General features: G+C 57.9%; 47 protein-coding genes, 3 tRNA genes and 1 pseudogene (1 of these 51 running past the window's edge). 37 read left to right on the top strand and 14 right to left on the bottom strand.

Annotation, left to right across the window (positions count from 1 at the left end; translation table 11 throughout):
• Positions 1 to 220 precede the first annotated feature (220 nt).
• The 14 genes from ABD997_RS06715 (at position 221) to rlmB (ending at position 15,877) form a co-directional block, all read left to right on the top strand.
• Positions 221 to 296: transfer RNA gene (locus tag ABD997_RS06715), tRNA-Gly, on the top strand.
• A 633-nt stretch (positions 297 to 929) separates the two neighbouring features.
• Positions 930 to 2,453, top strand: a complete 1,524-nt coding sequence (locus ABD997_RS06720; RefSeq protein WP_345316247.1) for an NAD(P)H-hydrate dehydratase — start codon at positions 930 to 932, stop codon at positions 2,451 to 2,453.
• A complete protein-coding gene (gene tsaE, locus ABD997_RS06725) occupies positions 2,450 to 2,911 on the top strand; it encodes a tRNA (adenosine(37)-N6)-threonylcarbamoyltransferase complex ATPase subunit type 1 TsaE (protein WP_345316248.1) in 462 nt (153 codons plus the stop codon). Before ABD997_RS06720 ends, tsaE begins: the two co-directional genes overlap by 4 nt.
• Positions 2,912 to 2,929: 18 nt before the next feature.
• Complete coding sequence (locus ABD997_RS06730; protein ID WP_345316249.1) at positions 2,930 to 4,210, top strand: N-acetylmuramoyl-L-alanine amidase; 1,281 nt, start codon at positions 2,930 to 2,932, stop codon at positions 4,208 to 4,210.
• Between the two features lie 8 nt (positions 4,211 to 4,218).
• Complete coding sequence (gene mutL / locus ABD997_RS06735) at positions 4,219 to 6,015, top strand: DNA mismatch repair endonuclease MutL (protein ID WP_345316250.1); 1,797 nt, start codon at positions 4,219 to 4,221, stop codon at positions 6,013 to 6,015.
• A complete protein-coding gene (gene miaA, locus ABD997_RS06740; protein ID WP_345316251.1) occupies positions 6,008 to 6,934 on the top strand; it encodes a tRNA (adenosine(37)-N6)-dimethylallyltransferase MiaA in 927 nt (308 codons plus the stop codon). Before mutL ends, miaA begins: the two co-directional genes overlap by 8 nt.
• 92 nt (positions 6,935 to 7,026) lie before the next feature.
• Positions 7,027 to 7,311: an RNA chaperone Hfq gene (gene hfq, locus ABD997_RS06745; protein ID WP_345316252.1), complete on the top strand. Its 285-nt coding sequence runs from the start codon at positions 7,027 to 7,029 to the stop codon at positions 7,309 to 7,311.
• Positions 7,312 to 7,334: 23 nt separating this feature from the next.
• The gene (gene hflX, locus ABD997_RS06750; RefSeq protein ID WP_345316253.1) at positions 7,335 to 8,621 is read left to right on the top strand and encodes a ribosome rescue GTPase HflX; all 1,287 of its coding nucleotides are present in this window, start codon (positions 7,335 to 7,337) and stop codon (positions 8,619 to 8,621) included.
• 63 nt (positions 8,622 to 8,684) lie between these two features.
• The gene (hflK, locus tag ABD997_RS06755; RefSeq protein ID WP_345316254.1) at positions 8,685 to 9,800 is read left to right on the top strand and encodes an FtsH protease activity modulator HflK; all 1,116 of its coding nucleotides are present in this window, start codon (positions 8,685 to 8,687) and stop codon (positions 9,798 to 9,800) included.
• A gap of 3 nt (positions 9,801 to 9,803) precedes the next feature.
• Positions 9,804 to 10,682 carry a protease modulator HflC gene (hflC, locus tag ABD997_RS06760; RefSeq protein WP_345316255.1) on the top strand — a complete coding sequence of 293 codons (879 nt, stop codon included), beginning with the start codon at positions 9,804 to 9,806 and terminating at the stop codon, positions 10,680 to 10,682.
• A 66-nt stretch (positions 10,683 to 10,748) separates the two neighbouring features.
• On the top strand, positions 10,749 to 10,934 hold the full coding sequence (locus tag ABD997_RS06765; protein WP_345316256.1) for a DUF2065 domain-containing protein: 186 nt from the start codon (positions 10,749 to 10,751) through the stop codon (positions 10,932 to 10,934).
• A gap of 63 nt (positions 10,935 to 10,997) precedes the next feature.
• Complete coding sequence (locus ABD997_RS06770; protein WP_345316257.1) at positions 10,998 to 12,293, top strand: adenylosuccinate synthase; 1,296 nt, start codon at positions 10,998 to 11,000, stop codon at positions 12,291 to 12,293.
• Between the two features lie 476 nt (positions 12,294 to 12,769).
• Positions 12,770 to 15,139, top strand: coding sequence for a ribonuclease R (gene rnr / locus ABD997_RS06775; protein WP_345316258.1), 2,370 nt, complete (start codon positions 12,770 to 12,772; stop codon positions 15,137 to 15,139).
• Positions 15,140 to 15,877, top strand: a complete 738-nt coding sequence (gene rlmB / locus ABD997_RS06780; RefSeq protein ID WP_345316259.1) for a 23S rRNA (guanosine(2251)-2'-O)-methyltransferase RlmB — start codon at positions 15,140 to 15,142, stop codon at positions 15,875 to 15,877.
• Between the two features lie 142 nt (positions 15,878 to 16,019).
• Here the strand turns inward: rlmB and ABD997_RS06785 are convergent, their stop codons facing one another.
• Positions 16,020 to 16,766, bottom strand: a complete 747-nt coding sequence (locus ABD997_RS06785; protein WP_345316260.1) for a DUF481 domain-containing protein — start codon at positions 16,764 to 16,766, stop codon at positions 16,020 to 16,022.
• 219 nt (positions 16,767 to 16,985) lie between these two features.
• Here ABD997_RS06785 and rpsF point away from each other — a divergent pair, with 219 nt between their 5' ends.
• Genes rpsF through rplI form a run of 4 tightly spaced genes read left to right on the top strand, consistent with a single transcriptional unit; the run spans position 16,986 to position 18,423 of the window.
• The gene (gene rpsF, locus ABD997_RS06790) at positions 16,986 to 17,378 is read left to right on the top strand and encodes a 30S ribosomal protein S6 (RefSeq protein WP_345316261.1); all 393 of its coding nucleotides are present in this window, start codon (positions 16,986 to 16,988) and stop codon (positions 17,376 to 17,378) included.
• Between the two features lie 9 nt (positions 17,379 to 17,387).
• Positions 17,388 to 17,693 carry a primosomal replication protein N gene (gene priB / locus ABD997_RS06795; protein WP_345316262.1) on the top strand — a complete coding sequence of 102 codons (306 nt, stop codon included), beginning with the start codon at positions 17,388 to 17,390 and terminating at the stop codon, positions 17,691 to 17,693.
• Positions 17,694 to 17,704: 11 nt separating this feature from the next.
• On the top strand, positions 17,705 to 17,932 hold the full coding sequence (gene rpsR / locus ABD997_RS06800) for a 30S ribosomal protein S18 (RefSeq protein WP_013344048.1): 228 nt from the start codon (positions 17,705 to 17,707) through the stop codon (positions 17,930 to 17,932).
• Positions 17,933 to 17,970: 38 nt separating this feature from the next.
• Positions 17,971 to 18,423 carry a 50S ribosomal protein L9 gene (gene rplI, locus ABD997_RS06805; RefSeq protein WP_345316263.1) on the top strand — a complete coding sequence of 151 codons (453 nt, stop codon included), beginning with the start codon at positions 17,971 to 17,973 and terminating at the stop codon, positions 18,421 to 18,423.
• Positions 18,424 to 18,490: 67 nt separating this feature from the next.
• Here the strand turns inward: rplI and ABD997_RS06810 are convergent, their stop codons facing one another.
• Both ABD997_RS06810 and ABD997_RS06815 read right to left on the bottom strand, forming a co-directional pair.
• Positions 18,491 to 19,189 (bottom strand): START domain-containing protein, encoded by a 699-nt coding sequence (locus tag ABD997_RS06810; RefSeq protein WP_345316264.1) that lies wholly within the window; start codon positions 19,187 to 19,189, stop codon positions 18,491 to 18,493.
• Positions 19,183 to 19,551 (bottom strand): diacylglycerol kinase, encoded by a 369-nt coding sequence (locus ABD997_RS06815; protein ID WP_345316265.1) that lies wholly within the window; start codon positions 19,549 to 19,551, stop codon positions 19,183 to 19,185. The genes ABD997_RS06810 and ABD997_RS06815 overlap by 7 nt, the downstream gene beginning before the upstream one ends.
• Before the next feature lie 250 nt (positions 19,552 to 19,801).
• On the opposite strand from ABD997_RS06815, the gene ABD997_RS06820 reads away from it, so the two are divergent.
• Entirely contained in the window at positions 19,802 to 20,947 is a 1,146-nt protein-coding gene (locus tag ABD997_RS06820; protein WP_345316266.1) for a glycerate kinase, read from the top strand.
• A 15-nt stretch (positions 20,948 to 20,962) separates the two neighbouring features.
• On the opposite strand, the gene ABD997_RS06825 is transcribed toward ABD997_RS06820, so the two are convergent.
• Positions 20,963 to 21,262 carry a hypothetical protein gene (locus tag ABD997_RS06825; protein ID WP_345316267.1) on the bottom strand — a complete coding sequence of 100 codons (300 nt, stop codon included), beginning with the start codon at positions 21,260 to 21,262 and terminating at the stop codon, positions 20,963 to 20,965.
• 659 nt (positions 21,263 to 21,921) lie between these two features.
• Here ABD997_RS06825 and ABD997_RS06830 point away from each other — a divergent pair.
• The 9 genes from ABD997_RS06830 (at position 21,922) to tolC (ending at position 31,198) form a co-directional block, all read left to right on the top strand.
• Positions 21,922 to 22,266 (top strand): hypothetical protein, encoded by a 345-nt coding sequence (locus tag ABD997_RS06830; RefSeq protein WP_345316268.1) that lies wholly within the window; start codon positions 21,922 to 21,924, stop codon positions 22,264 to 22,266.
• A gap of 60 nt (positions 22,267 to 22,326) precedes the next feature.
• The gene (locus ABD997_RS06835; protein WP_345316269.1) at positions 22,327 to 22,752 is read left to right on the top strand and encodes a DUF2057 family protein; all 426 of its coding nucleotides are present in this window, start codon (positions 22,327 to 22,329) and stop codon (positions 22,750 to 22,752) included.
• Positions 22,753 to 22,793: 41 nt separating this feature from the next.
• Positions 22,794 to 23,333 (top strand): cupredoxin domain-containing protein, encoded by a 540-nt coding sequence (locus ABD997_RS06840; protein ID WP_345316270.1) that lies wholly within the window; start codon positions 22,794 to 22,796, stop codon positions 23,331 to 23,333.
• A gap of 100 nt (positions 23,334 to 23,433) precedes the next feature.
• Positions 23,434 to 23,874 (top strand): hypothetical protein, encoded by a 441-nt coding sequence (locus ABD997_RS06845; protein ID WP_345316271.1) that lies wholly within the window; start codon positions 23,434 to 23,436, stop codon positions 23,872 to 23,874.
• A gap of 186 nt (positions 23,875 to 24,060) precedes the next feature.
• Positions 24,061 to 25,614 carry an efflux RND transporter periplasmic adaptor subunit gene (locus ABD997_RS06850; protein WP_345316272.1) on the top strand — a complete coding sequence of 518 codons (1,554 nt, stop codon included), beginning with the start codon at positions 24,061 to 24,063 and terminating at the stop codon, positions 25,612 to 25,614.
• 10 nt (positions 25,615 to 25,624) lie between these two features.
• On the top strand, positions 25,625 to 28,780 hold the full coding sequence (locus tag ABD997_RS06855) for an efflux RND transporter permease subunit (protein ID WP_345316273.1): 3,156 nt from the start codon (positions 25,625 to 25,627) through the stop codon (positions 28,778 to 28,780).
• Positions 28,777 to 29,202 (top strand): MerR family DNA-binding protein, encoded by a 426-nt coding sequence (locus tag ABD997_RS06860; protein ID WP_345316274.1) that lies wholly within the window; start codon positions 28,777 to 28,779, stop codon positions 29,200 to 29,202. The genes ABD997_RS06855 and ABD997_RS06860 overlap by 4 nt, the downstream gene beginning before the upstream one ends.
• Positions 29,203 to 29,211: 9 nt before the next feature.
• On the top strand, positions 29,212 to 29,832 hold the full coding sequence (locus ABD997_RS06865; RefSeq protein ID WP_345316275.1) for a CueP family metal-binding protein: 621 nt from the start codon (positions 29,212 to 29,214) through the stop codon (positions 29,830 to 29,832).
• Between the two features lie 64 nt (positions 29,833 to 29,896).
• Positions 29,897 to 31,198, top strand: coding sequence for an outer membrane channel protein TolC (tolC, locus tag ABD997_RS06870; protein ID WP_345316276.1), 1,302 nt, complete (start codon positions 29,897 to 29,899; stop codon positions 31,196 to 31,198).
• Positions 31,199 to 31,522: 324 nt separating this feature from the next.
• On the opposite strand, the gene ABD997_RS15005 is transcribed toward tolC, so the two are convergent.
• Complete coding sequence (locus tag ABD997_RS15005) at positions 31,523 to 31,765, bottom strand: DUF6538 domain-containing protein (RefSeq protein WP_425557059.1); 243 nt, start codon at positions 31,763 to 31,765, stop codon at positions 31,523 to 31,525.
• Between the two features lie 103 nt (positions 31,766 to 31,868).
• Positions 31,869 to 31,955: transfer RNA gene (locus ABD997_RS06875), tRNA-Leu, on the bottom strand.
• Between the two features lie 133 nt (positions 31,956 to 32,088).
• On the opposite strand from ABD997_RS06875, the gene ABD997_RS06880 reads away from it, so the two are divergent.
• Positions 32,089 to 32,595, top strand: coding sequence for an RDD family protein (locus ABD997_RS06880; RefSeq protein ID WP_345316277.1), 507 nt, complete (start codon positions 32,089 to 32,091; stop codon positions 32,593 to 32,595).
• Positions 32,596 to 32,661: 66 nt separating this feature from the next.
• On the opposite strand, the gene lptG is transcribed toward ABD997_RS06880, so the two are convergent.
• Both lptG and lptF read right to left on the bottom strand, forming a co-directional pair.
• On the bottom strand, positions 32,662 to 33,720 hold the full coding sequence (gene lptG, locus ABD997_RS06885) for an LPS export ABC transporter permease LptG (protein WP_345316344.1): 1,059 nt from the start codon (positions 33,718 to 33,720) through the stop codon (positions 32,662 to 32,664).
• Entirely contained in the window at positions 33,720 to 34,835 is a 1,116-nt protein-coding gene (gene lptF, locus ABD997_RS06890; protein ID WP_345316278.1) for an LPS export ABC transporter permease LptF, read from the bottom strand. The genes lptG and lptF overlap by 1 nt, the downstream gene beginning before the upstream one ends.
• 234 nt (positions 34,836 to 35,069) lie before the next feature.
• Between lptF and pepA the strand changes: the two genes are divergently transcribed.
• The 3 genes from pepA to ABD997_RS06905 all read left to right on the top strand — a co-directional run bounded on the left by pepA (position 35,070) and on the right by ABD997_RS06905 (position 40,127).
• A complete protein-coding gene (gene pepA / locus ABD997_RS06895; protein WP_345316279.1) occupies positions 35,070 to 36,578 on the top strand; it encodes a leucyl aminopeptidase in 1,509 nt (502 codons plus the stop codon).
• A 240-nt stretch (positions 36,579 to 36,818) separates the two neighbouring features.
• Positions 36,819 to 37,259 carry a DNA polymerase III subunit chi gene (locus tag ABD997_RS06900; RefSeq protein WP_345316280.1) on the top strand — a complete coding sequence of 147 codons (441 nt, stop codon included), beginning with the start codon at positions 36,819 to 36,821 and terminating at the stop codon, positions 37,257 to 37,259.
• 21 nt (positions 37,260 to 37,280) lie between these two features.
• Positions 37,281 to 40,127: a valine--tRNA ligase gene (locus ABD997_RS06905; RefSeq protein ID WP_345316281.1), complete on the top strand. Its 2,847-nt coding sequence runs from the start codon at positions 37,281 to 37,283 to the stop codon at positions 40,125 to 40,127.
• Between the two features lie 443 nt (positions 40,128 to 40,570).
• Here ABD997_RS06905 and ABD997_RS06910 read toward each other — a convergent pair whose 3' ends face one another.
• Both ABD997_RS06910 and ABD997_RS06915 read right to left on the bottom strand, forming a co-directional pair.
• Positions 40,571 to 44,449 carry a S8 family serine peptidase gene (locus tag ABD997_RS06910; RefSeq protein ID WP_345316282.1) on the bottom strand — a complete coding sequence of 1,293 codons (3,879 nt, stop codon included), beginning with the start codon at positions 44,447 to 44,449 and terminating at the stop codon, positions 40,571 to 40,573.
• Between the two features lie 65 nt (positions 44,450 to 44,514).
• Complete coding sequence (locus tag ABD997_RS06915) at positions 44,515 to 48,123, bottom strand: putative Ig domain-containing protein (protein ID WP_345316283.1); 3,609 nt, start codon at positions 48,121 to 48,123, stop codon at positions 44,515 to 44,517.
• Between the two features lie 334 nt (positions 48,124 to 48,457).
• On the opposite strand from ABD997_RS06915, the gene ABD997_RS06920 reads away from it, so the two are divergent.
• The 4 genes from ABD997_RS06920 (at position 48,458) to ABD997_RS06935 (ending at position 51,682) form a co-directional block, all read left to right on the top strand.
• Positions 48,458 to 50,563, top strand: a complete 2,106-nt coding sequence (locus tag ABD997_RS06920; RefSeq protein WP_345316284.1) for a winged helix-turn-helix domain-containing protein — start codon at positions 48,458 to 48,460, stop codon at positions 50,561 to 50,563.
• Positions 50,564 to 50,737: 174 nt separating this feature from the next.
• Positions 50,738 to 51,133, top strand: a complete 396-nt coding sequence (locus tag ABD997_RS06925) for a hypothetical protein (RefSeq protein ID WP_345316285.1) — start codon at positions 50,738 to 50,740, stop codon at positions 51,131 to 51,133.
• 19 nt (positions 51,134 to 51,152) lie between these two features.
• Positions 51,153 to 51,446, top strand: a complete 294-nt coding sequence (locus ABD997_RS06930; RefSeq protein WP_345316286.1) for a hypothetical protein — start codon at positions 51,153 to 51,155, stop codon at positions 51,444 to 51,446.
• 159 nt (positions 51,447 to 51,605) lie between these two features.
• A tRNA-Ile gene (locus tag ABD997_RS06935) sits at positions 51,606 to 51,682 on the top strand.
• Between the two features lie 438 nt (positions 51,683 to 52,120).
• Here the strand turns inward: ABD997_RS06935 and ABD997_RS06940 are convergent.
• Positions 52,121 to 52,690 (bottom strand): annotated as a pseudogene (locus ABD997_RS06940) (tyrosine-type recombinase/integrase).
• A 549-nt stretch (positions 52,691 to 53,239) separates the two neighbouring features.
• Between ABD997_RS06940 and drt2 the strand changes: the two are divergent.
• Entirely contained in the window at positions 53,240 to 54,526 is a 1,287-nt protein-coding gene (gene drt2 / locus ABD997_RS06945) for an antiviral reverse transcriptase Drt2 (RefSeq protein WP_345316287.1), read from the top strand.
• Positions 54,527 to 54,897: 371 nt separating this feature from the next.
• On the opposite strand, the gene ABD997_RS06950 is transcribed toward drt2, so the two are convergent.
• The 3 genes from ABD997_RS06950 to ABD997_RS06960 all read right to left on the bottom strand — a co-directional run.
• On the bottom strand, positions 54,898 to 56,649 hold the full coding sequence (locus ABD997_RS06950) for a replication endonuclease (protein WP_345316288.1): 1,752 nt from the start codon (positions 56,647 to 56,649) through the stop codon (positions 54,898 to 54,900).
• Positions 56,646 to 56,885: a helix-turn-helix transcriptional regulator gene (locus tag ABD997_RS06955; RefSeq protein ID WP_345316289.1), complete on the bottom strand. Its 240-nt coding sequence runs from the start codon at positions 56,883 to 56,885 to the stop codon at positions 56,646 to 56,648. The genes ABD997_RS06950 and ABD997_RS06955 overlap by 4 nt, the downstream gene beginning before the upstream one ends.
• Positions 56,886 to 56,967: 82 nt before the next feature.
• On the bottom strand, positions 56,968 to 57,671 hold the 3' portion of the coding sequence (locus tag ABD997_RS06960; protein ID WP_345316290.1) for a hypothetical protein. Its footprint extends 184 nt past the window's final position; the window shows 704 of its 888 coding nt (coding positions 185-888); its start codon lies beyond the right edge, outside the window — the gene reads right to left on this strand; it ends in the stop codon at positions 56,968 to 56,970.

Genomic DNA, 57,671 nt, shown 5'->3' on the forward strand with positions numbered 1-57,671 from the left:
AAGTGGTGAGTGCTCAGTTGGTAGAGCGCAACCTTGAAAAAGGTTGAGGTCACACCCTCGACGAAGATCGGGAACCTCGTGTGCCGCTCCAAATTAAAGTCTTCGCAAGAAGCGGTTTCGGTGTTGAATCGGGATGACAATGCGGCACTGGCTCAGTGCGGTTGGAGAGAGCAGCGCAACCTGCCTTGATAACCCTCAGAGTGGGGCGGCGATAAAAAATGCGGCACTAGCTCAGTTGGTAGAGCGCAACCTTGCCAAGGTTGAGGTCACGAGTTCGAACCTCGTGTGCCGCTCCAAATAGTTGACTTCAGGCTTGTCCCTGAAGTCGTGAGTGCTCAGTTGGTAGAGCGCAACCTTGAAAAAGGTTGAGGTCACACCCTCGACGAAGATCGGGAACCTCGTGTGCCGCTCCAAATATTCCACTTCAGGTTTGCCCCTGGAGGCGTGAGCGCTCAGTTGGTAGAGCGCAACCTTGAAAAGGGTTGAGGTCACACTCTCGATGAAGATCGGGAACCTCGTGTGCCGCTCCAAATTATGAAAAGGCCACCCGGAATGGGTGGCCTTTTTGCGTTTGGAAGTTAGGCTTGAAAGCCACTAAATCGTTGGTCACTGACTCAGTTTTACGCTATCGGAACCCATCATCATCGCTAGGGTGGGGCAGTTCACCGGGCCGCTTTCGAACGAGGCGCATAAGCTCGATGGAAACCAGAGCGGTACAAAGACAGAGCGTCATAGCGGTGGCTGAAGGAGAGGTTCCGGGTAGGGCAACCCAGAATATCGCTGCGGTAATTAAGATCAACAGTGGCACGCTGCACCTCCTTGGCGTAAGCGATTTGAGCGGGGCACTGCGCCATCCCCGGTATGCGGAATATCCATTCGATAGTAGAGTGTAGTCAGTCCTTTAGTTTCTGCTGTGGCAGGAGTTTCCGATGCGCGCCGACCTGCTTGCCCTACCGAGAACCCTCTACTCTGCCGGTTACATTCGAGCGGCGGAGCCGATCTTGGCTCACCGACTGGGGATCCCGCTTTATCGAGTGATGGAGGCCGCCGGTCAGGCGGCGTGGGAGCGGGTCAAGCAGCAGTGGCCGATAGCGACACGTGTCTCAGTCCTCTGTGGCGGTGGTAACAATGCGGGGGATGGGTATGTGGTGGCGCGCCTCGCCCATCAGGCTGGCTTGACGGTGAAACTCTACCAGCATCGTCCATTTGAACGACTTACGGGGGATGCGGACCGGGCTCAGCAGGCTTGGCTTGCGGCTGGGGGAGTCGTCGAGGATCTCGCCGCTAAGTGGGACGAGGCAGACCTCTGCATCGATGCTTTGGTGGGGAGTGGTCTCAAGGGGCCACTGCGGGCGCCGATGGCCGAGGTGGTGGCACGGGTTAACCGGTTGTCGATCCCGATCCTCTCCCTGGATATCCCCTCGGGTCTGAACGGTGAGACGGGCGCGGTAGAATCGGAGGCGGTCCGGGCGACCGCGACCCTGACCCTGGTCGGTGCCAAGCCCGGGCTGCTAACGGGCAGGGCACTGGAGCACATAGGTACGCTTTGGTTTGCGCCTCTGCAACTCGGAGATGAGATGGATAAGGTCGATATACAGGCCGAAGGTCCCCTGGCAGAGACGGTTGTCCTGCTCAAGCCCGACAGATTAAAACAGTGGCTGCCCACCCGAAGCCAAGCCAGCCACAAGGGCGACCACGGCCGTTTGCTGGTGATCGGTGGTAATGAAGGGATGGCCGGTGCGGCCAGGCTTGCGGGAGAAGCGGCGCTTCGCAGCGGCACCGGCTTGGTAGCGGTTAACTGTCACCGAGACTCGGTGGTGCCAGTCCAGTTCAGTCGGCCGGAGCTCATGGTGCGGGAGTGGGGAGCCCTGGCCAGCGCACAAAAGATCCCCTGGGCAGATGCCCTCGTGCTTGGCCCTGGACTGGGGCAGTGTCCTGCTGCCCTTGCCAGATTCCGGGAGGCGCTGTCCGTGCCCAGTCCGATGCTGCTGGACGCCGATGCTCTGAACTTGCTCGCGGCTTCACCAAAGAAAAGGACACAGCAAGACTGCAATTGGATCCTGACTCCCCATTCCGGCGAAGCGGCGCGATTATTGGGACAGAGCGTGGCCAAAGTGGAATCGGATCGTTTTGCCGCTATTCGGGCTTTGCAGCAGCGATATGGGGGAGTGGTGGTGCTCAAGGGGGCGGGCACTGTGATCTATGATGGCAAGGAGATGGCCCTGGCGGTGGTTGGCAATTCCGGCCTGGCAACGGGCGGCAGTGGCGATCTGCTTTCTGGTATAATCGGCGGCTTGCTGGCGCAGGGCCTCGCGCCGATGCAGGCTGCCTGCGCCGGCGTGATGATCCACGGTGAAGCGGCGGACAGTGCTCTGGCACCGGGGCCACGCGGAATGTTGCCGTCGGATCTGCTGCCGGAGATCCGACGCTGGGTGAATTTTGAGGTGATATGAATTCTTTGACGCTGACGCTTGCTGACGAGGGGGCGACACTGGCGCTGGGTCAGGCCCTGGCCCGCCACATAACCCCGCCTTTGATTGTGCATCTTCACGGCGATCTTGGAGCGGGAAAAACCACATTGACGCGAGGGCTCGTGCAGGCGCTGGGTCACCAGGGGGCGGTCAAGAGCCCGACCTACACCCTGGTTGAGCCCTATGAGCTGTCGGGAATGCAGGTCTATCACTTCGATCTGTATCGGCTTTCTGACCCGGAAGAGCTTGAGTTTATGGGCATTCGTGATTACTTTGCGAACAATACGTTGGCCCTTGTGGAGTGGCCAAGCAAGGGGCTGGGGATTCTGCCCGAGGCTGATCTGATGGTCGAGATGGCCTACCTGCCCACAGGACGCCAGGCGATTCTGAGCGGAATGACAGAGCGCGGTCTGGATGTGATAAAGGAGCTGGCACCCTAAACCATGATGAGTGTGCGCGTGTTTCGGATTTTGAGCCTCGCTCTGGGGCTTTTTGCCCCGCTGCTTTGGGCCAATCAGGTCGAGCGGGTTCGTATCAGCCACGAGCCGGAGCGAACCCGGGTGGTGTTTGATCTGTCGCAGCAGGCGCAATACGCCATCTCTCGGCTAACCAGCCCGGATCGAGTTGTCGTTGACTTCAGCGACACCGATTTAAAGGCGAATCTGAAAGGATTGGAGTCGCCGCTTCTTCGTCGAGTTCGTACCAGCTCGCCACGAGGGCCGAAGGATCTCCGCATTGTTCTGGATCTGGCGCAATCGGCCAGTCACAAGGCGTTTCGCCTGGGGCAAAGTGAACAGGCGGCCCATCGGCTGGTCATTGACCTGGTGCCCACCGGCCGCAATCCGGTGCAGGCCACCGCCGCAAGCCCGGGTCGTAAGGTCGTGGTGGCCATCGATGCGGGTCATGGTGGCAAAGATCCGGGCTCTATTGGACCCAGTGGCACCTATGAAAAGAACGTGGTGCTGCCAATCGCCCGAAAGCTTCAGGAACGGCTCGATGCGCACCCTGGATTCGAGGCGATGATGGTGCGCAGCGGCGACTACTTCGTCGGCCTCGACGATCGCAGTGACCGCGCCCGAAGGGCGAGGTCAGACCTGCTTGTGTCGATCCACGCCGACGCCTTTTCCAGTCCCCAGCCCCGGGGAGCCTCGGTCTGGGTGCTGTCATTGCGTCGAGCAAACTCCGAAATGGGTCGTTGGCTGGAGCGTGACGATCGCCTTTCGGAGCTGCGCGGGATCGGGGAGGTGATCTCCGAAACCAGCCAGGATGATCCTCACCTGCAGCGCACCTTCCTCGATCTGGCCCGGGAAAACTCGATGATGGAGAGCCAGAACCTGGCGACCAGTATGCTCGCGAAGCTGGGACGGATGACCCACCTGCACAAGTCTGCGCCACAATCTGCGTCCCTGGCGGTATTGAAATCGCCGGATTTCCCCTCCCTGCTGGTGGAGACCGGTTTTATCTCCAATCCCAAGGAGGAACAGTTGCTGCGCTCCAAGAGCCATCAGGAGAAGCTGGCGCAGGCGCTGAGTGAAGCGATCATCGAGCACTTCACCGCCGATCCGCCACGGGACTCGCTGCTGGCCCGCCAACGCCAAGTTCATAAGGTGAAAGCCGGCGAGTCACTGTCGCGAATTGCAGCCCTTTATCAAACCAGCGTTAAGGCGATCAAACAAACCAACAATCTGAAGTCCGATAATATCCACGTTGGCCAGAAGTTGGTTATCCCCAGGTTGTAGGAGGCAGTTTGCCGATTCAGATATTGCCGCCGCAGCTGGCGAACCAGATCGCTGCCGGCGAGGTCGTGGAGCGGCCCGCCTCGGTGCTCAAAGAGCTGGTTGAGAACTGTGTTGATGCCGGTGCCAGCAAGATAGATATCGAGATTGAGCGCGGCGGCAGCAAGTCCATCGTGGTTCGCGATAATGGCAGAGGGATCCCCCAGGCGGAGCTTGAGCTGGCCCTGGCCCGCCACGCGACCTCTAAGGTGACGACGCTGGAAGATCTTGAGGCGATCCTCAGCTTCGGGTTCCGTGGAGAAGCCCTGGCATCGATCAGCTCGGTGGCGAGGCTGACCCTGAGTTCTCGCCACATCGATGCGGACCAAGCGTGGCAGGCTTACGCCGAGGGGCGAGAGATGGCGGTGAAGGTCCAGCCTACCGCGCATCCGGTTGGGACAACGGTGGAAGTGGTGGATCTCTTCTTCAATACGCCGGCGCGGCGTCGCTTCCTGCGTGCTGACAAGACCGAATTCACCCATATTGAGGAGCAGCTGAGGCGGATCGCGCTGGCTCAGCCGGAGATCCATTTCAGTCTGCGCCATAACGGTAAGCTGGTGCGTCAATACCGCCCCGCGCGCAACGAGCGCCAACAGCACCAGCGCCTCGCTTCGATCTGTGGCAGTGCGTTTGCCGAGCGCGCCTTTGCCCTTCGCTGCAGTAATGACGACCTCGCACTCACCGGTTACCTGGCCCTGGATGACGATCGGGCCCGTGTCTCCGACGCTCAGTATTTCTATGTTAATGGCCGGGTGGTGCGGGATCGCTTGGTCAACCACGCCGTTCGCCAGGCCCTGGAGGAAGCGGGTTTGGATTGGGCGGCGGGATATGTCCTCTATCTGACGCTGGATCCCCACGAGGTGGACGTCAATGTTCACCCGGCCAAGCATGAGGTGCGTTTTCATCAGGCCCGGTACGTGCACGATTTCATCCTGACGGCGCTGCAACAGGCGCTGGCTCAGCACTTGACCCAACAGCCGGCCACCGAAACCCCGTCAACCCAGCCAGCATCCACTCGGGAATACCCGCGCGCTGAAATGCCTAGGGATGAATTGAAGGAACCCAGACCCTCGACAGGGTATGCGGATTCCGGAACCTCGTCGCCACAGCGCCACTCTGCCAGCTCGGGGCACTACGTGCCGCGCCCCCTGCAGCCACAGCATCCTCGACGCGAGGCGGTCGACGCCTATGGCGCACTGCTGTCAGGCCGAGTCGATCAGTCAACAAACACCTCTAAGGATACAGAGGAGGAGGGTTGGCGCTGGCTCTGCCAACTGGATCCGAACACCTTGCTGATGGGTTGTGATGGGGAGCTGCGGCTGTTGCCCAGCCACGCCTTGGTGCGCTGGCATCAACAGCAGGTGCTGTTGGCTCGATTACCGCAGGGACTGATTGGCCAGCCCCTGCTGCTGCCGGTGAGCGTGCCCGCCGACGTTAACTGGATCACGGTACTGGATCAGCAGGGGGAACTTCTGCGCCGGCTTGGGATCGAAGTGGTTCGCCAGGGAAAACGGCTGGTGGTCAGGACAGTACCTTCCGTGCTGAGGCAAGCGGATCTGGTCTCGGCCGTAAGTGAGCTGTTCCAGTGGCTTGCCCAGGACACCCCTGGACATGAGGCGTTGGCCAAGTGGCTGGCGCGGTGGAGCCCTAACGACGGAGACAGCCGGGGCCTCTGGCAACAGTTGGCCCCTGAGATGCGGGTTGGCCTGGTAGAAGAGTGGGGCAAAGCGATCCCATGGAAGCAGTTTTTGGAGTCGAAGCATGACTGATCCCCGTCCGCTGGCGATCTTCCTGATGGGCCCGACGGCCTCGGGTAAGACCGATCTTGCGATCGCCCTGCGTCAGCACCTCCCGGTTGACCTGATCAGCGTTGATTCCGCACTGATCTACAAAGGGATGGATATTGGTACCGCCAAGCCCAGCCAAGAGGAGCAAGCGGCCGCGCCCCACCGATTGATCGATATTCTGGATCCTGCACAAAGTTATTCCGCTGCGGACTTTGCCCGGGATGCGCTCAATGAGATGACCGCCATTCAGGAGTCGGGCCGTATCCCCCTGCTGGTGGGCGGAACCATGCTTTATTTCAAGGCGTTACTCGAAGGCTTATCCCCGCTTCCCAGCGCAGATCCTGAGGTTCGGCGCAAGATCGAACAGGAAGCGCGGGAGAAAGGCTGGCAGGCGTTGCATGACCAGTTGGCAAACCTAGATCCCGTTGCGGCTAAACGGATTCACCCCAATGATCCGCAGCGATTGTCGAGGGCACTGGAAGTCTATAAAATATCGGGTCAGACGCTGACCGAGCTGAGCCAGCAAAAAAGGCCTCCCTTACCCTTTAGAGCCGTTCAGTTCGCTATCGCCCCGACCGAGCGCTCGATACTGCATCAACGCATTGAGCACCGGTTCAAGTCGATGCTGGCCCAAGGCTTTGAGTCGGAAGTCCGGGCCCTCTATGAACGTGGCGATCTTCACCCTGACCTGCCCTCGATCCGCTGTGTGGGTTATCGACAGATGTGGTCTTACCTCAAAGGCGAGATTACCTATGACAACATGGTGGCACAGGGCATTGCTGCCACGCGCCAGTTGGCGAAACGTCAGTTGACCTGGCTGAGGGGCTGGGAAGGCGTGAATTGGCTCGATTCTCTTGATGATGATAATGTAAACAAAGTGTTGGTAAAGTTAGCCTTGTAATTGAGTCTAGGCTATAAGTAACAAGCACTTGGGTATGTGAATCCCCACTCATACTTCGTTGAAAGCTAAAATAAATTTATAAGGATTACATGATGGCTAAGGGGCAATCTTTACAAGACCCGTTTTTGAACGCACTGCGTCGTGAGCGCGTTCCCGTTTCTATTTATCTGGTCAATGGCATCAAATTGCAGGGGCAGATCGAATCATTTGACCAATTTGTCATTTTGTTAAAAAACACCGTCAGTCAGATGGTGTACAAGCACGCCATCTCCACCGTTGTTCCGGGCCGTCCCTTTAACATGGGCCAAAGCCAGGGCCATGCCGGTGGTCATCAAAATCAGTACAGCAATCAGGATCACGGTGATAACAGCGCCTGATCGTCATTTAGGAGTAAGTCTGCTTGTTTGAGCGGTATGAAGCAGGCGAGCGCGCGGTCCTAGTTCACATCGATTTTTCTCACGAAGGTGAACGGGAAGATCTGGAAGAGTTACGACTGCTGGTCAGCTCGGCCGGAGTGACGTCCTGTGGAGAGATCACAGGGCGTCGTGCCAACCCCCATCCAAAATATTTTTGTGGTACAGGTAAAGCGGAGGAGATTGCGGCGCTGGTAAATGCCGAAGAAGCGCAGGTGATCATCTTCAATCATGCCCTGAGTCCGGCTCAGGAGCGCAACCTGGAACACCTCTGTCAGTGTCGCGTACTCGATCGTACCGGTCTGATCCTCGATATTTTTGCCCAACGCGCCCGCACCCATGAGGGAAAATTGCAGGTCGAGCTCGCGCAGCTGCGCTATCTTTCGACCCGCCTTATCCGTGGCTGGACTCACCTGGAACGTCAGAAAGGCGGTATTGGCCTGCGTGGCCCCGGGGAAACCCAGTTGGAAACCGACCGCCGCCTGTTGCGCGAGCGGATAAAAACCATCCTGAAGCGTCTGGAAAAGGTGGCTAAGCAGCGTGAACAGGGCCGCCGTGCCCGACAGCGTCGCGAAGTTCCGACGGTCTCCCTAGTCGGCTACACCAACGCCGGCAAGTCAACACTGTTTAACCGCATCACGGACTCCGGTGTTTATGCCGCCGATCAGCTGTTCGCCACCCTGGACCCGACCCTGAGAAGGATCGAGATCGACGAAGTGGGGCCAGCTATCCTTGCGGATACCGTTGGTTTCATCCGTCACCTGCCTCACGATCTGGTAGCGGCGTTCAAAGGGACCCTGACCGAGACCCGGGAAGCGGATCTGCTGCTGCACGTGGTGGACTGTGCGGACGAGCGGATCGGGGAAAATATCGGTTCCGTTCAGGAAGTGCTGACAGAGATCGGTGCCGAGGAGATCCCCTCTTTATTGGTATACAACAAGATCGATCTGCTGGATGACGCCGTACCTCGAATTGATCGGGATGAAGAGGGCAAGCCGGCGCGGGTCTGGTTGAGTGCTCAAGGCGATGAGGGGATCGAGCTGCTCTTTCAGGCACTCACCGAGCGCCTCGGCACCACCATTGTCGAGCTGACCCTGGCGTTGCCACCGAGCGAGGGGCGTTGGTTATCACGTTTCTATGAGCTTAACGCCATATCGGCAACAGAGTATGACGAACAGGGGCGGAGTTGCTTACAGCTGCGCCTACAGGAGAGAGACTGGCAGCGGTTACTGAAGGCGTCCGAGGGGCGTCTCGCTGACTTTATCCTCAAGTAATTGGCTGATAAATTAGCTAGAGTTAGAAAATCCAAACGACCATAAATCAATGGAGCAGTGTTAATGGCCTGGAATGAGCCTGGAAATCAAGGCAAAGACCCCTGGGGTAACCGGGGAGGGAAAGATCAGGGGCCACCGGATCTGGATGAAGTGTTTCGTAAGTTTTCATCCAAGTTCGGCGGTGGCGGTAGCGGCAACCTCAACAAGATGGGGCTGATGCTGGTACTGGTCGGCGGGCTGATCGTCTGGGGCCTGTCCGGCTTATACAAAATTGAGGAAGCGGAGCGCGGCGTCGTGCTTCAGTTCGGCAAGTACCATGATCTGGTGGGACCCGGTCTGAAGTGGAAGCCCACCTTTGTCCACACGATCTATCCGGTGAACATCCAACGCATCAATAAAATCAATGCCTCCGGAACCATGCTGACCCAGGATGAGAACGTGGTCACGGTACAGATGGAGGTGCAGTATCGTATCGTTGACCCTCGTAAGTATCTGTTTTCAGTTACCAACCCCGAGCAGTCTCTGAGCGAAGCCCTCGACAGCGCGCTGCGCTACGTGATTGGTCACACCACCATGGATAACATTCTGACCGTAGGCCGGGAGAAGGTTCGTCGCGATACCTGGGACGAGCTTCAGGGGATCATTGAGCCCTACGACATGGGGATGCAGCTGGTTGACGTGGCGTTCAAAGAAGCCCGTCCGCCGGAAGAGGTGAAGCCCGCCTTTGATGACGCCATTGCGGCGCAGGAGGACGAGGAGCGATATGTTCAGGAAGCGACCGCCTACAGTCGCCAGGTTGAGCCCCAAGCACGAGGCCGCGCGGAGCGTATGTTGCGCGAGGCAACCGCGTATAAAGAGCGTGTTGTGCTGGAGGCCCGAGGTGAAGTGGCTCGCTTTACCCAGCTGCTGCCGCAATACGAGGCGGCACCTGTTGTGACCCGCGAGCGCCTCTACCTGGAGACAATGGAACAGGTCTACAGCAGCACCTCTAAGGTGATGGTGGACAACCAGGAGGGGGGCTCCATGTTCTATCTGCCTTTGGATAAAATCATTCAGAGCCAGCAGCCTGAATCGGCACCCAATGCCTCTTCAAACCGTCAACCCGAACGGGTCATCCGCACCGAGCCGAGCTCAGATCGTAGCGGCGGCCGTACTACCACTCGTCAGGGGAGAAACTGATCCATGATCCAACGATTACTGATCCCCGTTCTGCTGCTTGCCGTGCTGGGCTTTACCTCCATTTTCGTGGTTGACGAGGGCGAACGTGCCATCGTTAAGCGCTTCGGGGTGATTGCACAGAATGATGACGGCAGCTACCGGGTTTACGAGCCGGGCTTAAACTTCAAGCTACCGCTGCTCGACGATGTGACCAAGATGAATGCCCGTATTCTGACTCTGGATGCCCCAGCCGACCGCTTCGTCACCTCGGAGCAGAAGGATTTGATGGTGGACAGCTTCGTTAAGTGGCGCATCGTTGATTTCGGACGCTTCTACCTGGCGACACAGGGCAACCAGTTGGTGGCCGAGTCGCTGCTTCAGGCGAAGATCAATAACGGCCTGCGCAGTGAGTTCGGTACCCGGACCATTGCGGAGATCGTTTCCGGAAGCCGTGACGAGCTCCAACGGGAAGCCCTGATCCAGACCCGTAGCGATGCGAAAGAGCTGGGTATTGAAGTGGTGGATGTGCGTGTGAAGCAGATCAACTTGCCTCGTGAGGTGAGTGCCTTCATTTACGATCGTATGCGCGCCCAGCGTGAAGCGGTTGCCCGGGCACACCGCTCCGAAGGTCAGGAGAAGGCCGAGGTGATCCGTGCCGGCGCCGATGCCCGCGCAACGGTGATTGTGGCGGAAGCCGAGCGCCAGTCCCGCACCCTCAAGGGTCAGGGTGACGGTGACGCGGCCAAGATCTACGCAGAAGCTTACAATCAGAATCCGGAATTCTACAGCCTGCTGCGCAGCCTGGATGCCTACCGTGCGTCCTTCAACAGCAAGCAGGATGTACTGGTGGTGTCGCCGGACTCGGAGTTCTTCCAGTACATGAAAAACAAGAACCTGCCTTAAGGGGTAAGGAATGTTTGTAAAGCCCGGCCCTTGGTCGGGCTTTTTGTTGCCTGAGAAGGAGATAGGATGAGTTGTTGGATCTGGGGACTGGCGGTGGTCCTGTTGCTGGAGGGGGTTGGCCCGCTGCTGTTTCCCGAGCAGTGGCGCCGCATGGTGCTGAACCTCTCTGCACTCGAGGCGCCCGTACTACGCCGTGTCGGGGGAGCCTTGGTCACGGCAGCGTTGGTGCTGTTTTATATTTTTTCCCCTTAGCCGGTGTTTTGAGCAATTTGGATCTGCTAAAATCCCGCTTTAACCACAAACCGCGACGAAAACATGGGTAAAAATGTAGTAGTGCTGGGCACCCAATGGGGTGACGAAGGCAAAGGTAAAGTTGTTGACCTTCTCACCGACCAAGCCCACTACGTGGTGCGCTATCAAGGCGGCCACAACGCCGGTCACACTCTGGTGATCGATGGCGAGAAAACCGTTCTTCACCTGATCCCATCAGGCATCTTGCGTGACAATGTTACCTGCTTCATCGGTAACGGTGTTGTACTCTCCCCGGAAGCGCTGAAAAAAGAACTGCTCATGCTCAAGGAGCGTGGCGTCCCGGTCGAAGAGCGTCTGAAGATCTCCGAGGCCTGCCCGCTGATCCTGCCTTTCCACGTTGCTGTGGATCAGGCTCGCGAGCGTGCCCGTGGCAACGACGCCATTGGTACGACCGGGCGAGGTATTGGTCCGGCCTACGAAGACAAGGTTGCTCGTCGTGGTTTGCGCGTGGGTGATTTGATGGATGCGGAACGCTTTGCCACCAAGCTCAAAGAGGTGCTGGCGTACCACAACTTCATGCTGACCCATTACTTCAAAGCGGATGCGGTCGACTACGACAGCGTTCTGGCCGAGTCTCTGGAACTGGCCGAGATGCTGCGTCCGATGATCGTCGACGTAACGGATCTGCTGGACAAGGCGCGTAAGGCTGGTAAGCCGATCATGTTCGAAGGGGCCCAAGGCACCCTGCTGGATATTGATCACGGCACCTACCCCTTCGTGACCTCCTCCAACACCACCGCCGGTGGCGTCTCCACCGGCTCCGGTTTTGGCCCCAGCCACATCGATTACGTTCTCGGGATCGTCAAGGCCTACACCACCCGTGTTGGCGGTGGTCCCTTCCCGACAGAACTGGATGATGAGATTGGCCAGCACCTGGGTGTGAAAGGCCACGAGTTCGGTGCGACCACCGGTCGTAAGCGTCGTACTGGTTGGTTCGACGCCGTTGCGATGCGTCGTGCGGTTCAGATTAACGGTATTACCGGTTTCTGCCTGACCAAGCTTGACGTCCTGGATGGTTTGAAAGAGCTGAAGATCTGTACCGGTTACCAGATGCCGGACGGTTCGGTTCGTGATGTACCGCCAATGGACGCCGAAGGCTACGAAGCGGCGACCCCGATCTACGAGTCCATGCCGGGCTGGGATGACAACACCTTTGGTGTTACCGAGCACGACCAACTGCCCAAGGCGGCCTTGGATTACATCGCCCGCATCGAAGAGCTGCTGGAGGTGCCGGTCGACATCATCTCTACCGGCCCTGACCGCAATGAGACCATGATCCTGCGTCATCCGTTTGCCTAAGGCAGCGTTGAGGTAAGAGTACGGGGCCTTCGGGCCCCGTTTGGTTTATGGTGCCTGGGGTGTTGAGGTTAAACGCGTATTGCGGCCAGCGCTTTGCCGCTGCATACTGCGACTCTAACTTGCCGACGAATAAACCCTTTTAGATTCCAGTCATGCTGTCGCAAGGCGAGACTGTTGAGAACCGTTGGTTGGTGCGAAGTGGTACCTGCGTCCGTGACGAGCCGATTGATACGATGAGATTGATACCCGTTAGTGCCAAGGTGCATAACGAGGAGCGGTATAACTCACCGGCGCTTGCCGGCCTACTGATAGAAAGGCGCCCGTCGCAAACCGTGACCAAGGGTGCAGCAAGACGAAGCGCAACTGACCTCGCGGTTGCCATTGAGCCTTCGGAAACAGTGCCATAGCCGTGCCATAGGGCGCCAAGCCAAGTTTCCGTTATACTTTCCAACGATTTCTAATCCTTTGGTATACCCATGAGTCAGGATCCCCATTTTCAGCGGGAGGCGGAAAAATACGCCAACCCGATCCCCAGTCGTGAATTTTTGAGCGACTACGCCCGAAGCCAGAAAGCCCCGGTTTCCAGAGAAGAGTTTGCCGAGCAATTCCAACTCGAGGGCGATCAGTTTATCGCCCTGTGCCGTCGCCTTCGTGCCATGGAGCGGGATGGTCAGCTGGTTTATACCCGTAATGGCCGCTATGGCTTGCCGGAGCGGATGAACCTTTTGAACGGCATTGTCCTCGGCCACCGCGATGGCTTTGGCTTCTTTCGCCCCGATGATGGCAGTGATGATCTCTACCTGAGCGAGCGCTCCATGTTCTCCGTTCTGCACGGTGATCGCGTACTGGCACAGGTGGATGGTCAGGATCGCCGAGGGCGCAAAGAGGGCCGTATCGTACGGATCATCGAGCCGCGGACCGAAGGGATCGTTGGCCGTTACTTCAACGAAGAGGGCATTGGTTATGTCGTTCCTGATGATAACCGCCTCTCGCAGGATTTCCTGATCCCGGAAGATGGCCGCCACGGCGCTCGGAGCGGACAGGTCGTAGTGGTTCAGCTGGTGAAGCGACCGGCACACCATACCCACGGTATCGGCCGCATCGTGGAGGTGCTGGGCAACGAGATGGCACCGGGCATGGAGATCGAGATTGCTCTGCGCAGCCATGATCTCCCGCACGTTTTCGGTGAGGAGCTCAAAGCGGAAGCGGCCGCGATCCCCGATGAAGTTCAGGAGCATGATAAAGCGGGGCGGCGGGATCTGCGGAAGCTGCCGCTGGTCACCATCGATGGCGAAGACGCCCGGGACTTTGATGATGCCGTGTATGCCAAGGCCAAGAAGGGCGGAGGCTGGCGACTCTATGTGGCGATCGCCGATGTGAGCCATTACGTCCGTCCGGGAATGGCACTGGACAGCGAAGCCCGTGCGAGGGGGAACTCGGTCTATTTCCCGGCGCAGGTGATCCCCATGCTGCCGGAGAAACTCTCCAACGGTCTTTGCTCCCTCAACCCTCACGTTGACCGCCTCTGCATGGTCTGCGAGATGACGGTATCCGCAGCGGGTAAGCTGTCCGGCTATGAGTTCTACCCCGCGGTGATGCACTCCCATGCCCGTTTGACCTACACCAAGGTGGCGGCGATGCTCGACGGCGATGAGGCTCTGCGCAACGAATACGCCGAGGTGTTACCGGATCTGGAGGAGCTGTTTCAGCTCTACAACGCCCTGGATCATGCTCGGGAGCAGCGTGGCGCGCTGGTGCTGGATACCGAGGAAACCCAGTTTATCTTCAATGATCAGCGTCGAATCGATCGCATCGTGCCGCGGGAGCGTAATGTGGCCCACAAGATGATCGAGGAATGCATGATCCTGGCCAATGTGGCCGCAGGAAAGTTCGTCAAGAAGCATAAGGGTGAAGTGCTGTACCGGATCCATGAGGGTCCGAGCGAGCAGAAGCTGACCACGCTGAGAGACTTCCTCGGCCAGCAGGGACTCTCCCTGGGAGGTGGCCTTGAGCCCACGCCGGAGGATGTGGCCAAGCTGCTGGAGCAAAGCCGGGACCGCGCCGATGCGGAGCTTATCCAGACCATGGTCCTGCGCTCAATGAAGCAGGCGGTTTACAGCCCGGACAACCAGGGGCACTTCGGCTTGGCGCTGGAGAGCTATGCCCACTTTACCTCGCCGATTCGCCGCTACCCCGACCTTATCCTGCACCGGGTGATCCGCTACCTGCTGGCCAAGCAGGCGCAACCGGAGCTGCCGTTGCAGAAGTTGCTCGACGACGGGGGCTTCGGCTATGAAGAGGCGCCTTTGGCAGAGTTGGGGGAGCACTGCTCCCTGACGGAGCGACGTGCGGATGAAGCGACCCGGGATGTGGCTGACTGGCTCAAATGTGAATATATGCTGGATCATGTCGGTGACGAGTTCCCGGCCGTGATCAGCGGCGTCACCAGTTTCGGTATGTTCGTTCGCCTCAAGGATCTCCATATCGACGGCCTGGTGCATATCTCCACCCTGGCTAACGACTACTACCACTTCGATCCGGTTCGGGCTTCTCTCATTGGTGAAGCCTCCGGCAGGCGCTACCGTCTGGGCGACCCCGTCACCGTTAAGGTTATGGCGGTGAAGCTGGAGGAGCGCCAGATCGATCTGGGCCTTATCGACTCGGGCAGCGATGGCAGCAAGCCAGCGAACAAAGGCAGCGCCAAGCGGTCCGGCAAGAAGCGGACCCGGAGTGATAAACCTAAGGGTGAGAAAGGCTCTGGAAGGGGCGGTCAAAGCGGCCGTCGTGGACAGAATGAGGCTGGTCGTGGCGATAAGAAGCGCAGCAGAAGTCGGAAAAAGAGTTAAATGAAGCACGAAATGGTGTTTGGCCTCCACGCGGTGGAGGCGCTGTTAAACCGGGCGCCTGAAAGGATCAAGGAGCTTTGGCTGCTCAAGGGACGTGAGGATGAGCGTCTTCAAGGAGTGGCCGATTTGGCTGCCGGGTTCGGGGTACGTCCCCAACTCTGTGCCCGTAAAGTATTGGATGAGAAAGCCGGCTCGAGTCAACATCAGGGGGTCGTGGTCCGCTGTGTGGCCGAGCCGACCAAGGGCGAGCATGAACTGGATGCTCTGCTTGATGGACTGGAGACCCCTTTCCTGCTGGTACTGGACGGGGTTACCGATCCCCATAACCTGGGGGCCTGCTTGCGTAGCGCCGATGCCGCCGGTGTCCATGGGGTCATCGTGCCCAAAGATCGCTCCGTTGGCATGACCGGGGTCGTCCGTAAGGTGGCGGTCGGAGCGGCGGAGAGTGTGCCGCTGTTTCAGGTGACGAACCTGGCGCGCACTCTGCGCCACCTGCAGGAGCGTGGTGTCTGGTTGGTCGGTGCCGCCGGTGAGGCTACCCATACCCTATACGACAGCAAACTGGTGGGTCCCGTGGCGATTACTATGGGCGCCGAGGGCAAAGGATTACGACGACTGACCCGTGAAGTCTGCGATGAACTGATCGCCATTCCTATGGCTGGTGCGGTTTCCAGCTTGAATGTGTCAGTGGCAACCGGGATCTGTTTATTCGAAGCGGTCCGGCAGCGGCGCGGCTGAACGCTCGTCGCCTATCTTATTGAAATATTGATGACTCAAGTCCCCCGTTTGGGGGACTTTTTCGTTTTAGCAGCATCCAGCTTTCTGCGTAGCGGGCGCTTCGACCAATAGTGTGCAGTGAGTCCCGACCCTGCACCGCTTGTCAGCGGATGGTATAGAGCAGGTTGACGGTGGAGATCACGTCATTGTGTTTGGTGCCCTCTGGCACTTGATCCGTGTACTTGATGTCCATGCCGATCTTCAGGGCCAGATCGGCCCAAAGTTGGTTCCGGTAGCTCAGGTTCAGGTTGGCGATGGTGTTGCTCTGACCGTATTCGACGTTGGCATCGGCGTTGAAGCTGGTGTACTCCATCAGGCGGTGCTCAAACTTGCTGGCCAGACGCAGAATCGCTTCCTCATCTTTTCGGTTTTGCTCCGGTGTTGCGCTGTTACTCAGATTGGCTTGGTTGTAACGAAAACCGGCACCCACTTCGAGGCTAAGTTTGGTGTTCTTGATATCCAGCGGGGTAAAACCGTAACCGGACGAGAGGGTGTGCTGCTTCTCGAAGGCCCCGAAGCGGTCCCAGAGCAGATCGGCTCGGCCAAACAGATAACGGGTCCCCTGCAACTTGTAATCGACCTGGTACTGGATCTGGTACTGCTCGGCGCTCGTCTCCTTGTTATCGGAGGCAAAGTAGCCCCTGAGCACCAGCTCCTGCCGGGCATTTTCAATGTCGTAGACCAGTTTGCCGCGGGTGTTGAAGTTGGAGGAGTTGGTGTTGCCACTGTTGTATTGCATTCCCAGTTCCAGCTCGGCCAGATACTTGGTTGTGGGTTCCTTGTAGTCCGGTGGAACCAGAGCCAGAGCCGCGCCGGGAAAGAGCAAAATTGGAATAGAAAGCAGGCGCATAGTGTCCAGATCGGCAAGTGTTGAGGAGCTTGGATTGTTAGGCAGCCAGTGTACCGAGAGTGAGAGGCCGGTCACAACCCCACAAGGAGTTATCGAACACGTTGTGTTCAGCGGGATTAGCCGCTAAAATGCGCCGGCTAATCGGCCAAAACCCTTCTTGTTCCTTGTCTCATAGGCCCGGCCGAGCCATTTGAGGCTACAAAACCGTAAGGAGCGATCATGCGTCATTACGAAATCGTCTTCATGGTTCACCCTGATCAGAGTGAACAGGTTCCTGGCATGGTTGAGCGCTACAGCGCCATCCTGGAGAAAGACGGCGGTAAAATCCACCGTCTGGAAGATTGGGGCCGCCGTCAACTGGCTTACCCGATCGAGAAGCTGCACAAAGCACACTACGTTCTGGTAAACGCCGAAGCTAACGCCGACGCTGTTGCCGAGCTGGAAACTGCTTTCCGCTTCAACGACGCCGTTATCCGCAACATGGTAATCCGTACCAAGAAAGCGGTAACCGAAGCTTCTCCGATGGCCAAGGCCAAAGAAGAGCGTCGCGAGCGTGAAGAGCGCCGCGAGCGTCACGACGCTAAGCCTGCTCCGCAAGCCAGCGCTGAGTAATCGGATTTCGTGATCACTAATCGCCTTGAGTTGGCCGGACAAGTGAGTCGGGCCGCCAAGACGGTCACCGGGATCAACGGCATACCCCACAGCTATTTCCTGATGGAACATCGTTCCATCCAGAAAGAAGCGGGCCTTAACCGGTCGGTGTATTGCAAGATCCAGGTGGTCCTCAGTGGCGAAGGATCACAGTCCTTACTGAGATATCTCGAGCCGGGAAGCAGTATCAAGGTAGGCGGGTTTCTCGCCTGGCAACAGGGCCGAAATGGCCAGAGCCGCCTGGTATTGCATGCCGACACGATAGAACCGATTTAGGAGACTGCCCCATGGCACGTTATTTTCGTCGTCGCAAGTTCTGCCGTTTCACCGCTGAAGGTGTAACTGAGATCGACTACAAAGACATCGCTACTCTGAAGAACTACGTTACTGAGAGTGGCAAAATCGTACCGAGCCGTATCACTGGCACCAGCGCAAAGTACCAGCGTCAGCTGGCCCGCGCCATTAAGCGTGCTCGTTACCTGGCTCTGCTGCCGTACACCGACCTGCAAGGCTAAGCCTGCAGATTCAACTTACTTAAGTAGAGGTAAAGGTAATGGAAGTAATTCTGCTGGATAAGATCGCCAAGCTGGGCGGTCTGGGCGATAAAGTAACCGTCAAAGCCGGTTACGCTCGTAACTTCCTGCTGCCGCAAGGCAAAGCAGTTGTAGCTAATGCTGCCAACCTGGAAGTATTTGAAGCTCGTCGTGCCGAGCTGGAGAAGGACCTGGCTGACGCTCTGGCGGCTGCCCAGGCGCGTGCTGAGAAGATCGAAGCTCTGGAAGGCGTTACCATCGCTTCCAAAGCTGGCGATGAAGGCAAGCTGTTCGGCTCCATCGGTACTCGCGACATCGCCGACGCCCTGACTGCAGCTGGCGTTGAAGTGGTGAAATCCGAAGTTCGTCTGCCGGAAGGTGCCCTGCGCAACACCGGTGAATACGAAATCGCGATCCAACCGCACAGCGACGTTATGGCGACTGCGAAAATCGTCGTGGTTGCTGCCGAGTAATCCTGGATTACTTGAGCTTGAAAAAACACCGCCAACCGGCGGTGTTTTTTTATGCCCATTTACCGGCTCAGGACTGCCAGCTGAGATCTTGGGCGCGCTTCTCAACCGCCTTGATGACGTCGAACAGGCCGCTGGTGTTGGCCTTGTTGGCCAGCCAGGTTGGGATTTTGCCACCGGGATTGGTGTAAACCCAATAGACTGCCCGGGTGCGTCCATCTTCCATCGGGTATAGCGCCCAACTGCCATCGCATATCACCAGCCTCACCACCCCTTCCTTGGGCTCAGGTCCAAATTGGTTCATCTGGGTCCAGTAGCGATAATGCTCACCGCTCTCGGGGTCCACCTCATTGACGATCAGTAGGGTGTAATCCCGCTTGCTGACCAACGGCGGGTCCACCCTGTGATATACATAGGCGCTGTTTTCGTCATGCTCATGCATCACCTCGATGGCATCGATATAGGGCATGAACTCGGGATAACGCTCGATCTCAGTCACGGTCCGCCAGACCTGGTCGATGGGGGCATCCACGACCGCTTCCAGCTTGACCTCCTTGATGGGCGTACCGGGCACGTTGCGTGTCCAGACGCTGTTCTCCCCCTTTCGGGAAGCCTGGGACCAGTCGCCTCCAGGTGCGGGTTCAATACGTGCGGGTTTGGCCGGCAGTTGGAGCTCTGCTCCGGTGTGCTCATTAGCGCGACTCTGGCCCCAGGCGGCGGCAGAGCAAAGCAGAGCGATGCAAAGCAGTGAATGGCGTGCGATTACCAAAATAGGATCCCCCCCCAGACGATGGCGACCAGAACCAAGGCAACGGACACGGCAGCCGAGCCGATATCTTTGGCCCGACCCGAAAGTTCGTGGTGTTCGGGGCCGATGCGGTCCACCACCGCTTCGATGGCGGAGTTGAGCAGCTCCACGATCAGGACCAGGAAGACGGTGCTGATCATCAGCAGTCGTTCGAGCACACTGACTGGAAGCGCGAAGGAGGCGAGGATCAAGGCGACGGCGAGGAAAACTTCCTGTCGAAAGGCCTCTTCGTGTCGGTACGCAGCCTTGAGACCCTGTATCGAATAGATCCCCGCCTGGAAGAAGCGCAGCAGACCTCGATTCTTGTTGACCGGTTGATTCATAAAAGATTATTAGGGCTCATTCGGCAAAACAGGTCTTTGAATGATACGTCAACTGGCGCCCCTTTGCGGTCGTGCTTTGTGCCTATTTGAGCAGGCTCACCCTCCACCTCCCCAACGCTTGGTGAGTTGAATTATCTGGCCTGGCATAAGTTACCACCATAAAACACTGGTTTACCGGTGATCTCTGTCGATGGCTGTTGTACGGTATTGACCGATAAACCACGGAAAATTAGGTAGTAGGAGAGCCGAGATGAAAATCGTGATTGCACCAGATTCCTTCAAGGAAAGTCTGACTGCGCTCGAGGTGTGCGAAGCGATAGAGCAAGGTTTCAAGGCGGTCTGGCCCGATGCCGAATACCGCCAACTGCCTATGGCCGATGGCGGCGAGGGGACAGTGCAGTCGCTGGTTGATGCCTCGCAGGGAGAGATCCATCGGTGCGCTGTCCGCGGTCCACTCGGGGAACCGGTTTCGGCGTTCTGGGGGATGATGGGGGATGGAGAGACCGCGGTGATCGAGATGGCCGCGGCCTCCGGCCTGCATCTGGTGCCGCCGGCAGCGCGTGACCCCCTGATCACCAGCTCCTATGGCACAGGTGAGCTGATCAAGGCTGCGCTGGATCACGGAGCGCGTCGGCTCATTATCGGCATCGGCGGGAGCGCCACCAACGATGGTGGTGCCGGCATGGCTCAGGCCCTCGGGATTGCCCTTTTGGACAGGGACGGCCAGGCGCTGCAGCCCGGGGGCGGAGCCCTGGCGGAGCTGGCCCGGATCGACCTGTCCGGACGGGATCCCCGCCTCGCGGACTTGCAGATCGAGGTTGCGTGCGATGTGGATAATCCCCTGTGTGGCCCTCGGGGCGCCTCAGCGGTGTTTGGCCCGCAAAAGGGGGCAACGGAGACGATGGTGGCTCAGCTTGATGCCAACCTGAAACACTATGGCACCCTGATGGAGCGTCAGCTCAATCGGGAAGTGGTTGAGGTCCCTGGGGCGGGGGCTGCCGGTGGTATGGGAGCGGCGTTGCTGGGGCTTCTTGGGGCAAGCTTGAGGCCAGGCATTGAGATTGTCATGGATGCCGCCGGGCTGGCGGATGCGGTGGTGGGGGCAGACCTGGTGATCACCGGAGAGGGCCGTATCGATAGCCAGACCGTTTATGGCAAAACTCCCCACGGTGTGGCGAGAATGGCTCAGCAAGCCGGCTGTCCGGTTATCGCCATTGCCGGCTCAGTATCGGACGATCACGCTGTGGTGCACGAGCATGGGATCGACGCGGTATTCTCCGTGGTACCGGGTGCTTGTGCCTTGCCGGAGGCGATCAAGGAAGCGGGAAGAAATGTGACTGTGACGGCGCGCAATGTAGCGCAACTCCTCTCCCTGGGGCACGGATTACGCCCCTGACGGGCGTGTGACCAGTCAATCCAGACTGATGGGGAAACTGGGTTGGCTGGTTCTCACGGCGTGGCACTCCAGCGTCCAGAGCTGTTCGCTGTGGGCGATGGCGAAACGATAGAGATCACTCTCTGCGGGTAACGCAGTGATCTGTACCGAGGGAGAACGATTGTGGTTCTCTGCCAATGTGGCCAAACAGATATCCAGTTCGTACTCGGGGAAGGTCCTATTTGGGTAGGCACGGAAGCGAATGCTGTTTTCTGCCAACCACCACTCACCTTCGGAGATCCCGTGTTCGGAAACTATGGTTGCATTTCTAAGCATGTTTGCTGGGAGCTCTATGAAGGAATCGCCCCTAGCATATCGAAATTGGGGCCAAGCACAAGGGCAAAGGCATCGGCTTCTGAAGGCCGATCACACCCTGAGTTGCGGCAAAAAGTGCCTAAAACCGCCATCTTCTGACGACTTTTCCTGCAACCTACGGATTTTATTAAAATCACGCTAGATCAGCGCTAAATACCCTCGGCCTCAATGCGGTCCACAATCGGCTTCCCCAGAGGCGCCTTTTCCAAGGTAATGGCAACCTCAACCGCTCCTACGGGTGTCCGGCGTGTCAATGCGCGGTAATCGGTTTTCTCCTCCGTGCCGGGCTTCCACTCCCGGTATCCATTGTCGGTGAACCACGGCCGCTGCGCACCTGTCCAGACGCTTTATGAGCCACCGAGAAACAGAAAAGGACGGGAGGTTGCATGATTGCTCGAACATTACAGGCCAGATGGGCCCTGCACAGGATTGTGAATGTATAGAGGGTGAGCCGGAGGCATTTACCCTGACCCTGGACGGTTTGGAAGCCGGAGAGTCCAGGGGGGTTCACTGGCACCGGCTGGCCTAATTGCAGCTAGCCAAAGGCTGACCAATCCTGAGATGAGAGACTTAGACAAAAACGGCTTGGTATGCTTGACCTTCCTGTAACGGGAAGCTTTATGCTCCACCGCATGCAATTAATTCTCCCACATCGTCGCTCATCCCATCACTGGCCGCTGCTGGTGATGACGCTGATGCTTGTGTTGTTCGCGGGATGGCCGACACATGCCAGTTCGGGCGGTTTGGAGCCATGCCCGATGATGGCCAACCATGCCGGAACCATACACGAGTGCCAGCATGATATGAGCGATGGATACGACTGCCAAATGACCCACAGCTGTCTTGCCTTATTGCAAGCACCGGTGATGGCAGTCGAGGCGCAATTTGTTGGCGCACTTGGCACACTGACCATTGGCCATCAACGGCTGCGCCCTGAGGCTCTGTATCGCCCTCCCAAACAATAAGAGTGTTCACCAAGGGCTCAAGGGCCTCTGTAAGGCATTCTTTTTATTTTGGAGTTTATGATGAAAAAATTTTTCGCCACCCTTGCTTTGTCTACCGCATTGATCGGCCTGCCGGCCTTCGCTGCCAACTTGATTATTCCGAAGTCCGTCTCTGTTCATAGCGTCAACGGCGAGCGGCTCGGTGGTCAGGTCCGGCAACTAGAGCTGGAAGCGGGCACTCAGGTGCTCGAGGTACGCTACCAGGAGGGGTTTCGCTCTCAGGGCGATGAATTCGAGGTGTTCCGCTCCCAGCCGGTCTACTTAACCTTTGACATTAACGCAGACCAGCAACTTCAGTTGAGCCACAAGGACGTTAAAAACTACCTACAAGCTAAGGACTTCGCTCAAGCGCCTTCTTTTGTCTTGCTCGAGAATGGAGAGCAGCAAGCGCTGGAACAGGTTAACCATGACCAGATGATGTACCAGTTCGCACTGGGTCAGCACTAAAGCCGGCTTGCCTACGCAGCCAAAGATAAGGAACGAGAACGATGAAGAAAATTGTGATCCCAGGCCTGTTTGCCGCTCTGATAACGCCTGTCGCTTTTGCCAGCAACTGCCACGGCAGTAGTGATGGCTCGGCAGTGCACGGCGATCATCATGGAATGCACGCACGCCACCATCAAGCTGGCAGCCCCGTGGGGCGGCCCGGCGATGCCAATTCGGCGACACGCACCATCGAAGTTCATGCTTATGACTCTATGCAGTTTAAATTCTCAGAGCCGCTGAACTTTGTGGATGGGGAAGTGGTGACTTTTGTTGTCACCAACCATGGGCAGATCGCTCATGAACTGTCGATCGGCAATCATGCGGAACATGAAAAACACCGAGAAATGATGCTTCGGATGGCTGGCATGGACCATGACCATGACGATGGACAGACCCTGACTGTGGCACCCGGGCAAACCGGTCGCCTCACATGGCAGTTTCAGTCTGGCGACGACCTTCTCTTCGCCTGTAACATTCCCGGGCATTTCGAAGCTGGAATGCATCAGGCGGGACAGATCGCCAAGAACGGACGCCATCACTGACCACTTTACAGGCAGTTAAGAAAATTGAGCGGCCCCAATTGGGGTCGCTCTCACAAATTTTACAACTCGTGTTGAGTTCGTATCGCTGGGTGATGCATTCTTGGCCGAAACCTTTTTTGGATATAGCCACATGCGAAGCTTCAGTTACATCTTGCTGATTTTCGCCTTGCTGATGCAGGGAGCGGTTGCTCGTACCCTGCCGATGGCTATGTCCAATGAAATGCTGCCGCAACAACATACCGTAGCCCCTCCGTGCCACGAAACCGCCGAAGCCGAGGGTGCCGAAGCTATTGGTATCTCGGCCCATGCCTGTTGTGCCGATGCTGGCGTTGAGACCATGGCGGCCCAATGCCATGCAGATGGTGAAGCCGATGCCTGTTTGGACGACTGTTCTCAGTGTCAGGCGCACTGTGCCTCCTTCGCCGGATTGGCCTCGACCCCTTTCTTCGCTTCCTCATATTCGAGCGGACCTGTGCTGTCCAATGCGAGCGCACTGAGCACCCGCTTCTGGGGTGTTCTGACCCCACCTCCGAGCGCATAAGCCTTTCCTGTTCGCCTTGATCCACCTTGAGCCTGGATCTTGGTATGTTCACGGAAGATCAGTGTGGGGAGAACTCTCCGAATTCGCCTCTCGTGCGAGTTCGCGCTAAACACCTGCCTCTGATCTTCTTCAGCTAAGTTCTTCGAACTAATGATTCGGCCCCAGGCCAACTGAAGGAACACTTTCATGTGTAAGCACTGCCGCTCAAGCCGGCCCCTGATCGCGCCCGCTTTGGCGCTTAGCGTTGCCTTGACTCCAATCGCCCAGGTAATGGCGATGAGTATCGAACACTCGGCCCATGTAGTCGCTACCGCCCCTACTACTGAGACCTCTCTGGCTCAGTCTGAACATCATGCACACCATGAGCATGAGGCCACTCACGCCTGCCCCATGCATCCGGAAGAGACCGGCCATGACGGGGATCGCTGCCCTAAGTGCAATATGTTTCTGCTCCCCATCGACGAGGAGGAAGAAGAGGAGAATCAGGACCCCCACGCTGGGCATATCGCGGGCAGTGAAGCTCACGCAGGCCACGATCACCCAGTGATGTCACCGGTTGAGACAAATGACGCAGAGGGAACCATCAAATACGTCTGCCCCATGCACCCGCAGATCGTCTCTGACGCGCCGGGAACCTGCCCCATCTGTGGCATGAACCTGGAGAAGGTGACGATGGGCGCGGCAGCGCAAGAGGTGGTAGTGGGCATTTCCGGCGGCATGCAGCAGGCGCTGGGTGTGCGCACTGAAACCGTGGAGCGCGGTACCTTATGGCGCTATATCAAAACGCTGGGGACAGTGCAGTACAACCAGGATGCGATAAGCCATATTCACACCCGTGCCAGCGGCTGGGTCGAGAAGCTTGGGGTCCATGCGGTGGGGGATAAGGTCGAGAAGGGCCAGCTGCTTTATGAGCTGTACTCGCCGGATCTGGTCAGTGCCCAGGACGATTACCTGCAGGCCCGGGACTACCTCAGTACTGATCCTGAGCGGGGGCGCAACCTGTTGCGCAAGGCGCGGCTGCGGCTGGACCTGTTGGGAATGAGTGATTCGGTGATCCGTGAGCTTGAGCGTACCGGCGAGAGTCTCCACCGGGTGCCGTTTTATGCGCCTCATTCCGGCGTGGTCAACACCATCTCCATTCGGGATGGCATGTACATTCAGCCCGGCGAAACCCAAATAGAATTGGTGGACCTCTCCACCGTTTGGGTGATCGCCGAGGTATTTGAAAATGAACAGAGCTGGCTGGAGATCGGCCGTCCGGCGGACGTGACCGCTGCCGCTCAGGGGCTGTTTGGCCTGGAGGGGCAGATTGATTACATCTACCCCGAGCTGGATCCGGTCACCCGCGCCATGCAGGTGCGAGTGAACCTGCCCAACGACAACAAGGATCCGGCCTCGACGTTGCGTCCCGGCTCGCTGGTGGACGTCGAACTGTTCGGCGGCCCGCGCCGTGATTTGCTCATCGTCCCCACCGAAGCGCTGATCCTCACCGGCCGGGAGAACCGGGTGGTGGTGCAGCGTGATGACACCGGCTTTGCCTCGGTGCCGGTGCGCCTAGGGATGATAAGCCAAGGAAAGGCGGAGGTGCTGGAGGGGCTGAGCGAGGGCGACCGAATTGTGGTCTCCGGCCAGTTCCTGCTCGACTCCGAAGCCAGCATCCAGGGCAGTTTGCAGCGGATGAGCCAAAGCAGTGCGGCGCCGGCGGAAACCGCCGATCCCCACGCTGGCCACCAGCACTAGGAGCAGGGCGATGCTTGAGAAAATTATCAGCGCGTCATTGCGCCACCGTGCCCTGGTACTGGTCCTCACCGCCGTGGTGGCTGTGGTGGGTTATCAGGCGATGCGCACCACGCCGCTGGATGCGCTGCCAGATCTGTCTGATGTGCAGGTGATCGTCAAAACCTCCTATCCGGGGCAGGCGCCCCAGCTGGTGGAAGACCAAATCACCTATCCGCTCTCCACTGCGATGCTGGCGGTGCCCGGCGCGCAGACGGTGCGGGGCTTCTCCATGTTTGGCGATTCCTACGTCTACATCATCTTCGAGGATGGCACTGACATCTACTGGGCCCGCTCCCGGGTGTTGGAGTACCTGTCGCAGATCCAGAGCCAACTGCCCGATGGGGTGACCCCCAGCCTGGGCCCGGACGCTTCCGGTGTGGGCTGGGTATTCCAGTATGCCCTGGTGGATCGCAGCGGTACCCATGATCTGGCCCAACTGCGTTCGCTGCAGGACTGGTTTTTGAAGCTGGAGCTGCAAAGCGTGGCCGGGGTGTCGGAAGTGGCGACCGTCGGCGGCATGGAGCAGGCCTATCAGATAGTGTTGGATCCCCACAAGCTGGCGCTCTACCGGCTTGATCTGATGGCGGTAAAACAGGCCCTGGACAACGCCAACGCCTCGGTGGGCGGCTCGGTGATCGAGATGGCTGAGGCGGAGTACATGATTACCTCCTCCGGTTACCGTCAGTCGCTGCAGGATTTTGAGGAGATCCCCTTGGGGGTGGTATCCGAAAGCGGCACGCCGGTGCGGATGAAGGACGTTGCTCAGGTACGTACCGGGCCGGCAGCCCGTCGTGGCATTGCGGAACTGGATGGCCAGGGGGAAGTGGTGGGCGGCATCGTGGTGATGCGTTACGGCGAGAATGCCCTGACCACCATCGACAACGTCAAGGCCAAGCTGGCTGAGATCGAGGCAGGTCTACCGGACGGAGTGGAGCTGGTGATCACCTATGATCGCTCGGAACTCATCTTAAACTCGGTCGATACCCTTAAGGGCAAAGTGGTGGAGGAGATGCTGGTCGTGGCGCTGGTGTGTCTACTGTTTCTGCTGCACGCCCGCTCCACCTTGGTGGCGGTGGTGACCCTGCCGTTGTCCATCCTCATCAGCTTTATTGTCATGGGCTGGATGGGAGTCAACGCCAACATCATGTCCCTAGGGGGGATCGCCATCGCCATCGGCGCGGTGGTGGATGCGGCCATCGTGATGGTTGAGAACGCCCACAAGCACCTGGAACACTACCGGCATGAGCATGGCCGGGCGCCGGAGGGGGAGGCTCACTGGCAGTTGATTAAGGAGGCCGCCGTTGAGGTCGGTCCGGCTCTGTTTTTCAGCTTGTTGATCATCACTTTAAGCTTTGTGCCTGTGTTTGTGTTGGAAGCCCAGGAGGGGCGGTTGTTCCATCCTTTGGCCTACACCAAAACCTTTGCCATGGCGGCATCGGCCGTGCTGGCGGTCACCCTGATCCCAGTGCTGATGGGCTACTTTGTTCGGGGCAAAATCCCCGATGAGAAGAAGAACCCCATCAGTCGCTTTCTCATTGCCTTATACCAGCCGGCACTGACGGCGGTGCTGCGCTTCCCCAAAGTCACTCTGCTGGTGGCCCTGCTGGCGCTGGGCAGTGCCTGGTACCCGATGAGTCAATTGGGCTCGGAGTTTATGCCGGAGCTGGAGGAGGGGGATCTGCTCTATATGCCCACCACACTGCCGGCGGTGAGTGCAGGTAAGGCAGCAGAGATCCTGCAGCAAACCGACCGGCTGATTAAGACGGTGCCCGAGGTGAAACGGGTGTTTGGCAAGGTAGGGCGGGCCGACACCGCGACGGATCCCGCGCCGCTGACCATGCTGGAAACCACCATCATGCTGAAACCAAGAGATCAGTGGCGTGACGGCATGACCATGGAGGGGATCATCGACCAGTTACAACGCACGGTGAAGGTACCGGGGATCACGAACGCTTGGGTGCAACCCATTAAGACCCGCATCGACATGCTCTCTACCGGGGTTCGCACCCCCATCGGCGTGAAGATATCTGGAGCGAACGTCGATGAACTTCAGCGTATTGGTGGCGAAGTGGAAGGGATCTTGGCGCAGCTGCCTGGTACCACCTCGGCCTTTGCTCAGCGTACCGGTGGCGGACGCTACATCGATATCGAGCCGGATCTCACTGCTGCTGCCCGGTATGGCATGACCCTCAAAGATATCCAGGACGTGGTGCAGATGGCCATCGGCGGCATGACCGTGGGTCAGTCCATCCAAGGCCAGGAGCGTTACCCCATCAATATCCGTTATCCGCGAGAGCTGAGAGATGACATCGAAAAGCTGCGCAACCTGCCGGTGCTGACCATGACGGGTAAGTATGTGCCGCTGCAGAACTTGGCGACACTGACCATCAGCGATGGTGCCCCCATGCTGGCCAGCGAGAACGGTCGACTGATCTCCTGGGTGTTTGTCGATATTCAAGGGATCTCCATCGGTGAGTACATCGATCAGGCCCGGGGGGCGCTGGACACCCAGTTGACCTTGCCACCCCGTTACTCCCTGAGCTTTGCCGGCCAGTACGAATATATGGAGCGGGTGACCGAGAAGATGACTCTGGTAGTGCCGATGATGCTGGCGGTGATCTTCCTGCTGCTGATGATGACCTTTGGCTCCTTTGCCCAGGCTTCGGTGATCATGCTCAGTCTGCCCTTTGCCCTGGTGGGCAGCGCCTGGCTGCTGCTGTGGCTGGACTTTCACCTGTCGGTGGCTGTCGCCGTTGGGATGATCGCCCTGGCCGGGGTGGCCGCCGAGTTTGGCGTAGTGATGCAGGTCTATTTGAATAACACCATCAAGGCCCACCGAGCCAAGGGCTTGATGCGTCACGAGCAGGATCTAAAAGACGCACTGCTTGAAGGAGCTGTGATGCGCATTCGTCCCAAGGCGATGACCGTGGCCACCATCTTCTTCGGCCTGCTGCCCATCATGTGGGGCAGCGGCACCGGTAACGAGGTGATGCAGAAGATCGCCGCACCCATGGTGGGCGGCATGGTAACGGCACCCCTGTTGTCGCTGTTTGTGATCCCGGCCATCTACCTGCTGCTGTATCGCCGCAATTTGCCGGCAGTCGGCTTAGGTAAGGAGGGACGATGAAGATCGGAGAAGTCGCCACCCTCACTGGGCTGAGCACGAAGGCGATCCGTCACTATCACGATATCGGTTTGGTCGTGGCCGCCCGCAGTAACAACGGATATCGGGAGTACACACCAAAGCAACAGCAGCAGCTAATGTTCGTGGCTCGTTGCAAGTCCCTGGGCTTTAGCCTGGAGCAATGTGGCCAACTGTTGTCACTAAAGCAGCAACCGGACCGCACTGCCGACAAGGTCAAGACCCTGGCTAAGAAACAACTGGTCAGTGTCAGAGAGAAAATCACCCAATTGCAGCAACTCGACAGCCGCTTGGGCCAACTGGTTGACGGCTGCCGGGGCGGTAGCCAAGCAGACTGCCCCATTTTGAATGCTTTAAATGGCGAGCAGTGCGCCACTCAAAGCGGATCTTTAGACAAAAACAAATAGGAAAACAAAATGATGTTTAAGAAAACCTTTATCAGCGGAATGATGGCTATGGCGTTGGCTGCGTGCAGCCAAGCAGATGCGGGCACTGAGCAGGCCAAGGCCTTTAGTCAGTTGGATCATGAGCAGGCCGTGCTTCAGGGGCACCAGTGGTACAAGAATGAGGAAGGCATTGTTGTACGGGTTCTTCCCAACAAGGTGACGGCTACCTTTGCCAACGGAGAAGAGGCCGATGTGGCGATCCCGGAAGATCAGTTCTTCCTCTCTATCGCCCCCTGGATGACCTATACCCATCCCTGTGGCAACCACGTTCCGACCGGATGCACCGGTGAACTGATCGGTGAAGAGATGCACATGTCGGCGGTGGATGTTGAAACTGGCGAAGAGATCCTTAATCAGATGGTAACCACTCAGCACGACGGCTTTATCGATTTTTGGGTGCCCCGCAACCGTAAGCTGGAATTCACCTTTCACCATGGCGATGCCAACGGCGTATGGCGGGAAGCCAAAGAGGTTCTGACCACTGATGACGACAGCCGCACCTGCATCACGACCATGCAACTACTGGCGATGAACGAGAGCGCCCATGAGGGTCAGGGCAAGCACCACTCCGGTCATCACGGCCACCACTGATTGATCTTGCCGCTCGCAACGGCATGCCCAAACGCGAGCGGCCTTTCCCCCAGAGAGCTCTACCATGACCAGACATTTTTGTGCTTGGGCGGTTTCGGCTGCGCTTTTTTTGAGTGCCAGCCCAACCCAGGCAGACGACTTAATACAAATCTACCAGCAGGCGCTGAGCAGTGATCCCGTGCTTTTGCAGGCTCGGGCCGACCTGGATGCCAGCTATCAAACCTTGGGCCAGTCCCGGGCCAACCTGTTACCGCAGATCAACGCCAGTTTAGGCTATGGCAATACCTTTAAGGCGATTCAGCCCAGCCAGGAAGTGAGCGGATACCAGGCTGGCTTATCCTTAAGCCAATCGATCTATGATCATGCTAATTACGTCTCGCTGGACATCACCAAACAGCAGATCAGTCAGGCCGAGCTTCGCTTCGAACAACAGAAGCAAGGGTTGATCCAGCGAGTGGCAAAGGCCTATTTCGACGTACTGTTTGCCGAAGACAGTCTGGCCTTCACCCGCGCCAATACCCGCGCTATCCAACAGCAACTGGAGCAGACCCAACAGCGCTTTTCCGTCGGCTTGACGGCGATCACCGATGTGCATGAAGCCCAGGCACAGTTCGACTTGGCCAAAGCGAATGAGATCAACGCCGAAAACGCCCTGGCTAATCAACGCGAGGCGTTGAGCGAAATCACTGGCTTGACCCACGACACCTTAAGCCCTTTGGATACCCAGCGCTTCAGCCCCTCCATGCCGACGCCGGCTCGAGCGGATCAATGGGTTACCCTGGCCGAGCAAAGCAGCCAGGCACTGTTGTCCGATAAGTTGGCAGTTGAAATCGCGCGTCAACAGATTGCCCTGGCAAAAACCGGGCATCTGCCCAGCATGAGCTTGACTGCGAATTTGGATCAAAACTTTGGCTGGAAGGGCGAGCAGAATGGTGTCAGTGGTAACCTGGCGGTGCAGGTCGATGTACCGATATTCAGCGGTTTCTCCGTTAGCAGCCAGATAAAACAGGCACAGTACGATTTTGCTGGCAGCCAGCAGCGGCTCGAAGAAACTCACCGAAGCCTAGTGCGGAGCTTGCGCAACGAATTGAACAATGTCTCTGCCAGCTTGAGTTCCATCCGAGCCTTTGAGCAATCTGTGGTGTCGGCAGAAAGTGCTTTGAAAGCCACTGAAGCGGGTTTTGAGGTTGGCACTCGCACCATCGTCGATGTGCTTGATGCCACTCGGCGGCTTTACAATGCTAAGCAGCAACTGGCGGATGCTCGTTACCGCTACATCTTGTCCAGTTTGGCTTTGAAAGGCGCTGCCGGCTCCCTGTCTGAGCAGGATATTGCCTTGGTTAATCAAGGCTTAAGCAAACGCTAGTTTGCATGGAGCACGGGAGTTATCTCCCTTTGTCCAAACATTCAAGCCGAGCCCTTTACCCTCTTACTGCAGGTCGACACGGAAAAAGTGAAACGATTTGGTTTTGGGCGAATAGTTTGAACCGGTTCGGCTATCCGTCGAGCTAAACGCTGGGAGGCGGGGGAGCCACTTTGATTTGCCTAACCCTATGAGCAGACTTGGCATTGCGCCGAGATTGCTTAGGGCTCGCCCCATTACTCCAGGCCCCGAGCGTCATTGCTTGGGGCTTTTTTGTTTTTATTGGCTTTGCAGTAGATTCCTGACACACGATTGAGCAATCGGTGATCAGATCGAACCATGAAGATCCCTACTCGATAGACAGTGGCTACGGGTTGCTACCACTACGGTGCGGTCATTTAACCTGCTTGAATTTCTCTGACTTCTTGAAGGTCGCCGGTGCTGACAACCTTTTTGGGTGTGGAGGGATTGCCTGAGTTCGCTTCGGCCGAGGGCGGGCCTAAGGTGAGTGGGGATGACAAAACGGGCGTAATAGGTCCCGTTGGCGCGCCGAAAGAGGTAAGAAGCCATCAAGGTGTACCAGGAAAGTGTACCACTGCCGGCTTTTTGCCCATTCCTGTGTCGAATGGATACAAAAAAGCCTGCTTATTCAGCAGGCTTCTTCGCTTAATTCTGGTACCGGGAGGGGGACTTGAACCCCCAAGGTGTCACCACCGGCGGATTTTGAATCCGCTGCGTCTACCAATTCCGCCATCCCGGCTTAGTGGGTTTGCATTATATAGAAAGCGCCTGGGCCGGCAAGCCTTTTGCTTCCAAGTGGGGAAATTATGTGCGTCGGCGCTCGATGGGCTCTGGTAGACTGCCGGCAAACAGCCAGCAAGGAGTTTCTCAAGATGTCTTTTGCCAACGCCCCCCGGGCCGGGTTGGGCCGCCGGATGGCGGCCTGGGTCTACGATTTCATGGTTGCCCTGGCGGTCTATATGCTGGCGGGTTCGCTGCTCTTTGGTCTTTTTGCCGCCCTGTTGTCGTTCGGCCTTATCGATGATCAGGGGCTTCCTCACGCTTCCGATGTGTTGCAGGCCAGTGTGCTCTGGTCCGCCCTGAATGAGCTGGGCAAGCTCAGTGCGGTGATTGCGCTGTTTGTCTGGAGCTGGAGTCGCAGCGGACAGACGCTGGGAATGCGGGCCTGGCGGCTGCGGGTGCAGCGACGCGACGGCGGGCTGATGGGGATCAAGCAGGGGCTTTACCGGGTGCTCTATGCCTTCGGTGGCCTGGCCAATCTCAGCCTGCTGTGGGATGACGATGGGCTGGCGATGCATGACCGGCTCAGCGGCAGCGAGGTGGTGCAGCTGTCGCTGGAGCAGAATCGGGAGATTATGGAGCGGCGCAAGGGTCGCTGAGCCGTGAAGCTGAGGGCAGGATAGCCATGCCCCGGCCGGATTCGGACCGGGGCACAATGCTGTGGGCTAGCGCCGTTTCAGCAGCCAGAAGGCGGCGCTGGCGAAGAGCAGGCTTGGCAGGAAGGCACCAAGGAATACCGGTAGGCCCATCACCAGGCTCATGGGACCGAAGATCTCGTTGCTCAGGTAGAAGGTGAAGCCGGTGATCACGCCGAGCAGGACCCGGGCCCCCATGGTAACGGAACGCAGGGGGCCAAAGATGAAGGAAAGCCCCAACATCATCATCACCCCGACGGTCACCGGTTGGGCAAACTTGCGCCAAAGGGCGAGCTCATAGCGGGTGGTATCCTGGCGATTGGCTTCCAGGTAATCGAGGTAGCCAAACAACCCCTTGATCGACAACGCTTCCGGCTTGACCGTCACCACCTGCAGCTTGTCAGGGGTCAGACTGGATTGCCAGCGCTCCCACTCCTGGCTTGTGCGCTCCACCCGGGTGTCACTGAACTCGGTTTTGGTGACACCGGTCAGCTGCCAGGCACGGTTGTCGAAGTGCGCCTGCTCCGCGTAGGTGATGTGGCGCAGGGTATTGTCGTCGAAGTCATAGATGGTGACGCCGTTGAGCTTGTCCGCTTCCCGTACTTCGGTGATGTTGACGAACAGATCCCCATCCTTGGCCCAGGTGCCGCTGCGGGCGCTGATCAGGCTGCCGCCGGAGGTCTTCTGGGCTCGCAACTCCCGGGCGGTCTGTTCGGAAACCGGGGCCACGTACTCCCCCAGCAGCATGGCCAGGATCATCAGTGGGATGGCGGTTTTCATCACCGAGCCGGCGATGTTAAGCCGGGAGAGTCCGGCCGCCTGCATCACCACCAGCTCCGAGCTGGACGCCAGCATCCCCATGCCGATCAGGCAGCCGAGCATGGCGGCGATGGGGAAAAACATCTCGATATCACGGGGAATGAGGAAAAAGACGTACAGCACCACGTCCCAGGTGGTCATGTCTCCCCGACCCACCAGGCGCAGCTGGTCGACAAACTTGATCAGGCTTGAGAGGCCGGTGAGCACCAGCAGGCACAACGCCGAGGTGCTGACGATGGTGCGGGCAATGTACATATCCAGGATGCGGATCATGCCGACAGCTCCTTACGACCCTTGAAGCGGGCGATCAGTTTACGTCCGCCAGGCCGTCCTTTGCCGATCAGGAGAATGCCGATCACCAGGGCCGTCAGGTGGATCCACCAGAGCCCCAGCGCTGCGGGGATCGCTTCGTTTTCGATCGCTTTGCGTCCCGCCATCAACAGGCCGAAGTAGCCCAGGTAGATAAGGACAGCCGGCATCATCTTGCCGAACTTGCCCTGCCGGGTGTTGACCCGGGACATGGGGACAGCGATCAGCACCAGCAGGGGCAGGGCGATGGGTACGGCCAGACGCCAATGGAACTCCGCCCAGGCATCAGGAGTGCGCTCATCGAGCAACTGCTGCATGGAGTAAGCGGACATTTTGCGCCGCTTCTGCTCACCCTCCTGAGCCTTGATCTCCATCTCGTAGCTACCAAACTCCACCTGGTTGTACTCCATGGTATTGAGGACGCCGCTGGAGCGAGCCCCGTCCGTCAGTTGCAGGCGCTGGGAGCCGTCGGCGGCCTCGATGATGCGACCGGATCGGGCCAGGACCAGGGCGGTCTCTTCGGCCTCGTTATCGTCCGAAGAGGGCATCTGGGCGACGAATACCCCGTCCAGTCGACCATTGGAAAGCCCCTCGACGTAGATCACCCCCTTGCCATTGGCGGCCCGCTGGAAGCGCCCCTGAACCAGAGCAGCCAGTCCGGCTTCGGACTCGGCTTTCTCCATCACCTGGTACTCCCGCTCCTGCGCCCAGGGGGCGACCCAGATAGCGCTGGCACCGGCCACCAGGGCCATGAGCAATGCCAAGACGAGGGTCACGCGGGTGACGTACCACTCGGAGATCCCGACCGCATGCAATACCGTCATCTCGCTCTCGGCGTACATGCGACCGTGCGCGAGCATCACCCCGAGAAACAGGGAAAGCGGCAGGATGAGCGAGAGCAGTTCCGGCAGGTTAAGGGCCAGCAGCGTCATCACCAACTGGCCGGGAAATTGTCCCTCGGCGGCGTCGGCGAGAATACGGACAAACTGTTGGCTGATAAAGATGGTGATCAGCACCGCCAGGACCGCTATCTGGGCTCGAAACACTTCGCGTATCAGGTATCGAAATACAATCAAAGGCTGTGTCCGTTTAGTAAACTTGTAATTTCTCTGGAAACAGGTTGTCTTTTAAGTAAACTAGTTACTTTTACACCTTTTTAAAAAGATTCCGGGCCAGTTCAAGCAAAGAAAACGTACTAAAACGTTTTTTGCGCGGTCCTGATTAGGACTCGTTTTTGACGGCTCGGAAGCCAATAAAGCGCGTATTATCCAACAATAATACAGCCATGTCTTTAAGAACCGGGAGATGCCATGGAGTTCAGTGTAAAGAGCGGCAGTCCAGAAAAACAACGCAGTGCCTGTATCGTAGTTGGTGTGTTTGAACCACGCCGTCTCTCTGCGGTGGGCGAGCAACTGGACAAGATCAGCGACGGTTTTATCAGCAATTTGCTGCGTCGTGGCGATCTGGAGGGAAAACCGGGACAGATGCTGCTGCTGCACCATGTGCCCAACGTGCTGTCCGAGCGCGTTCTGCTGGTGGGCTGCGGTAAAGAGCGTGAACTGGATGAGCGCCAGTACAAGCAGATCATCACCAAAACCATCAACACCCTGAACGATACCGGCTCCATGGAAGCGGTTTGCTTCCTCACCGAGCTGCACGTCAAGGGTCGTGACACCTATTGGAAGGTCCGCCAGGCGGTCGAAACCACTCAGGCCAGCCTCTATACCTTCGACGCCATGAAGAGCAAGAAGGACGAGACCCGTCGTCCGCTTCGTAAAATGGTCTTCAACGTGCCGACTCGCCGGGAACTGACCGTCGGTGAAAAGGCGATCCAGCATGGCCTTGGCATCGCCGCCGGCAGCAAGCTGTGCCGGGATGTCGCCAACATGCCGCCCAATGTGTGCAACCCCGCTTACCTGGCCAGCCAGGCCCGGCAGCTGGCAGAACAGCACGAAAAGCTGACTGTCACCACCGTGGGCGAGGAGCAGATGGAGGAGCTGGGCATGCACTCCTACCTGGCGGTAGGGCGCGGCAGCGAAAACGAGTCCATCATGACGGTGATGAAGTACCAGGGTGCGGCGGATCCGGATCAGAAGCCGATCGTCCTGGTGGGCAAGGGCCTGACCTTCGACAGCGGCGGGATCTCCCTCAAGCCTGGCGAAGGCATGGACGAGATGAAGTACGATATGGGCGGCGCGGCTGGCGTATTGGGCACCATGAAGGCGCTGTGCGAGATGAAGCTGCCGCTCAACGTGGTGGCGGTCCTGGCGGGCTGTGAAAACATGCCGGATGGCAAGTCCTACCGCCCCGGCGATATCCTCACCACCATGTCCGGCCAGACCGTCGAAGTGCTCAACACCGACGCCGAAGGCCGATTGGTGCTGTGTGATGTGCTGACCTACGTCGAGCGTTTCGACCCGGACGTGGTGATCGATACCGCCACCCTGACCGGTGCCTGTGTCGTTGCCTTGGGCAAGCACGCCTCCGGCCTGCTCTCCAACCACAATAGCCTGGCGCACGATCTGCAAAGCGCCGGTGACCTCTCCGGGGATCGCTGCTGGCGTCTGCCGCTGTGGGAAGACTACGGCGATCAGCTCAACAGTCCCTTCGCGGATATGAGCAACCTGGGCGGACGTCCGGCCGGGACCATCACCGCCGGCCTGTTCCTGTCCCGATTTGCCCGCAAGTACCACTGGGCACACCTGGATGTGGCGGGTACTGCGTGGAACAGCGGGACCAACAAGGGTTCCACTGGCCGACCGACGCCGCTGTTGAGCCAGTACCTGCTCGACCGTGCCGGCGAACTCGACCAGGAGTAAGCCCGCGACACGGTCGTCAGCTCAGAAGGCGGGGAGTTTCCCCGCCTTTGCCGTTTCTAGATTGCCGCCTGGCGTTGGAGATTCTGGTTCAGGGTTCTTAGTTCCTAGTGCCTAGTGCCTAGTGCCTAGTGCCTAGTGCCTAGTGCCTAGTGCCTAGTTCCTGGTTGCAAAGCGCCCAGAACCCGGCATTGAACGTTGCGCGACTTAAGTTACCGATAGGGTGCGGACAAGGGAGAAACGATGGTTAACGCCCATTTTTACATTTTGACCGAGCAAACCCCCGAGGCGCTGGCCTGCCAGGCCACCGTTCAGGCTTACCGCAAAGGGCAGGGGGTCTACCTGCACTGCCAGGACGAGGCTCACGCCCACCGCCTCGATGAACTGCTGTGGCAGTTTGAGCCGGAAAGCTTCATTCCCCACAATCTGCAGGGGGAGGGGCCAAAGAGCGGAGCGCCGGTGGTGATCGGCTGGGCCGATCCGGATCACGCCACGGTGGAAAAACACCCGCTACTGATTAACCTGGGCTTCGATGTGCCCCGTTTTGCGGTACAATTCGCCCACATTATCGATTTTGTCCCGGCTGATGAGCAGGCCAAAGCCCAGGCGCGTCGTCGATTCGCCGCCTATCGGCAACTGGGGGTCACCCTGACCACCCAGGATCTGGCCCGTCAGCCGTTTTAATCTCTAAGAGTCCCGATATCCATGGATAAGACCTACAACCCCCAGTCGATCGAGCAGCGCCACTACCAGCGCTGGGAAGAGGCGGGCTACTTCAAGCCCCACGGCGACACCAGCAAAGACGCTTACTGCATCATGATCCCGCCGCCGAACGTCACCGGCAGCCTGCACATGGGACACGCTTTCCAGGACACCATCATGGATACCCTGATCCGCTACCAGCGGATGCAGGGCAAAAACACCCTGTGGCAGGTGGGCACCGACCACGCCGGTATCGCCACCCAGATGGTGGTGGAGCGCAAGCTGGCGGCGGATAACATCACCCGCCAGGACCTGGGCCGCGAAACCTTCATCGACAAGGTGTGGGAGTGGAAAGAGGAGTCTGGTGGCACCATCACCCAGCAGCTGCGTCGCATCGGTGCGTCCGTCGACTGGGAGCGTGAGCGCTTCACCATGGACCCCGGGATGTCCGCCGCCGTGCAGGAGGTGTTCGTTCGCCTCTACAACGAGGACCTCATCTACCGCGGCAAGCGCCTGGTGAACTGGGATCCCAAGCTGCACACCGCGATCTCCGATCTCGAGGTGGAGAACAAGGATAAGAAGGGCCACATGTGGCACTTCCGCTATCCGCTGGCGGACGGCGTTAAGACCGCCGACGGCAAAGACTACATCGTGGTGGCCACCACCCGTCCGGAGACCATGCTGGGGGATACCGGTGTGGCGGTGAACCCGGAAGATCCGCGCTACCAGGATCTGATCGGCAAACACCTGATCCTGCCCATTGTCGGCCGCCGAATCCCCATTGTGGGCGACGAGCATGCGGACATGGAGAAGGGCACCGGTTGTGTGAAGATCACCCCGGCCCACGACTTCAATGACTACGAGGTGGGTAAGCGCCACGCCCTGCCGATGATCAACGTGTTGACCTTCAACGCCGAGATCCGCGCCGAGGCCGAGGTGCTGGACACCAACGGGGAAGCCTCTGACGTCTACTCCGCCGAGTTGCCCCAGCAGTACCAGGGGATGGAGCGTTTCGCCGCCCGTAAGGCGATCGTCGCCGAGTTCGATCAGCTTGGCCTGCTGGATGAGGTCAAGGACCACGACCTGACGATCCCCTACGGCGATCGCGGCGGTGTGGTGATCGAGCCGATGCTGACCGACCAGTGGTACGTGCGCGTGGCACCGATGGCCAAGACCGCCACCGAGGCGGTGGAGAACGGTGAGATTCAGTTCGTGCCCAAGCAGTACGAGAACATGTACTTCGCCTGGATGCGTGACATCCAGGACTGGTGTATCTCCCGTCAGCTGTGGTGGGGCCACCGTATCCCCGCTTTCTACGACCAGGCCGGTAAGGTCTACGTCGGCAACAGCGAAGCGGAAGTGCGTGCCCAGCATGGCCTCGGCGACGAGGTTGTCCTGCGCCAGGATGAGGATGTGCTGGACACCTGGTTCTCCTCGGCGCTCTGGACCTTCGCCACTCTGGGGTGGCCGGACGACACCGAAGCCCTGAAAACCTTCCACCCCACCGATGTGCTGGTGACCGGTTTCGACATCATCTTCTTCTGGGTTGCCCGGATGATCATGATGACCATGCACTTCATCAAGGATGAGAACGGCAAACCTCAGGTGCCCTTCAAGACGGTCTACGTTACCGGTCTGATCCGTGACGAGCAGGGCGACAAGATGTCCAAGTCCAAGGGCAACGTGCTGGACCCGCTGGACATGATCGACGGCATCGACCTGGAGTCCCTGGTCCAGAAGCGTACTGGCAACATGATGCAGCCCCAGCTAGCCGCCAAGATCGAGAAGAGCACCCGCAAGCAGTTCCCAGAGGGGATTGCCCCCCACGGCACCGATGCGCTGCGCTTCACCCTGGCAGCCATGGCCTCCACCGGTCGTGACATCAACTGGGACATGAACCGCCTTGAGGGCTACCGCAACTTCGCCAACAAGCTGTGGAATGCCAGCCGCTACGTGCTGATGAACACCGAAGAGCAGGATTGTGGCAAAGAGGGTGGCGAGAGGGTGCTGAGCCTGGCGGATCGCTGGATCCTGGCCCAGTACAACGACACCGTGAAGGCGATCCGCGACGCGATGGACAGCTATCGTTTCGATATCGCCGCCAACATCGCCTACGAGTTCACCTGGAACCAGTTCTGTGACTGGTACCTGGAGCTGACCAAGCCGGTGCTGCAAAGCGGCAGCGAGGCTGAGCAGCGTGGCACCCGTCATACCCTGTTGACGGTATTGGAGTCTCTGCTGCGCCTGATGCACCCGCTGATGCCCTACATCACCGAGGAGATCTGGCAGACCGTGGCCCCCATGGTGGGCAAGGGCGGTGACACCATCATGCTGAAGCGCTACCCGCAGTTTGATGCCTCCCTGGTGGATGAGGCTGCCAAGGGGGATCTGGAGTGGGTGAAGCAGTTCATCGTCGCGGTGCGTAACGTTCGCGGTGAACTCAACGTGGCCCCCTCCAAACCGCTCAAGGTATTGCTGAAGAACGCCTCCGAGCAGGACCTGGCTCGGGTCAGTGCAAACCGCATCATGCTGAACAAGCTGGCCAACCTGGAGAGCATCACGGAGCTGTCCGGTGACGCCCCCATGTCCACCACCCAGCTTATCGGCGAGATGGAGCTGCTGATCCCGATGGCGGGGCTGATCGACGTGGCCGCGGAACTGGCTCGTATCGACAAGCAGATTGCCAAGCTGGCGCAGGATGCGGAGCGGGTGGAGAAGAAGCTCTCCAACCAGGGCTTCCTGGCCAAGGCACCGGAGGCCGTGGTGGCCAAGGAGCAAGCCAAGCTGGATGGTGCCAAGCGCGACATCGTCAAGCTGGAAGAGCAGAAGGCCCAGCTTAAGGCCCTGTAAATGGTTCTGTAAGTGGCACTGGGAGCCCCCCAGGCTGCTGATGGCATCGACAACGCCGCCCCCATGGGGCGGCGTTTTTGTCTCTGCCGTTTAAGGTGCGGTGATGGGGTTGTGCCGAGTGCAGCGAAGCGCACGGGCCGAAATGGAGAGGCAGGATAAACCCTGGGTCTGGCGATGCGCGGCACTAGTCTGCGAGTGGTGGTGATGAGTAGGTTGTGCTGAGTGCAGCTAAGCGCAGGGGCCGAAATGGAGAGGCAGGATAAAGCGGGGCTTGGCGATGCGCGGCACCAGCCTGCGAGTGGTGGTGATGAGTAGGTTGTGCTGAGTGCAGCGAAGCACAACGGAAAGGGATAGGCCCAAAAGAGGCTCGGGGTCATCACAAGGATCTGGATAACAAAAAAGCGCCCCGAAGGGCGCCTTTGCATCATGCTGAAAAGTCGCGATTAACGGCGGCGCCCCAGGGCACCGGCCAGCAACAGCAGGGCAAAGTAGCCCAAGCTACCGCCGCTGCTGCCGCCACTCTGTGGCTTAGCTGCCAGCTTCAGGGTGGCAGTAACCGGCAGGCTGGTGCCGCTCTCGGTAGTAACCACCAACTCAATCACGGCAGTGGCAGCTGCGCTGAGGCCAGGGGCCTCCACGGTCAGGTCGACGCTGTCGCTGCCGGTGAGGGTCAGGGTCGGCCCAGAGACCTGGCGCCACTGGTAGCTCAGGGTCTCACCCTCTTCGCCTTGGCTCTGCTCCCCGCTCAGGGAGAGGGTTGCCGGGGTTTGTAGCTCAAACACCGGAGCCGTTTCCCCGTTGATCATCGCCATGGGGCGGCCTGCGACCGCGACGCTATCCGCTTTGAGGGTCAGGGTGACATCCTCTACGGTGCTGACGCTGTGCTGGAGCTCCAGGACAAAATCGGTCGTGCTGACGACAGCATCCGTGCCGACCACCAGGCCCAGAGATTGTGCCATCGCGGCCGCTTCCTGGGTCACGCTCCAGGTCACGGTGTTGCCGTCGATCTGACCCCCTTCGGCACTGAGTACGCTGAAGGGTGCCGGAACCGTGGTGCTCAGGGTGTAAACCCGCTCGGCGCCGCTGTTGTTGGCCATCAGCTCGATGCCATAGCCAATCGAGTCACCCGCTTTGACGCTGGTGCTGTCGACACTCAGGCTGACATCGCTCTCACCACGCTGGATCTCAAAGACCACGGTACCGATGTTGGTGGGCAGGTCGGCGTGGGTTCCCACATCGAACATCCCCAGGTAGCTCTTGCCTTCCTCCATCTCCTGGTTCCAGTGGATGGTGACATCGAACTCCTCTGCGGCGCCAACGGTTGCCGGTGCTTCCAGAGTGAAGCTGTTGGTGGACTTCTTCACGTTGACCACGGACAAGCTGTGGCTGTTCCAGACATAGGGCTCGGTGCCCTGGTAGTTGTGGATCACGATCAGGTAGCTGCCCGGAGCCGGGTTCATCAGGGCGCAGGACTCGTCGCTGTGCTCGGCGCCGCTGACGCAGAAGGCGTTGTGGATCTCCTGCATGCTGGGCTTACCGTTGAGATCGGCATCGAGGACGATGAACATGTCCATATCCGGCGCCTCGGCTTCGCTGATCCAGCCACCGAACATCTTGGTATCACTGGTGACGGTCACGGGCACCGCGAAGTAGGTGTCCGGATTGCGAACGATGGTTATCGCTTCAGGATCCGAGAGGGTTTGCCCTTCAAATACCTCCACTTCCGCCAGGCCGTAAGGAGTCAGTTGCAGGTCATCGGAGCCGATGCTGACAAAGCCGGACAGGGTGTGGCTGTCGGCGTCGCGGTGGGCAGTGAAGATCTCACGGCCGTTTTCGATCCCCGGGCCGGTACCGCCGATGAACTGGGCGGCAACCGTCAGGTGTTGCATCGGTGCGGCGCCGTCATGGTTGAGCAGCACACGACCAAATCCCCACTCGGACGCGAACGCAGAGCCCGCGGTGGCGGTGATGGTGAGCTCCTGGGTTTCACCCGCGGCCAGGGTGAAGCTGACGGGGCTGATGTTCAGGGTCACTCCCTCAGTCTGGACCTCATAGGAGGTGGTCCAGGTGCCATCGACGGTGGCTTCGACGGTACGGGTCCATTCGCAGGCGATGAGGCAGTCCACACCGGCCATGGAGGGCAGGTTGAGGCTGCTTGGGTCACCGTCCAGCGCGGGATCCGCCGCCAGGTACTCGGCCTCTGTGATGTTCATCAGCAGGCCGGCGTTGACCGCTTGCTCCAGCTGTACCCGACCGGTACCGGCATCGAACGGGGTGGAGGGGATTTTCACGCCGTCGAAGTCGTCGTCGGTATAGGTCTGAGTCTTGGCGGTGCTCATCAGGACAGACTGAACTTCGGCCGGCGTCCACTCCGGGCGCAGCTTGGTGATCAGCGCCAGGGCTCCGGCCACGTGGGGGCTGGCCATGGAGGTACCGCTCATCAGGCTAAACTCCGGCGGGGTGGTGTCGGAGTAGGGCCACTCTGTGGTGTGGGCGGCCAGGATGTCGACACCGGGCGCTGCCAGGTCCGGAGAGATCGTGCTGGCAAACGGAATACCGGGGCCACGGGAGGTGAAGAAGCCGGCCATATCGCCGTTCTCGGGATTCTTGGTCTGGGTGGCGGCTTCGATGGTGGCACGATGGCCCTCACCACTGGCCAGCCAATCCAGCAGGATGTCGCCGTTGGCTTTGTTCAGCTGAATGGCAGGTAGGACGTGAAGATCTGCCACCACGTTGTCGATGGCGGTGTCGGTATTGATCAGGATCATACCGCCGGCGCCACCGGCAAGGACGTTAGACCCCTTTTCTACCCGGGCGATGTCGCCACGACGGCAGAGCACGATCTCGCCGTTAAAGGTGTCTGCGGAGAAGGGGGTGTTGCATTTTGAATCACCAAAGGCAGCCGCGTCGACGATGTCGCCGGTGTAGGCGTAGGTGGCGCCTTTACCGTCCAGCGGTGCCGGGGTGCTGTCGCCGCCTTCGAAGCCGCTGAGCTGCTTGTCGGTGTAACCACGGTCATGGGTATAGGCCGCGACGGTGGTGATCCAGGGGGCGTTACCCGGTGAGCCGACGGTACCGGCAGTGGGACCGGCGTTACCGGCGGCGGTGGCGATGTGCAGACCGGCTACCCGGGCGTTGAGGAACGCCAGAGAGTCGAGTGTATTCCAGGGGCTGTTTGCACCGCCGCCGACGGAGTAGTTGATCACGTCCACGCCGTTTTCGATGGCGTGCTCCAGGGCGTAGATCGCCACGTTGGGGAAGCAGCCACCGTAGGTGGGATTATCCGAGTAGGGCAGACAGGACTGGTAGGAGATGATGTTGGCACGGGGAGCCACACCACTGATCAGCGGCGTGCGGAACTGGGCTTCATCACCCAGGTCGTTGGTGATTGGGACATTTTCCACCGGGTTACCGGCGGCGGTGGCCGCAACGTGGGTGCCGTGGCCATGGAAATCCCAGCCGGTGCTGATGATCTCGGCGCGGTTAGGATGCTGGAAGTTTTCGCTGATGGTGCTGGGGAAGTAATCCGGCACCTCCGGGTGATACATCACCCCAATCAGCTTGTCGTTACAGATCCAGTCGTACTCGAGACAGCTGTTGAGCAGCGGGTTCTGTACCGCTTCCGGGTCGGTTACGGGGAGCGGGTTGGGGACGTAGGTGCCACTGCCAAGGGGGTTGGTGTGCGCATAGCCATCGCTGGCCTGGGCGGTAAAGGAGGGGTGGTCGGCGTCGATACCGGTATCGATGATACCGACAATGACCCCCTCACCCTTGGTGCCGATGTCAGTACCGCTCATGTCCCAGGAGCCGTCCCACAAATGGTCGGCGCCGATGAAACCCGGGCCGGCATCGGTGTGCAGCTGGTGCATCTTCACCTTTTCCACCCGCAGGATCGACTTGTCGCTGCGCAGGCGCTCCGCTTCAGCGGGGCTCAGACGCACGGTGGCGGCGTTCAGCACGATGCCGTACTCCTGCTCAAACTGAAGCGAGCGGCCGAGTTTGGCGTTGAGCTGGGCTTGGATCGATTTGCGCTGCTTGGCGATGCGGTTGAGGTAAAGCTGGCTGGCGGGCGCTTTCACGTTCAGTCGGCCACCGGCATTGTGCATCGACTGGATACCGACCTGCTGCAGTGACTGCGCGGCGGTAGCCAGGGGAGCTTCCGGGAACTGGATGTAATAGAGGTTTGAGATATCCCAGATGCTGCTTTTCAGGGCGGTCGGGGAGAGTGGGGTAATCGGATTCGCCTGGTAAGGGGCAAGACCGTCATTGGCAACGGCGGTCGTTGAGGCCACTAAGGTGGCTAGCAGGGTGAGTCTTAACACAACCTGACTCCTTCTAATTATGGTTAGGATGGGAAGCCGGCAAGCCGGCTTCCCAGAGGTTTTGCTTACTTACGACGACGGAACATCAACCAGGCCAGCAGCGGCAGGCCAAAGCCCAGGCTTCCGCTGCTGTTGCTCGGCCGAGCTTCGACCATCACGGTCATGGTGCCGGTGATAACGTGCTCACCATCGCTGGCGGTGACGGTAGCGGTGAACTCGCCGCTCTCCTTCGGTGCACCGGAGATCAGGTGGTTGCCGGTGTTGAAGGAGAGACCTTGCGGCAGCCCTTCGACACGAACATCGACGCGATCGCCATCCGGGTCGGTGAACAGGCCCGCCAGGGAGACAGCCACTTCATCACCCTGCATCACCTTGATGCTGGGCAGGGGACCATGCTGGATGGGGGCAGTGTCGTTGACATTGAGGATGTTAATGACCACCTCTTCGATGGTGCCGACATCATCCCCCTGGGAGGTGGTGACACGCAGAGTCAGGGAGGTGCCGTTCTCAAAGTCCAGAGCGTCCGGGTTAGTCACGGTGATGGTACCGTCCTTGGCGATCTCTACCGGGTTGCCTGGAATGGCACCGGCCAGGGAGATCTCGAAGGGGGTCCAGTCGTTTTCGTCATAGGCACCGATACCGAAGAACCCGGGTATGCTGACCTCGACCTTCCCGATGACCGACCCTGCGGCGGCGTCCTCTGCCACTTCGAAGCGCTGGCCGGGCACCACATTGGCCAAAAAGCTGTGCTGCAGAGTGGACGGAGCCACCAGGGTGAAGTCGGAGTTGAGATCCATCAGCATGAAATCGGCCGTCTTACAGCTACCCTCAATGGCACTCTGGGTGGAAACGGGGCCAATGCCGCCGCCGCCGCACCAGCCATCCTTGTTGGCCCACAGCATGGCGGTTTCACCCGGGGCCAGCTCCATGCTCCAAGTCCACTCATCGCCCTCGACCCCTTCGGCGTCGACGGAGTTGAAGCGTACGTCGGCGGTACCGAAATAGTATTCAATAACAGTGATGAGCTCGCCTGTTTCCCAGTGGTTGTAAGAGTAGGTGCTGGAGTAATCCGTCCCCTTCTTCACCGGGTTGAACTGGATGATCGGCTCGCCAATATCCGGGATGGCATCGCGATCGGTGCTGAATGTAAAGCCGAGATTGGCATCAAAGTCGTCGATGCTGGCGATCTCGTGGTGGTAGAGGTTCTCCAGACAGATCTGGCTGACCACGGTGCTGCTTTCGGCGGCAAAGTAGGTGGGCAGCTGGGATGTCTTCAGGCGAGCCTGGGGGTTGTTCCAGTCATACTCCATGCCGTGATCGGTATAGACAGTCTGTGGCTTGCCATCCCAGTCCAGGGTGATGCGTGCGGTGGTCACATAGTCGCTGTCCTGCAGGTAGTCGGACATGTAATCGAGCGCTTTGTCGTAACCGTAGGCGGCGACCGCTTCCGGAGTCAGGATCTTGAAATGGGCCAACTGGTCGCCCCGCTCGAAGTAGTTGGCGACGGCGATGGTGGCCGGCTGATGCAGGTTTATCCCCATCACCAGCTTGTTGCCGGAGCTACACAAAGCTTCCGGAACCACGGCGCTGCCCACGTGCTTAAGCAGGTTGTTGGTGTCCGTCTTGTCCTCGGGGCGGGTAACGCGGCTGTGCATCACCGGCAGGGCAGCCACTTTCATGGGCTGGTCGCCGGTATTGGTGAAGGACTGCTTACGCGCCTCATTGGTACCGATCCAGGGCAGAGGTTTGGGGTGATCCCAGGAGAACACCTCGGCATAGGTTTCGAAGTTGCGCTTGATGCTGCCTTTGGCCCGAGGCATTACGGCCCAACCCAGGTTCAGCGCCGGCTTGTCGCCGCTGGTCAGGGTCAGGTACCCGCTGATCTCGGCACGCTCCCAGCTCTCGATGCCGTAGTCGTCAGTCTCAACCAGACCCAATGCCGGCAGTTCGGCGGAGTTCAGTTCCAGAACCACGGGAACGGAGATGCTTTGGTTGGCGGGGATGGTAACAGAGGCGGGCAACTCCCAGCGGAAACCGGTGGTTTCAGCGTGGTGTTCCGCCACATTGGCCGCCAGGGAGTAGGTTTGTACTTCGTCGCTGAGGTTGCGCAGGGTGATCTGCTTGGTGATGCGGTGAACGCCATCGACCTCGAGGATCCCGAACTTCAGGCTCGGCTGGTAGCTGTTCTTCTCCCAAACCACCAGCGGCGAGTTCATGGCGGCATCGATGTTTTCCACACCGCTCCCGATCTGAGTGACGCTGGCGTTCTGGCCGCTGTCACCACGCTGAATGTTGTGGGAAGCGGTGTTGGCCAGCAGGGCTTTCACCTCGATGCTGGAGAGACCGTCACGAGCGCCCTTGACGATGGCTGCGGCAGCCGCAATGCGGGCAACCGCGAAGTCGGGCATGGAGTCGACCAGGGTAGCGTCACCTGCACCGACCCGGGCCACTTCCATCTCGGCGTTGTAGCTCACCACGTCGGGCTTGAGGGTGCCAATGCCGCGAACCGGGCCGTGGGGGGTCCACTCGGAGGTCATCAGCAGGTCACCGCTGGCGTCGACACCACCCACGGTAAGGGCATCAGCGGCGGCACCCAGGGTGCCGATGTTGTACTTGGAGGGGAACTGGCCGAAGTAACCCGCAGTGGTGACCACCAGGGCGCCTTTGGCGGCGGCGGCGTTGATCATGCTGATGTCACCCTGGGACCCGGAAGACTGGCCGTCGGCCGGGTCGAAGTAGGCGGCGAAGTGGCCGCCATAGAGGTAGTTATCGATGATGATGATGTCGGCGCCGCTCTCGACCGCGTGCTCCATCGCCTCAGCGATCTGGGGTTGAGAGGGGTAGCTCGGGCGCCCCCAGTCGGTCATGCCTGCCACCTTGTAGGCCATCAGCTTGGCGCCCGGGGCGTGCTGACGGACCAGAGAAGCCAGCATGGTCCCACGTCCGGTGGGGTAGGCGTTACCGGCCCGGTCAATGTACTCGTCATTCTGGTCCAGAGGGTTGAGGTCTTTGCCCCAGCCCTGTTCGGGGGAGACGTCCAGGCCACCAACGACGACCTCTGTCGGGAAGCCGTCGAAGGGCGCACCGGCATTCTCCCTGGCCAGGGCGTAGCTTTCGGCGGTGCCGTCACCACCCAGGGCTTTGTGGGTGTAGTCGATACCGGTGGAGAGGATGGCGATGGTAACACCGGCACCGGCGTTCTCGTCACTGGATAGGGCAGGGGCGGCGGTGCTGTAGGCCTTGGCCAGCAGGTCGGCGCTGACGCTCTGAAGGGCCAGATTCTGATTGGCGACCTCCAGAGTAGGCTGTTGCGGCACGTGAATCGCTGCCACTTCCGGGTGTTGCTTCAACGTTTCCAGAGCTTTGGCACTCAGGGCCAGTTCCATGGTGTTGATCAGCTTAGTGCTGCTGGCCAGCAGCTTGGCGTTGCCATCGAGGCTGCGGATGTGCTTGAGCAGGTTTTCCTGTGCCTTTTGGGCAGTGTTGAGGTCGCCCCCCTTCTCCCAGGCTGCCGGTGTCCGCAGGGAGATAACATAGCTGTCGGCCTGCTGAGTCTGTGGGGCGGAGACCACATTCAACTGGTCGGTCGGCTGAGCCGCCGTGGCCGCTGCCGGAGAGATGGCTAGGCCGACACAGAGTGCCAGTCTGGAGAGCGTGAAAGTATCTTGATTCATCCCTTGATTCCTTTTTGGGTTGAGCTTCGGCGGCGCTGTTATTTTGGCTATTGCACCGGGTCTTGTTCGTGTGGCTGGTCGACGCAAGTTCGACCAGCATCGTTGATACCCAAAGGGGGGAATTAAGGGAAGAATGTGGCTGTCATGTTGCGCTCATCTTAATGTCATTTTTTTATCATGTTGTTTCTAATCAGTGATTTATGTAAATTGTTTTCGCCGGGTCATGGCGCAGAACGGGTACATGGCTGGTCAAGCCGAGTTAGCGCTCTGGCATGAAAATGTGGTATTTGTGATTCCTATAACAAGAACAATAAAAAATTGAGATGTCGCGTCGATGAAAAATGAGGAGTACCGGGCCGGTTCCTGGCGGATCTTTCCCGCCGAGTTACGCCTTGAACTGGAGACGCCGCAGGGGCGTCGAGTCGAAACACTGCCACCCAAGGTATTCGAAGTGCTGCTTTATCTGGTGCAGTCGCCGGGACAGACGGTGGCACGCCAGAGACTGATCGATGAGATATGGCAGGGGAATGTGGCGGTGGGCAGTCGAGGCATCACCAACGCCATTTACCAGTTGCGCAAACTGCTCGCGGACGGCGAGTCTGAGGTGATACGCACCATCGCTAAAACCGGCTACCAGCTGCTGCTGCCGGTGACTTTGCCCGAGCCGGAAGCAGGCTCTGAGCCCGAACCGACCCAATCCCAACCTAACCGCTTCGATTTCCCTCACTGGCCGGTGGCCATCCTGACGCTCGCGTTATTGCTGGCAGTGGCGGCCTGGCAGTGGTGGCCAAAAACTCAATCCCTGCCCAAGGCCATCAGTTATGGCCAGCCCGTCCCCCTGACTTACCTCGATGGGGTTGAAGAGACGCCCACACTCTCCCCGGACGGCCGCTACCTGGCCTTCATGTGGGAGCGTGCCAACGAGCCAGCCCGCATCTTTATTCAGGATCTTATCCGCCCGGAAGCCTCGCTGCGGCAGATCAGCTTCAGTGAATACTCCGAGTCCAGCCCGACCTGGTCCCCGGATGGCAAAAAAATCGCGTTCGTCAGGCTGGACCCCACGGGACGCTGTGATGTGTGGATCAAAACGCTGGCGACCCTGGAGGAGCACAGAATCACCACCTGCGTGCAGCCCCGCTTCCACAGGGTATTGGACTGGTCACCGTCCGGGCGTTACCTAGCAATGATTGACAAGGCGCCAAATTCGGAGCAGACAGTGGTCTTCCTGTATGACCTGGAAACCCACGAGCGCCGTCAGATCAGCGAGCCGGAGAGTGGCCAGTGGGACAATCAGTTGGTTTGGGCTCACGGCCGTGATGAGCTGGCGTTTGTGCGTTTTCTCGGTGGCTTCCGGGCAGACCTGTACCGCATCGCTACCGAAGGAGAAGCCACCCGTCTGACCTGGGATGAGGCCTCCATCCATGGCCTTTCCTGGAGCCGCGATGACCAAAGCATCGTCTTCAACTCGATGCGTGATGGTGGCCACAGCTTGTGGCAGCTCTTTGTGGATGAGGGGCATCTGCGCCCGCTGCATCGGGATCAAACCCCCTTCAATATCGTTGCCCTGGCGGAGCAGGACCACTACGCCTACGTTCGCCACGCTGCCCTGGAGTACCTGCAGGGTTGGAATGGCCAGATGGAAAAAGCGATCTCGTCCGCGGGGCGGGATCTCTACGGCACCCTGTCACCGGATGGTCAGCGTCTCGCGTTTCTCTCCAACCGAACCGGCCGTTTCGAGATCTGGGTGGCCCAGAAAGATGGTCGTGCTGCCCGCCCCCTGACACAGAGGGAGGGGGTACGCGATCTCCCTGCCTGGTCGCCGGATGGAGATCGCCTGGTGGTCACCCTGGCCCGCCCCGAAGGCGTGGGCTCGCAACTGGTGATGTTTAACCTGGAGGAGAACCAGCGCAAGATCCTGCTGCAGGATGGCCATCAGTATCGCAACCCTTATTGGAGTGCGGACGGAAAGAGCCTGCTTATCTCCAGCACCCGTAGCGGAGCGTGGCAGATTTGGCGACTGGATCTCATCTCCGGTCAGCTCAGCCAACTGACGGAGGATGGCGGAGTTTATGCCCAGGAAGATGGGAAGGGCGACCTGTACTACAGCCGTCCCAACGAGTCTGGCCTGTGGCGAAAGGCACCGACTGGGGAGAGTGAGCGGGTGATCCTCGACCTGGCCAGCAATGACTGGGGCAACTGGACGTTGCAGGGCAACGAGGTGGTCTATCTGCGGCGTCATACCGACGCCGATCAACTGGTGCGTTGGGAGCCTGATGAGTCGGGCAGTGACGCTTACAAGGTCATTGGATCGTTCGAGCGTGGCAGCATCAAGATCAATCGCAGCCTCTCCATGGATGGGCAGGGCCGGATCATGCTGACCCGCCTCGGCCGCCAGGAAGCCAACATTCTTGCCATCTCTCCACGCTCTGACTCGCTCTGACCGCCTATCCCTTTCAATCCCGCATTTCGCTTAGCGAACCACTTTTTCACTACGACAAGCGGGTTAAGACTGTTAGGGTGGAGTCGCTAGCGGAAGTGGTTGGGGGGGGATCCGGGAGCAAGATTCCTGCATTCGAGCCCGCTCCGATAAATAGACACAGACAAGGAAGTGCCAATGGTAGAGCAAGATAGAATCGCGCAGCAGCACGATCACCAGACTGAACATCTGGAACTCGGTGAGCCTCAGCCCCAAACAACCTCCTTTCCCAGCCAGTCCTGGCTCTCGATGATGCTGGAGCCGCGCCGAACGCTTCGGGCGGTACTCGACAGCCCCACGCCATCACGACACTTCTGGCTCATCCTGGTGCTTTCGGTGGTGGTTGGGATCCTCGCCTCGCTTGGGGACCTGCCGGTCGAGATGGACGCTGCAATGTTGGTCGGGTTGGTGGTTGCCTTGCCCGTTGCGGTGTTGATCACCGGGGCTTTACCCGGCTGTTTGGCGTTATCTATCGCTGGGTGGGGAGTTGGTTTGGCGGTACCGGAGACTCACGCAGCATCGTCATCGGCATGATCTGGTCGCGATCCCAACCGTGTTGGGCCTGCCACTGCTGTTGGTCCTGGTGATGCTTTTTGGTCTCGACGCGCTGTTTGAGCCGGAGAGACTCACGCAGGGCAACTGGTGGCAAAGTGCGGTGATGGTGCTTATCAGTGTGCTGCAGGGGATCTTCGCCATCTGGTCCATGGTCCTGGCGGTGGCCAACCTGGCCGAAGCACATCGCTTCAGTCTCTGGCGCGCAGCCTGGACCCATCTGGTGGTGCTTATCTTCTGGATCCTGCTGTTCACCGTGCCCGCAGTCTACCTCATGGATAAAGGTGCCATCTGACCCGGCTCCTTATTGCCGAAAAGACGGATACTCAGTGATGAATTATTCGCCGTTTGAACCACTTGATGCCCCAAGCAGGGTGCAGAACGGATGACAGCCCATGAGCCGCTGGGTATACTCCTTGGCTCAGTTTGGTATCCAGCCAGACACACAGTTTCAGGCCCCTTAGCTCAGTTGGTTAGAGCAGGCGACTCATAATCGCTTGGTCGCGGGTTCAAGTCCCTCAGGGGCCACCATGTATATCAAAGGTTAGCGCCGTAGTGGTCGCTAACCTTTTTTGTATCCATCTTCTCTGTGTAGCACATATGTAGCAGATTGCTGACTTCATAGAGCACTTCTAAGGATGTACTCGGGTGCTGTGGAAGCTATCAGGTTCCTTACTCCCTACGAAAGCCACTTAGTCTTGCGGTGTAGTGCTGACAATACTGCACTTTGAAAGTCTGGAATGGCGTCAGAAAAAGTCATTCATTAGTCAGATACACAAGGGCGCTATCGGCCAGGGAGAGACATCCAGCGTCTGGGCATTATGACTGGTTTGTGCTCAAAGGCGACGTTGGTCATAAACCTGCTTCGGTCTGCTTTCGTGCCGACTGCGACCAACGCCGCTGCCGGCCATGCAGCTAAACGTTGGTCTTCTCCGCCAACTCAAGCGCATCTTCAACTTCGATGCCCGGTTAGCGAATGGTACTTTCCAGCTTGCTATGACCAAGCAGCAGTTGCACAGCCCGCAAGTTCTTTGTGCGCTTGTAGATCAAAGATGCCTTTGTTCGACTTATAGAATGCGTGCCTTAAGCATTGGGCTCCAAGTCAATGCTTAAGATCCATGACCGGACTTTCCTACCATATTGCCTCGTAGACAGGTGCTTCGGCGTGCCCAAGCGACTTATGAACAGGAAGTCGTCATCGCTTAGGTACTCTTGATATATCCAGGCGTCTACTGGCTGGCGAGTTTTGAGTGTCAGTTCAAACTCAACAGGCCTTCCGGTCTTTTGCTAGGCGATAGACGCCCTGAACTCTGCAGCGCCCCCGATAGCGATATCTCTAGCCCGGAGCGTGACAAGGTCACAAGCTCGGAGCTTACTGTCGATAGCGAGGTTGAACAGTGCTAGGTCCATGACTGCGCTTTCAAGTTCCAGGCGGATCCGGATTGCCCAAATTTCCTCAAGCTTCAGCGGTTGCTTCTGCCCAACGAGCTTTCCCTTGTTCCAGGGTTCCTGGCGCGGGGTTGGATTCTTGTCATGCATGCGACAGCTCCTTTGTTGGATAGGAACTACCAGTATGGGAAGGGACCCATCTCGGTCGCTTAACGGTTAGGAACGGTCGTTTTGGTTTTGCTTGAAAGCGCCCGCTACCCGCCCTAAAGCAGTCGTTCTACGTCTATGGCAGTATGGGTACTTCATACGTAGTTGGTTGAGTCGGACACTTGAACATATCTAGGTTTTGTTCATTTTCACATAATTAATACGAGTGACTCGTCTAACCTATTGAAAAGAGAAGCATTCGATCGTACCTTAGTAAGGCCCATTTCAATTGGGGGTGGGGAGTGTCACAAGCTGTCAAGGATAATCTTGAAGCCAACAGAGGCGACGAGGCTACCGAAGCAGCCGCAGTGAGTTGATGGGTTCATACCGGATACTCCTGTAACGATGATATTGTATAACATATCTGACATATGTGGCTCGGTGCGCCTGCGTACCACGATGCGTATTGAAATACGTTTGTTAAGCCTGAGGGGGGTTCTTGGAGGGTCACAGTCCTTGCCCCCTCAGGTTTTGCACCCACAAGAAAAATGAGTGAGTATCTTGAATAAAAAGAAGCACCCATGGTTTCGTCAGCGTGGATATCTCCATTTTGATTCACCTGTAGGGTACGAGACAGCAAAGCTGCTAGTAAGCAGGCCTGAAAAAGTTTCCAAACATTCATTCTATCCATTCATCAATTATGATATTGAATCGCTCAAGGTTTATTCTGACGAGAAGGAAGTGGTTAGAAAGAAATATAAAAAGCGACCAATAGCTTATGCGGCTCACTTAGACTCTCATGTATACGCCTATTATGCATTTTTGTTATCAGCTAAGTATGAGGAAAAGCTTGAGAAACATGGTTTGTCCGACACTGTATTAGCATTTCGCTCATTAGGTAAAAGTAATATTGACTTTGCACATGAGGCGTTTAGTGACATATCTAGTAGAGGCACATGCTCTGCCGTTGCTTTAGATATTACTGGTTTCTTCGACAATCTTGACCATCAAATAATGAAGAGTGCTTGGTGCCAACTGTTGGACTTAGAGCAACTTCCAAGTGATCACTATAACGTTTTCAAGTCTATAACAAAGTATTCTAAAGTTGATAAGGTTGAAGTGTTTGATGAGTTCGGAATTTCTAGTTCAAACCCTAAGTATAATCGTTTTAAGATATGCGATGCCAAAGAGTTTAGAGATAGAGTTAGAGCAAAAGGTTTAATCACTTCTCATACTGGAAATAAGGGGATTCCTCAAGGCTCTCCAATTAGCGCATTATTGTCTAACATATATATGCTAGATTTCGATATGCGCATGAAAAATATCATCGAGCCGACTGGAGGACGTTACTTCAGATACTGCGATGACATGCTTTTTATTGTTGATCCAGAGATGAGGAGCGGTATTGAGGAGCAGGCCAAAGCACTTATCAAAGAAATTCGCTTGGAGATAAACTCAGATAAGACTGAGATTAGAGACTTCATGTGCAAAGGTGGTTTACAGCAAAGTGATAAGCCACTTCAGTATTTAGGGTTTATTTTTGATGGTCAAAGAGTATTGTTACGTTCAGCTTCATTAGCACGTTTTTCAGGACGTATGAAGGCTGGTGTTAGGCTGGCAAAGAAAACAATGCGGAAAGCTAATGCTTTAAGAGCGAAGAAAGGATTACCAGCGAAAGGCTTATATAAGAAAAAGTTGTATGATCGGTACTCTCACCTGGGCAATAGAAACTTCATCACTTACGCCCACCGGTCAGCAAAAACTATGAATTCCAAAGGGATAAAAAGACAACTCAAACCCCTTTGGAAGAGACTGCAGGACGAAATGAAAGAGAAATGAAATATATTTTATTGAAGTTCGCTTTATTACTCCTTCAACTTGCAGTGGTAACCATTCCGCCTCTCAGAATGAAGGGAGGCTTCAATTTATACTAGACTTCTATCCCTACTAATAAATTTATCCTTGGTGAGTCAAGTTATAAGCCGTCTTAGTGCAGGGTAAACATGGTCACATGGTCACATGGATACCCTCTACTGTCTGATACAAAACGACTGCTTTCGGCCTGATAGCAGTCATACGGAGGGATTATGATTATGACCGCTGTGAGCACAATGCACTCTTCCTCGCCAAAGCCGCGGGTGACCGTATTGTGGCGATAGCGGCTATGTCATTCTGTGATAAATCCTGTTTGATAAGGGAGCTCGGTACAGTTATTCACAGAACTCCAAGTTAGAGCAAAGCGCAGAGGGCGCGGCGATCCGCTGCCATTGGTGGATGCGGCTGATAAACCGTTGGCCGCACCATTGGATCCCCTTCAGAGCCTTGCTGGCGAGTTCCTCAAAGCGGTTGAGTTTCGGGGAGCCGCTTTCCTCGTCGATAGGGTTGAGGTAGAGCGGGGAGATAGGGCGTTCGTTTCTGGGCAGATGGATCCCGCCCATCCCATCAATAAACCCTTTCCAGTCGCCGTTATTGGCGGCTTCCCAGATGCGTTGCAACTGCGAACCTTTGGGCAATAAGGCTTGTTTTAATCGGCGCAGTTCTCGCCATACCGTGACGGATGCACCACCAATGGTCTGAAACTGGCGGATCCGATAAGTAGAAGCCCATGCCTGAACTCGCTCGGCGGCTTCAATGGGATTCTCTCCGTGGATGCCTTGGTCGAGATCGGAACCGTCGATGTTCTTGGAGATGTACTTGGCGATATAGCCCGTTGCGCTGCCTTTCTCTTTGTCGATCACCTTTACGTCGAGTCGTCGCTTGGCTGCGCCTTTTTCGTCGCCATCCATCTCCAGGGCGTAGTGACGGAAGATCTGGATGAATTCTCGGGCTTGCTCTTTGGGCATGAACAGCAGCAGGTGCCAGTGTGGCGTGCCATCGTGTTGCGGCTCCACCACACGAACGCCGTAGGGCTGGATCCCCTTCTTGCCGTAGGCTGAACGGGTCTTTGCCCATACGTGATTGAGGTAGGTTTGGGCATCACGAACGTCTGAGCCATCCCATTTAGGGTTGGGCTGACCTGTCTTTGCATAGGCGCGATGAAAGCGGCTCGGGCAGGTCAGGGTGATGAAATAGCCCACATGATCGTTTTCATCAGCCAGTTCCTCGAAGCCCCGCACTCGCACCATAAGTTCAACTTTACGATTGGCCGGGTTGGCGGTACTGGTTTGCGCCAACTCAGCCAAACTGAACTCCTGCTCCAACTCGTTCATCATGAAGGTGTTGTCGAGGAACTCTTGTTGCTTGTTACGTCGTTGGCGATGATTCTTGGCTTGCCAGTCGCTGCAATAGATCCCCTGGTAACGATGGATCTGGTTGAATGTTCGGTAGAGGTATTCGCGGTTTTGTCGGATCGACTGCCTGAGCTTACGTCGCCACAACTCGGGATCACAGGCGCGCACAATAAACCCGACTTCGTCCCCTCGCGGGCAGAGACGAAGCCCATGTTCTTTGCCGTAACGGATAATTTCACGCACAAGGCGCTCTCGGCTGCCCTCGGCTAGTCGCAGAGCCATTTCATAACAGAACAGGCTGTGCTGGTTGGCCTGGCGCTTTATCAGATCTTCATCGAACTCAAACAGGCTTCGATGAGCAGGACAGCCTAACGTCCCTTCTATCTGTTTAACTGTTCTGAGCAGATATCGGTTTTTCTCCTGCTGTGTGGGGTGCTGGTGGTAGCCTTGCATGAGCAGCCGTTGAATATCGCTCGGAAACTTTCTCAGTTGCTCCAGAACGAAGGCCCTGTCGTCCCATTCAACGTTAACGAGCAGTTGTCCCGTTACGAGGTTGAAACCTTGTAATTGGGTAACGACTCGGCGGCCTTTGATGTACTCGGTGCTCGTTACGTTAACGGGCAACTGCCCCGTTAACGGGGGCGTGTTCTTAGGAATTTGTTCAGGATAATTGCGTGTTTCGTTAACGGGTGAGGGGGCCGTTAACGGGAATGAGGGGGACTGCAGGTTCATAACGCCACCTCGCCACAGGGTAGGTGGGTCAATTTGGCTTGGCTGTCCAGCCAGCTATCCAGATCTTCCTTTAGGTAACGGACTGCGCGGCCCACTTTGATGAAGGGGGGCGCCGGGGTGCGGTGTTTGCGGTTGCCTTCCATACGCGATTGGCGCAGGAAGGAGCGGCTCATGCCGATGTAGTGGGCGGTTTCTTGCTCGGTAAAGGCGCGCTTGGTTTCGGTGTGCAGTGCCATAACGTGTCTCCTGAAGTTCATCAGGGTTCACGCTATGGCAGGATAGCTTCACGTTAAGCTGGCCGTTAAGCTATCCGTGAAGTTAAGTTTTCAAGGCCTTACGTACTTCAGAAACCAGGTTTTGAAAGCGGCCATAGGAGACGGTGTTCTCTTTGTTACGGTCACGGCCAAACCAGCTGAGATCATCATGGGTCATGTTTGAGATCACAGAGTCCACGTCATATTCTCGCGGCCCATCTTGGTTTACTTCCGTGCGCAGCATGTTCCATAGACGGTCAGAACGTAAATGCGGCTGGGTTGTAAGCATGCGCGCCAGAATCTGCTTTATCGGATGTGTCAGCGTTTCTGTGGGAGCCACAAAGGGCTTGGTCGTTACGCTGTTGTGTCTCAGGTGAGCTTTGATTGACTCCAACTCGAAGCGCAATTGATGGGGCTTAATATTTAACGCGGCCGTCGAGAGGTGCTTTTGAGTCATGGCTTTGAAAGCGTCAAGACGATCTACAGTCTGATCAGCCAAAGCTGCTGTCATCGTTTCAAAGCCTTTCATAATGCTATGCATGTCTGGTAGAGCTTGGACGCAAGTAAAGGCCCAAAATGGATTTTGGGGAAGTACGCTCAGGTTCCCACAGTAGCTAAAGCTCATTTTCGGGTGTTCTTGAGCTAAAGCTTGATTGCTGCGCCACTGGCTGACACCTTCTGGCTCCAAAATGAGGGCTCGGGTCAACGACGCCTTTTCGTCATTGATGAGTTTGACCGACACACTATTTGGAAGGGAAATCATCCCAC

The organism is Ferrimonas gelatinilytica (genome assembly GCF_039544205.1).
GTDB classification, from domain to species: Bacteria; Pseudomonadota; Gammaproteobacteria; order Enterobacterales; family Shewanellaceae; genus Ferrimonas; species Ferrimonas gelatinilytica.

Bases quoted from the DNA above. Each gene is read 5' to 3' on its own strand.
- ABD997_RS06720 (WP_345316247.1), top strand. From the start codon at position 930: ATGCGCGCCGACCTGCTTGCCCTACCGAGAACCCTCTACTCTGCCGGT.
- tsaE (WP_345316248.1), top strand. From the start codon at position 2,450: ATGAATTCTTTGACGCTGACGCTTGCTGACGAGGGGGCGACACTGGCG.
- miaA (WP_345316251.1), top strand. From the start codon at position 6,008: ATGACTGATCCCCGTCCGCTGGCGATCTTCCTGATGGGCCCGACGGCC.
- hfq (WP_345316252.1), top strand. From the start codon at position 7,027: ATGGCTAAGGGGCAATCTTTACAAGACCCGTTTTTGAACGCACTGCGT.
- hflK (WP_345316254.1), top strand. From the start codon at position 8,685: ATGGCCTGGAATGAGCCTGGAAATCAAGGCAAAGACCCCTGGGGTAAC.
- hflC (WP_345316255.1), top strand. From the start codon at position 9,804: ATGATCCAACGATTACTGATCCCCGTTCTGCTGCTTGCCGTGCTGGGC.
- ABD997_RS06765 (WP_345316256.1), top strand. From the start codon at position 10,749: ATGAGTTGTTGGATCTGGGGACTGGCGGTGGTCCTGTTGCTGGAGGGG.
- ABD997_RS06770 (WP_345316257.1), top strand. From the start codon at position 10,998: ATGGGTAAAAATGTAGTAGTGCTGGGCACCCAATGGGGTGACGAAGGC.
- rnr (WP_345316258.1), top strand. From the start codon at position 12,770: ATGAGTCAGGATCCCCATTTTCAGCGGGAGGCGGAAAAATACGCCAAC.
- rlmB (WP_345316259.1), top strand. From the start codon at position 15,140: ATGAAGCACGAAATGGTGTTTGGCCTCCACGCGGTGGAGGCGCTGTTA.
- ABD997_RS06785 (WP_345316260.1), bottom strand. From the start codon at position 16,766: ATGCGCCTGCTTTCTATTCCAATTTTGCTCTTTCCCGGCGCGGCTCTG.
- rpsF (WP_345316261.1), top strand. From the start codon at position 16,986: ATGCGTCATTACGAAATCGTCTTCATGGTTCACCCTGATCAGAGTGAA.
- rpsR (WP_013344048.1), top strand. From the start codon at position 17,705: ATGGCACGTTATTTTCGTCGTCGCAAGTTCTGCCGTTTCACCGCTGAA.
- rplI (WP_345316263.1), top strand. From the start codon at position 17,971: ATGGAAGTAATTCTGCTGGATAAGATCGCCAAGCTGGGCGGTCTGGGC.
- ABD997_RS06815 (WP_345316265.1), bottom strand. From the start codon at position 19,551: ATGAATCAACCGGTCAACAAGAATCGAGGTCTGCTGCGCTTCTTCCAG.
- ABD997_RS06820 (WP_345316266.1), top strand. From the start codon at position 19,802: ATGAAAATCGTGATTGCACCAGATTCCTTCAAGGAAAGTCTGACTGCG.
- ABD997_RS06825 (WP_345316267.1), bottom strand. From the start codon at position 21,262: ATGCTTAGAAATGCAACCATAGTTTCCGAACACGGGATCTCCGAAGGT.
- ABD997_RS06830 (WP_345316268.1), top strand. From the start codon at position 21,922: ATGCTCCACCGCATGCAATTAATTCTCCCACATCGTCGCTCATCCCAT.
- ABD997_RS06835 (WP_345316269.1), top strand. From the start codon at position 22,327: ATGAAAAAATTTTTCGCCACCCTTGCTTTGTCTACCGCATTGATCGGC.
- ABD997_RS06840 (WP_345316270.1), top strand. From the start codon at position 22,794: ATGAAGAAAATTGTGATCCCAGGCCTGTTTGCCGCTCTGATAACGCCT.
- ABD997_RS06850 (WP_345316272.1), top strand. From the start codon at position 24,061: ATGTGTAAGCACTGCCGCTCAAGCCGGCCCCTGATCGCGCCCGCTTTG.
- ABD997_RS06855 (WP_345316273.1), top strand. From the start codon at position 25,625: ATGCTTGAGAAAATTATCAGCGCGTCATTGCGCCACCGTGCCCTGGTA.
- ABD997_RS06860 (WP_345316274.1), top strand. From the start codon at position 28,777: ATGAAGATCGGAGAAGTCGCCACCCTCACTGGGCTGAGCACGAAGGCG.
- ABD997_RS06865 (WP_345316275.1), top strand. From the start codon at position 29,212: ATGATGTTTAAGAAAACCTTTATCAGCGGAATGATGGCTATGGCGTTG.
- tolC (WP_345316276.1), top strand. From the start codon at position 29,897: ATGACCAGACATTTTTGTGCTTGGGCGGTTTCGGCTGCGCTTTTTTTG.
- ABD997_RS15005 (WP_425557059.1), bottom strand. From the start codon at position 31,765: ATGGCTTCTTACCTCTTTCGGCGCGCCAACGGGACCTATTACGCCCGT.
- ABD997_RS06880 (WP_345316277.1), top strand. From the start codon at position 32,089: ATGTCTTTTGCCAACGCCCCCCGGGCCGGGTTGGGCCGCCGGATGGCG.
- pepA (WP_345316279.1), top strand. From the start codon at position 35,070: ATGGAGTTCAGTGTAAAGAGCGGCAGTCCAGAAAAACAACGCAGTGCC.
- ABD997_RS06900 (WP_345316280.1), top strand. From the start codon at position 36,819: ATGGTTAACGCCCATTTTTACATTTTGACCGAGCAAACCCCCGAGGCG.
- ABD997_RS06905 (WP_345316281.1), top strand. From the start codon at position 37,281: ATGGATAAGACCTACAACCCCCAGTCGATCGAGCAGCGCCACTACCAG.
- ABD997_RS06915 (WP_345316283.1), bottom strand. From the start codon at position 48,123: ATGAATCAAGATACTTTCACGCTCTCCAGACTGGCACTCTGTGTCGGC.
- ABD997_RS06920 (WP_345316284.1), top strand. From the start codon at position 48,458: ATGAAAAATGAGGAGTACCGGGCCGGTTCCTGGCGGATCTTTCCCGCC.
- ABD997_RS06925 (WP_345316285.1), top strand. From the start codon at position 50,738: ATGGTAGAGCAAGATAGAATCGCGCAGCAGCACGATCACCAGACTGAA.
- ABD997_RS06950 (WP_345316288.1), bottom strand. From the start codon at position 56,649: ATGAACCTGCAGTCCCCCTCATTCCCGTTAACGGCCCCCTCACCCGTT.
- ABD997_RS06955 (WP_345316289.1), bottom strand. From the start codon at position 56,885: ATGGCACTGCACACCGAAACCAAGCGCGCCTTTACCGAGCAAGAAACC.